This is a genomic window from Methanococcus voltae, from assembly GCF_017875395.1.
Taxonomy (GTDB): domain Archaea; phylum AGJL01; class Methanococci; order Methanococcales; family Methanococcaceae; genus Methanococcus; species Methanococcus voltae_C.
Map to the genome: position 1 here is coordinate 1 of NZ_JAGGMO010000004.1, position 57,671 is coordinate 57,671.

64 protein-coding genes are annotated in these 57,671 nt (G+C 26.3%); 19 read left to right on the forward strand and 45 right to left on the reverse strand.

What is annotated here, in order from left to right; all coding sequences use genetic code 11:
- A partial coding sequence (locus J2127_RS05100; RefSeq protein WP_209732492.1) for a tetratricopeptide repeat protein occupies nucleotides 1-1,080 on the reverse strand: 1,080 nt, incomplete at its 3' end.
- Between the two features lie 336 nt (nucleotides 1,081-1,416).
- Between J2127_RS05100 and J2127_RS05105 the strand changes: the two genes are divergently transcribed.
- The gene (locus tag J2127_RS05105) at nucleotides 1,417-5,817 is read left to right on the forward strand and encodes a NosD domain-containing protein (protein ID WP_209732493.1); all 4,401 of its coding nucleotides are present in this window, start codon (nucleotides 1,417-1,419) and stop codon (nucleotides 5,815-5,817) included.
- A 341-nt stretch (nucleotides 5,818-6,158) separates the two neighbouring features.
- Nucleotides 6,159-8,534 (forward strand): KAP family P-loop NTPase fold protein, encoded by a 2,376-nt coding sequence (locus tag J2127_RS05110; RefSeq protein ID WP_209732494.1) that lies wholly within the window; start codon nucleotides 6,159-6,161, stop codon nucleotides 8,532-8,534.
- A 12-nt stretch (nucleotides 8,535-8,546) separates the two neighbouring features.
- On the opposite strand, the gene J2127_RS05115 is transcribed toward J2127_RS05110, so the two are convergent.
- From J2127_RS05115 to J2127_RS05125, 3 genes are all read right to left on the reverse strand, one after another.
- Nucleotides 8,547-8,723, reverse strand: a complete 177-nt coding sequence (locus tag J2127_RS05115) for a hypothetical protein (protein ID WP_209732495.1) — start codon at nucleotides 8,721-8,723, stop codon at nucleotides 8,547-8,549.
- Nucleotides 8,724-8,812: 89 nt separating this feature from the next.
- Nucleotides 8,813-8,977 (reverse strand): hypothetical protein, encoded by a 165-nt coding sequence (locus tag J2127_RS05120; RefSeq protein WP_209732496.1) that lies wholly within the window; start codon nucleotides 8,975-8,977, stop codon nucleotides 8,813-8,815.
- 83 nt (nucleotides 8,978-9,060) lie between these two features.
- Nucleotides 9,061-9,435 (reverse strand): winged helix-turn-helix domain-containing protein, encoded by a 375-nt coding sequence (locus J2127_RS05125; protein WP_209732497.1) that lies wholly within the window; start codon nucleotides 9,433-9,435, stop codon nucleotides 9,061-9,063.
- A 200-nt stretch (nucleotides 9,436-9,635) separates the two neighbouring features.
- Here J2127_RS05125 and J2127_RS05130 point away from each other — a divergent pair, with 200 nt between their 5' ends.
- The 4 genes from J2127_RS05130 to J2127_RS05145 all read left to right on the forward strand — a co-directional run bounded on the left by J2127_RS05130 (nucleotide 9,636) and on the right by J2127_RS05145 (nucleotide 13,115).
- Nucleotides 9,636-9,785, forward strand: coding sequence for a hypothetical protein (locus J2127_RS05130; protein ID WP_209732498.1), 150 nt, complete (start codon nucleotides 9,636-9,638; stop codon nucleotides 9,783-9,785).
- Nucleotides 9,757-10,119, forward strand: coding sequence for a hypothetical protein (locus J2127_RS05135; RefSeq protein WP_209732499.1), 363 nt, complete (start codon nucleotides 9,757-9,759; stop codon nucleotides 10,117-10,119). The genes J2127_RS05130 and J2127_RS05135 overlap by 29 nt, the downstream gene beginning before the upstream one ends.
- Nucleotides 10,120-10,830: 711 nt before the next feature.
- The gene (locus J2127_RS05140; RefSeq protein ID WP_209732500.1) at nucleotides 10,831-12,168 is read left to right on the forward strand and encodes an MBOAT family O-acyltransferase; all 1,338 of its coding nucleotides are present in this window, start codon (nucleotides 10,831-10,833) and stop codon (nucleotides 12,166-12,168) included.
- An 8-nt stretch (nucleotides 12,169-12,176) separates the two neighbouring features.
- Complete coding sequence (locus tag J2127_RS05145) at nucleotides 12,177-13,115, forward strand: SGNH/GDSL hydrolase family protein (RefSeq protein WP_209732501.1); 939 nt, start codon at nucleotides 12,177-12,179, stop codon at nucleotides 13,113-13,115.
- A 49-nt stretch (nucleotides 13,116-13,164) separates the two neighbouring features.
- On the opposite strand, the gene J2127_RS05150 is transcribed toward J2127_RS05145, so the two are convergent.
- The 3 genes from J2127_RS05150 to J2127_RS05155 form a co-directional block, all read right to left on the reverse strand.
- Entirely contained in the window at nucleotides 13,165-13,461 is a 297-nt protein-coding gene (locus J2127_RS05150; protein WP_209732502.1) for a hypothetical protein, read from the reverse strand.
- Nucleotides 13,462-13,656: 195 nt separating this feature from the next.
- A complete protein-coding gene (locus J2127_RS08510; protein WP_281063935.1) occupies nucleotides 13,657-13,782 on the reverse strand; it encodes a hypothetical protein in 126 nt (41 codons plus the stop codon).
- A 162-nt stretch (nucleotides 13,783-13,944) separates the two neighbouring features.
- Complete coding sequence (locus tag J2127_RS05155; RefSeq protein ID WP_209732503.1) at nucleotides 13,945-14,664, reverse strand: lipase family protein; 720 nt, start codon at nucleotides 14,662-14,664, stop codon at nucleotides 13,945-13,947.
- Between the two features lie 904 nt (nucleotides 14,665-15,568).
- Here J2127_RS05155 and J2127_RS05160 point away from each other — a divergent pair.
- Nucleotides 15,569-15,772 carry a hypothetical protein gene (locus J2127_RS05160; RefSeq protein WP_209732504.1) on the forward strand — a complete coding sequence of 68 codons (204 nt, stop codon included), beginning with the start codon at nucleotides 15,569-15,571 and terminating at the stop codon, nucleotides 15,770-15,772.
- Between the two features lie 96 nt (nucleotides 15,773-15,868).
- On the opposite strand, the gene J2127_RS08515 is transcribed toward J2127_RS05160, so the two are convergent.
- From J2127_RS08515 to J2127_RS05175, 4 genes are read right to left on the reverse strand one after another with little or no spacing between them, the layout of a single operon-like run.
- Nucleotides 15,869-15,994 (reverse strand): hypothetical protein, encoded by a 126-nt coding sequence (locus J2127_RS08515; protein ID WP_281063936.1) that lies wholly within the window; start codon nucleotides 15,992-15,994, stop codon nucleotides 15,869-15,871.
- Nucleotides 15,970-16,269 (reverse strand): hypothetical protein, encoded by a 300-nt coding sequence (locus J2127_RS05165; RefSeq protein WP_209732505.1) that lies wholly within the window; start codon nucleotides 16,267-16,269, stop codon nucleotides 15,970-15,972. The genes J2127_RS08515 and J2127_RS05165 overlap by 25 nt, the downstream gene beginning before the upstream one ends.
- A gap of 9 nt (nucleotides 16,270-16,278) precedes the next feature.
- Entirely contained in the window at nucleotides 16,279-16,500 is a 222-nt protein-coding gene (locus J2127_RS05170; RefSeq protein WP_209732506.1) for a hypothetical protein, read from the reverse strand.
- A 29-nt stretch (nucleotides 16,501-16,529) separates the two neighbouring features.
- Nucleotides 16,530-16,928: a hypothetical protein gene (locus J2127_RS05175; RefSeq protein ID WP_209732507.1), complete on the reverse strand. Its 399-nt coding sequence runs from the start codon at nucleotides 16,926-16,928 to the stop codon at nucleotides 16,530-16,532.
- Nucleotides 16,929-17,888: 960 nt separating this feature from the next.
- Between J2127_RS05175 and J2127_RS05180 the strand changes: the two genes are divergently transcribed.
- The gene (locus J2127_RS05180; protein ID WP_209732508.1) at nucleotides 17,889-20,423 is read left to right on the forward strand and encodes a DNA cytosine methyltransferase; all 2,535 of its coding nucleotides are present in this window, start codon (nucleotides 17,889-17,891) and stop codon (nucleotides 20,421-20,423) included.
- On the forward strand, nucleotides 20,404-21,639 hold the full coding sequence (locus J2127_RS05185; RefSeq protein ID WP_209732509.1) for a hypothetical protein: 1,236 nt from the start codon (nucleotides 20,404-20,406) through the stop codon (nucleotides 21,637-21,639). The genes J2127_RS05180 and J2127_RS05185 overlap by 20 nt, the downstream gene beginning before the upstream one ends.
- A gap of 194 nt (nucleotides 21,640-21,833) precedes the next feature.
- Here J2127_RS05185 and J2127_RS05190 read toward each other — a convergent pair whose 3' ends face one another.
- A complete protein-coding gene (locus J2127_RS05190) occupies nucleotides 21,834-23,411 on the reverse strand; it encodes a DUF2254 family protein (protein WP_209732510.1) in 1,578 nt (525 codons plus the stop codon).
- Between the two features lie 321 nt (nucleotides 23,412-23,732).
- Here J2127_RS05190 and J2127_RS05195 point away from each other — a divergent pair, with 321 nt between their 5' ends.
- Nucleotides 23,733-24,143: a hypothetical protein gene (locus J2127_RS05195; RefSeq protein ID WP_209732511.1), complete on the forward strand. Its 411-nt coding sequence runs from the start codon at nucleotides 23,733-23,735 to the stop codon at nucleotides 24,141-24,143.
- 180 nt (nucleotides 24,144-24,323) lie between these two features.
- Here J2127_RS05195 and J2127_RS05200 read toward each other — a convergent pair whose 3' ends face one another.
- From J2127_RS05200 to J2127_RS05325, 26 genes are all read right to left on the reverse strand, one after another.
- Entirely contained in the window at nucleotides 24,324-24,872 is a 549-nt protein-coding gene (locus J2127_RS05200; RefSeq protein WP_209732654.1) for a recombinase family protein, read from the reverse strand.
- 196 nt (nucleotides 24,873-25,068) lie between these two features.
- Nucleotides 25,069-25,704, reverse strand: coding sequence for an MAG6450 family protein (locus J2127_RS05205; protein WP_209732512.1), 636 nt, complete (start codon nucleotides 25,702-25,704; stop codon nucleotides 25,069-25,071).
- A gap of 183 nt (nucleotides 25,705-25,887) precedes the next feature.
- Nucleotides 25,888-26,274, reverse strand: a complete 387-nt coding sequence (locus tag J2127_RS05210) for a Panacea domain-containing protein (RefSeq protein WP_209732655.1) — start codon at nucleotides 26,272-26,274, stop codon at nucleotides 25,888-25,890.
- A gap of 154 nt (nucleotides 26,275-26,428) precedes the next feature.
- A complete protein-coding gene (locus J2127_RS05215) occupies nucleotides 26,429-27,529 on the reverse strand; it encodes a hypothetical protein (RefSeq protein ID WP_209732513.1) in 1,101 nt (366 codons plus the stop codon).
- 192 nt (nucleotides 27,530-27,721) lie between these two features.
- Nucleotides 27,722-28,336 carry a hypothetical protein gene (locus J2127_RS05220; RefSeq protein WP_209732514.1) on the reverse strand — a complete coding sequence of 205 codons (615 nt, stop codon included), beginning with the start codon at nucleotides 28,334-28,336 and terminating at the stop codon, nucleotides 27,722-27,724.
- Between the two features lie 71 nt (nucleotides 28,337-28,407).
- Nucleotides 28,408-28,695 carry a hypothetical protein gene (locus tag J2127_RS05225; RefSeq protein ID WP_209732515.1) on the reverse strand — a complete coding sequence of 96 codons (288 nt, stop codon included), beginning with the start codon at nucleotides 28,693-28,695 and terminating at the stop codon, nucleotides 28,408-28,410.
- Entirely contained in the window at nucleotides 28,695-29,549 is an 855-nt protein-coding gene (locus tag J2127_RS05230; protein ID WP_209732516.1) for a hypothetical protein, read from the reverse strand. The genes J2127_RS05225 and J2127_RS05230 overlap by 1 nt, the downstream gene beginning before the upstream one ends.
- Before the next feature lie 294 nt (nucleotides 29,550-29,843).
- On the reverse strand, nucleotides 29,844-33,281 hold the full coding sequence (locus J2127_RS05235; RefSeq protein ID WP_209732517.1) for a hypothetical protein: 3,438 nt from the start codon (nucleotides 33,279-33,281) through the stop codon (nucleotides 29,844-29,846).
- Nucleotides 33,282-33,289: 8 nt separating this feature from the next.
- Nucleotides 33,290-33,826, reverse strand: coding sequence for a hypothetical protein (locus J2127_RS05240; protein WP_209732518.1), 537 nt, complete (start codon nucleotides 33,824-33,826; stop codon nucleotides 33,290-33,292).
- A 4-nt stretch (nucleotides 33,827-33,830) separates the two neighbouring features.
- The gene (locus J2127_RS05245) at nucleotides 33,831-34,217 is read right to left on the reverse strand and encodes a hypothetical protein (RefSeq protein ID WP_209732519.1); all 387 of its coding nucleotides are present in this window, start codon (nucleotides 34,215-34,217) and stop codon (nucleotides 33,831-33,833) included.
- A gap of 4 nt (nucleotides 34,218-34,221) precedes the next feature.
- Complete coding sequence (locus J2127_RS05250) at nucleotides 34,222-34,497, reverse strand: hypothetical protein (protein ID WP_209732520.1); 276 nt, start codon at nucleotides 34,495-34,497, stop codon at nucleotides 34,222-34,224.
- Nucleotides 34,478-34,660, reverse strand: a complete 183-nt coding sequence (locus J2127_RS05255; RefSeq protein ID WP_209732521.1) for a hypothetical protein — start codon at nucleotides 34,658-34,660, stop codon at nucleotides 34,478-34,480. The genes J2127_RS05250 and J2127_RS05255 overlap by 20 nt, the downstream gene beginning before the upstream one ends.
- Before the next feature lie 8 nt (nucleotides 34,661-34,668).
- Nucleotides 34,669-34,869 (reverse strand): hypothetical protein, encoded by a 201-nt coding sequence (locus J2127_RS05260; protein ID WP_209732522.1) that lies wholly within the window; start codon nucleotides 34,867-34,869, stop codon nucleotides 34,669-34,671.
- 8 nt (nucleotides 34,870-34,877) lie between these two features.
- Nucleotides 34,878-35,141 (reverse strand): hypothetical protein, encoded by a 264-nt coding sequence (locus J2127_RS05265; RefSeq protein WP_209732523.1) that lies wholly within the window; start codon nucleotides 35,139-35,141, stop codon nucleotides 34,878-34,880.
- 9 nt (nucleotides 35,142-35,150) lie between these two features.
- Entirely contained in the window at nucleotides 35,151-35,483 is a 333-nt protein-coding gene (locus J2127_RS05270) for a hypothetical protein (protein WP_209732524.1), read from the reverse strand.
- 58 nt (nucleotides 35,484-35,541) lie between these two features.
- Nucleotides 35,542-35,769 carry a hypothetical protein gene (locus J2127_RS05275; RefSeq protein WP_209732525.1) on the reverse strand — a complete coding sequence of 76 codons (228 nt, stop codon included), beginning with the start codon at nucleotides 35,767-35,769 and terminating at the stop codon, nucleotides 35,542-35,544.
- A gap of 137 nt (nucleotides 35,770-35,906) precedes the next feature.
- A complete protein-coding gene (locus J2127_RS05280; protein ID WP_209732526.1) occupies nucleotides 35,907-38,615 on the reverse strand; it encodes a PKD domain-containing protein in 2,709 nt (902 codons plus the stop codon).
- A 12-nt stretch (nucleotides 38,616-38,627) separates the two neighbouring features.
- Nucleotides 38,628-38,900, reverse strand: a complete 273-nt coding sequence (locus J2127_RS05285; RefSeq protein WP_209732527.1) for a hypothetical protein — start codon at nucleotides 38,898-38,900, stop codon at nucleotides 38,628-38,630.
- Nucleotides 38,901-38,921: 21 nt separating this feature from the next.
- Entirely contained in the window at nucleotides 38,922-39,977 is a 1,056-nt protein-coding gene (locus tag J2127_RS05290; RefSeq protein WP_209732528.1) for a hypothetical protein, read from the reverse strand.
- Nucleotide 39,978: 1 nt separating this feature from the next.
- Complete coding sequence (locus tag J2127_RS05295) at nucleotides 39,979-40,488, reverse strand: hypothetical protein (RefSeq protein ID WP_209732529.1); 510 nt, start codon at nucleotides 40,486-40,488, stop codon at nucleotides 39,979-39,981.
- 265 nt (nucleotides 40,489-40,753) lie between these two features.
- Nucleotides 40,754-41,068, reverse strand: coding sequence for a hypothetical protein (locus tag J2127_RS05300; protein WP_209732530.1), 315 nt, complete (start codon nucleotides 41,066-41,068; stop codon nucleotides 40,754-40,756).
- A gap of 123 nt (nucleotides 41,069-41,191) precedes the next feature.
- Nucleotides 41,192-42,244, reverse strand: coding sequence for a hypothetical protein (locus J2127_RS05305; protein WP_209732531.1), 1,053 nt, complete (start codon nucleotides 42,242-42,244; stop codon nucleotides 41,192-41,194).
- A 57-nt stretch (nucleotides 42,245-42,301) separates the two neighbouring features.
- Nucleotides 42,302-42,847 carry a hypothetical protein gene (locus J2127_RS05310; protein ID WP_209732532.1) on the reverse strand — a complete coding sequence of 182 codons (546 nt, stop codon included), beginning with the start codon at nucleotides 42,845-42,847 and terminating at the stop codon, nucleotides 42,302-42,304.
- Nucleotides 42,837-43,169, reverse strand: coding sequence for a hypothetical protein (locus tag J2127_RS05315; RefSeq protein WP_209732533.1), 333 nt, complete (start codon nucleotides 43,167-43,169; stop codon nucleotides 42,837-42,839). The genes J2127_RS05310 and J2127_RS05315 overlap by 11 nt, the downstream gene beginning before the upstream one ends.
- A 284-nt stretch (nucleotides 43,170-43,453) precedes the next feature.
- The gene (locus J2127_RS05320; protein ID WP_209732534.1) at nucleotides 43,454-46,435 is read right to left on the reverse strand and encodes a TrlF family AAA-like ATPase; all 2,982 of its coding nucleotides are present in this window, start codon (nucleotides 46,433-46,435) and stop codon (nucleotides 43,454-43,456) included.
- Between the two features lie 161 nt (nucleotides 46,436-46,596).
- Entirely contained in the window at nucleotides 46,597-46,941 is a 345-nt protein-coding gene (locus tag J2127_RS05325; protein WP_209732535.1) for a hypothetical protein, read from the reverse strand.
- A gap of 276 nt (nucleotides 46,942-47,217) precedes the next feature.
- Between J2127_RS05325 and J2127_RS05330 the strand changes: the two genes are divergently transcribed.
- Nucleotides 47,218-48,150: an HNH endonuclease domain-containing protein gene (locus tag J2127_RS05330; protein WP_245326472.1), complete on the forward strand. Its 933-nt coding sequence runs from the start codon at nucleotides 47,218-47,220 to the stop codon at nucleotides 48,148-48,150.
- A 1-nt stretch (nucleotide 48,151) separates the two neighbouring features.
- Nucleotides 48,152-48,475: a nucleoside triphosphate pyrophosphohydrolase gene (locus J2127_RS05335; RefSeq protein WP_209732536.1), complete on the forward strand. Its 324-nt coding sequence runs from the start codon at nucleotides 48,152-48,154 to the stop codon at nucleotides 48,473-48,475.
- Between the two features lie 46 nt (nucleotides 48,476-48,521).
- Here the strand turns inward: J2127_RS05335 and J2127_RS05340 are convergent, their stop codons facing one another.
- The 7 genes from J2127_RS05340 to J2127_RS05370 form a co-directional block, all read right to left on the reverse strand.
- Nucleotides 48,522-48,782, reverse strand: coding sequence for a type II toxin-antitoxin system RelE family toxin (locus J2127_RS05340; protein ID WP_209732537.1), 261 nt, complete (start codon nucleotides 48,780-48,782; stop codon nucleotides 48,522-48,524).
- 23 nt (nucleotides 48,783-48,805) lie between these two features.
- On the reverse strand, nucleotides 48,806-49,057 hold the full coding sequence (locus tag J2127_RS05345) for a DUF2683 family protein (RefSeq protein ID WP_209732538.1): 252 nt from the start codon (nucleotides 49,055-49,057) through the stop codon (nucleotides 48,806-48,808).
- A gap of 179 nt (nucleotides 49,058-49,236) precedes the next feature.
- Nucleotides 49,237-49,836: a hypothetical protein gene (locus tag J2127_RS05350; protein WP_209732539.1), complete on the reverse strand. Its 600-nt coding sequence runs from the start codon at nucleotides 49,834-49,836 to the stop codon at nucleotides 49,237-49,239.
- Nucleotides 49,833-51,110: a hypothetical protein gene (locus tag J2127_RS05355; protein WP_209732540.1), complete on the reverse strand. Its 1,278-nt coding sequence runs from the start codon at nucleotides 51,108-51,110 to the stop codon at nucleotides 49,833-49,835. Before J2127_RS05355 ends, J2127_RS05350 begins: the two co-directional genes overlap by 4 nt.
- Nucleotides 51,111-51,293: 183 nt before the next feature.
- Nucleotides 51,294-51,539, reverse strand: coding sequence for a hypothetical protein (locus tag J2127_RS05360; protein WP_209732541.1), 246 nt, complete (start codon nucleotides 51,537-51,539; stop codon nucleotides 51,294-51,296).
- Nucleotides 51,540-51,588: 49 nt separating this feature from the next.
- Entirely contained in the window at nucleotides 51,589-53,346 is a 1,758-nt protein-coding gene (locus J2127_RS05365; RefSeq protein WP_209732542.1) for a transglutaminase-like domain-containing protein, read from the reverse strand.
- Nucleotides 53,347-53,923: 577 nt separating this feature from the next.
- Nucleotides 53,924-54,328, reverse strand: a complete 405-nt coding sequence (locus J2127_RS05370; protein ID WP_209732543.1) for a MarR family transcriptional regulator — start codon at nucleotides 54,326-54,328, stop codon at nucleotides 53,924-53,926.
- Nucleotides 54,329-54,500: 172 nt separating this feature from the next.
- On the opposite strand from J2127_RS05370, the gene J2127_RS05375 reads away from it, so the two are divergent.
- From J2127_RS05375 to J2127_RS05405, 7 genes are all read left to right on the forward strand, one after another.
- Nucleotides 54,501-54,707: a DUF2080 family transposase-associated protein gene (locus tag J2127_RS05375; protein WP_209732544.1), complete on the forward strand. Its 207-nt coding sequence runs from the start codon at nucleotides 54,501-54,503 to the stop codon at nucleotides 54,705-54,707.
- A gap of 26 nt (nucleotides 54,708-54,733) precedes the next feature.
- Nucleotides 54,734-55,183 carry a hypothetical protein gene (locus tag J2127_RS05380; RefSeq protein ID WP_209732545.1) on the forward strand — a complete coding sequence of 150 codons (450 nt, stop codon included), beginning with the start codon at nucleotides 54,734-54,736 and terminating at the stop codon, nucleotides 55,181-55,183.
- Between the two features lie 11 nt (nucleotides 55,184-55,194).
- The gene (locus J2127_RS05385; protein ID WP_209732546.1) at nucleotides 55,195-55,446 is read left to right on the forward strand and encodes a DUF2540 domain-containing protein; all 252 of its coding nucleotides are present in this window, start codon (nucleotides 55,195-55,197) and stop codon (nucleotides 55,444-55,446) included.
- Nucleotides 55,427-56,410: a tyrosine-type recombinase/integrase gene (locus J2127_RS05390; protein WP_209732547.1), complete on the forward strand. Its 984-nt coding sequence runs from the start codon at nucleotides 55,427-55,429 to the stop codon at nucleotides 56,408-56,410. The genes J2127_RS05385 and J2127_RS05390 overlap by 20 nt, the downstream gene beginning before the upstream one ends.
- Before the next feature lie 92 nt (nucleotides 56,411-56,502).
- On the forward strand, nucleotides 56,503-56,664 hold the full coding sequence (locus tag J2127_RS05395) for a hypothetical protein (protein ID WP_209732548.1): 162 nt from the start codon (nucleotides 56,503-56,505) through the stop codon (nucleotides 56,662-56,664).
- Complete coding sequence (locus J2127_RS05400) at nucleotides 56,624-56,953, forward strand: hypothetical protein (protein WP_209732549.1); 330 nt, start codon at nucleotides 56,624-56,626, stop codon at nucleotides 56,951-56,953. Before J2127_RS05395 ends, J2127_RS05400 begins: the two co-directional genes overlap by 41 nt.
- A 10-nt stretch (nucleotides 56,954-56,963) precedes the next feature.
- Complete coding sequence (locus J2127_RS05405; RefSeq protein ID WP_209732550.1) at nucleotides 56,964-57,650, forward strand: hypothetical protein; 687 nt, start codon at nucleotides 56,964-56,966, stop codon at nucleotides 57,648-57,650.
- The last annotated feature ends 21 nt before the right edge of the window (nucleotides 57,651-57,671 follow it).

Here is a 57,671-nt window from a genome sequence, read left to right on the forward strand (position 1 = left end):
ATCCTCTTTTATATCCTCTTTTATATCCTCTTTTATATCCTCTTTTATATCCTCTTTTATATCCTCTTTTATATCCTCTTTTATATCCTCTTTTATATCCTCTTTTACAACGGATTTATTTTTATATTCTTCAACATTTTTCGGTATCGAACTTACTTTAGTTTTAGCTTTAGCTTTCGTTACTTTTTTATTCTTACTCTTATTATTGGTATCTTTGATCTTTTTAATGTCTTTTTTCTTATTTTTCTTATTTTTCTTATTATATTGTTTTAATCCAATTATAATTATTGTAGCAACTACGAAAATTGACAATAATGCTAAAATCCAATTTAAATCCATGAAATTCACGGATTCTAACAGGCCATCATTTTGCGAATTTCCATTGTTAGTATTTGAATTTACAAGCTGACTCTTAAATTCTTCCGCAAGTTTCTTATTATTTTGAATATCGACGTTATTCGGGTCTAATTCCAAAGCCTTATCGTAGCATTGGATAGCTTTATCGTATTTATCCATATTGTATAGTGAATTTCCTTTAGTATTGTAGATAGTCGCACTTTCGGGACCTATCTCCAAAGCTTTATCGTAGCATTGGATAGCTTCTTCATACCTGCTTAATTCGTGAAGTGCATTTCCTTTATGATACCAAGATATATAGTTGCTATTGTTTACTTGTATTGATTTGTCATAGCAACTTATAGCTTCTTCATACCTGCTTAATTCGTGAAGTATGTAGCCTTTATCCATTTGATTAAGATAATTAGTTGGGTTTACACTTATGGCTTTATCACAATAGTTTAAAGCTTCCACGTCTCGCCCTAAATCGTAAAGAAGATATGCTTTATAAATGTAAATGTTGTCATTATTTGGCTCCAATGCTATGGCGTTATCGTAGCATTCTAAGGCTTTATCATACTGCTGTATGCTAACACAGTTATTTCCTTCCTCAACCCAATCATCTGCAGTATATCCATAACTATCCAAACTTCCAGTTTCTAATCCCAATACTGGATTTATAAAAACAAATAAAATCATCAACAATGATAAATTTTTGAAATTCTTAAATTTTTTAATATACACATAATTCAACTCCATTCAACTCCAAAGATTGGTAACAAATTTTTAGATTAACTTTTTAACTTTTTAACTTTTAACTTTAAAATTTACATTTAACTTTAAAATCGACCATTAATTTTAAAGATTTTAAAACATATTCATATTGATACTATTTTATTATTCATACTATTTATATTATATTTCCTTACATGACATTATTTAGAATACTATTTTATCATTATGTTTACGATTAAATAAATAATTATATATTTAATTACTGCTAAATAAATTAATTTGTATTCTAAAAATTGATTAAAATAACAAAAATAGTAATAATATAGAAGGTTTAATTGTGATAAAATGAATCAGCCCAACTTAAAAAAAGTATTCTCAGTATTATTGGTACTTTTAACGGTTACTTCGGTAATGCCTTTGGAAATTGCAAATATTTCCAATGATTCTAGTAATGAATCAGGCAATATGAGTTTAGAAGTGCTTAATGATACAGATACGATTAATAATTTATTAATTAATGAATCTAGTAATGAATCTATCACTTATGGTAATAATGATAGTAGCAATGTTATTGCAAATCTTAACAATAGTACTGCCATTAATAGTACTATTGGTACTACAAGTACTACTATTGGTGATGATAATACAACCCCAAAGGATACATATGATAATATTAGTACGATTGGCGCAAGTAAAAGTAACAGTCCCGTGTTACAAAGTATCGCTCCAACTCAAACTACGTTGTCAAACTCGGTAGCTTCACCAGAGATTCGGACTTTAGGTACAACTTCAGATTCTAGAATTCCCATAACAGGACCTACAATAATTGATAAACCCGGATATTATTATTTAAACAATGATATAACGTTTAACTCTAATTATATTACCGTTAAATGTAGCGATGTAATCATAGATGGTAATGGTTATACCATATCAAGCGGAGGGGAGACCCAATTTATTCGAATTAATACACTAACTAATGACTACATATCCAATGTTACTATTAAAAACATTAAAATAGACAATTTTGAAGTATGTGGTATGGATATAGCTAAATTGAAAAATAGTTTAATAGAAAATGTTGAAATAACTGGTAGCAGAATGTGGGGTATAGCACTTCATTCCTGCGAAAATATTACAATAATAGGCAGTAATATTGAAGGTTATGGTCTATATATCCGAGGTTCGCAATTAGAGCATTGGAATACTCATACGATAGAAAATAACCACATAGGTTTGAAAAAGATATATTACTTCAAAAATCAAAAAGGCGGAACAGTTCCAGAAGATGCGGGTCAAGTAATACTCTCAAACTGCAAAAATATGAAAATGGAGAATTTAGATATTACCAAAACCATGATGGGAATATTACTTAGTTATTCTAACAATACCTTAATCAATAATGTAAATTGTTGTGATAACCGGGTGGGTATTTGGTTATATGAATCAAATTATAACAATATATCAAATAGTATTTCAAATTTGAATAATCGGAACATCTACTTGATAAATTCAAGTTATAACAGAATATCTGATAATGAAGCCCAACGTTCAAGGGTTTCTTCAAGTATTATATTGTCAAAAAGTAGCAATAACGTAATAACTGGAAATACTGCATCAAATAATGAAGTATCTGGTATTACAGCAGATGAGGAAAGTTCTAATAATTTAATATCCAATAATATTGTAAATTTAAATAAAAATAATGGTATTGCGTTATTTAGGTCAACTAACAATAGTGTAATAGCAAATATAGCAAATTCTAACACGCGCAATGGTATTTACTTATATGGTTCAAATAACTATACAATACGGGATAATCATCTTTCCTCAAATATTCTTACTAGTATTTCTATAGTAAATATGGTGAATGGACAAGTGGATAACAATGTCATAGTATCTTGTAAATCAGGTTCAGGAATTTCAGCATATGGAACAATTAATACCACCATATTTAATAATACTGCAAATTTAAATAAATATAATGGAATATCGTTAATAAATTCAAAAAATAATATTTTAAAATCAAATAATTTAACTTCAAATAATAATTATGGCATATATTTAAAAAATTCAGAAAATAACTCAATATATAACAATTCATTGAATAATTCAAAAAATACATACGTTGAATTAGGCGGTATAAACTACTGGAACACAACCAAGTCAAATGGTGGCGGTAACCATTGGTTTGCCCCAAACGGAACAGGTTTCTCAGAAATAACACCTGATAACAATAACGATGGTTTCTGTGATGCTGTACATAAAATAGACGATAATAATATCGATAACTTACCCCTATCGGGTAAAAAAATAGTAGTTGAAGAGAGTACTAAAATTACTATAAACTCTCCAAACGCAGGCACTATTAAAACTAATAAATTCTTAATAAACGTTACAGCAACAGATAAAGATGGAATAAAAGAAGTAATAGCAAATATTAACAGTGCAAATATCACATTAACTAAACAAGGTAACTATTATATTGCAAATAAAACATTAGATAATGGAGATTATATCTTAAAAGTATTTGCAGAAGATTTATTAGGTAATAAAAACTCAAAACCATTAAAAATATCAATAAATGTTAAACCTACCAATAATAATGATAACGATGATATTCAATTAATTTGGAATAGTACTTTCATATGTCCTGAAGATGAGTATTGCCCATATCTTACAGTCTTAAAAGAAGACTGCATTTATACAGTTATCTCGGGCACTAAAAAACGTCTAATATTAAAATATGATTTAGAGGGTAATTTGATATGGAATAGAACCATTATAAACTCAAATCCGATACCTGGTGGCCACAGTTGTGGTGGTCACACAAGTATTAGTGGCAATTCTAATCCATATATTAGTTTTGCAGGTAATTTTGAAGACGATTCTGCCTTAGTATATGCAGTTTATGATTTTGACGGTAATTTGATAGTACATAAGACATTTAATAATAATTATTATATAGACATAATAAAAAATAATAACTCCACAGATTATTATTACATTAGCAAAAATACATCCTCAAATAATGAGATACTTATTTCCAAATACTTAAAAAATACATCAGTTTGGAACACGACCTATAAATGTAAGGGAATTATTGATGAATATAGAAAGCTTAGTAAGGAAAACATTTTATATTTAACACTTATTTCAAAAGATGAAACCGATAAACGTGAAGTAATTTCATTAAAATATGATTTAGATGGTAATTTGTTATGGAATACGACATATAAACTTCAAGATGCTTATGAAATAACTGAATATAGTTATGAAGATGGCAATTATATGATAAATGTATCCGTTACCAATTTATCTAAAAAAATATCTTTAAAATACGATGATAAAGGAAATTTATTAGAAACTAATTCATATAAGATGTTTTATAAAAAATATGACGATAATATATACGAAAGCGATAATTCCGTATTTATATTCAATATAACGACAAATGAATCAAATAATTATTTAAACATATCAAACTATGATTTAAATGGTACATTATTACATAATGAATCAATATTAACAAATTTAAAAGAAATTGATGACATTGATAATATTTATTATTCATATAAGGATGGAAAATTATATTTACAAATATCTGGAGTAGATAAAAATTCAAATAAACAAATTACACTTTTAAAATTTGATGATTCGGGTAATTTGTTATGGAATACAACTTATGAATCAGATAATATATACTCAATAGATTGGCCATGTGGTAGAGCTGATGGAATATATGTATGTATTATTGAAAATGATATTAATAACGAGTTAATTAAATATTTCAGATTATTAAAATATGATTTAGATGGTAATTTGTTATGGAATCACTTATTTAACGATTCAAGCGTTAAAATTTCAGATTCATTGCCAATACAACCCAAAGTATCATATGATTCTAAATACTTATATTTGGTACTTCAAAGCTCTAATATATCTGACTTATCCGTCTTAAAATATAGTTTGGGAGATGTTGTTGATACAAATGGCCCTAAAATAATAGTAAATTCTCCAAAAGCAGGCAATATAAAAACTAACAAACTATCGATAAATGTTACCGTAACAGATGATACTGGCGTAAGCAAGGTAACTGCAAATGTAGATAATGAAGATATCAGCTTATCGAAAAAAGGTAACTATTACATTGCAGATAAAACATTGAGCGACGGTAATTATAAAGTAAATATATATGCGGAGGATTTATTAGGAAATAAAAACTCAAAAACTGTAAATATTGTAGTAAAGACTAAAAACACCCCTCAAAGTTCCAATAGGGGACATTCCAATGGAAACCGTAGAAGTAGTGACGTATCCCCTACAATCAAACTAAATGTTATTAAAAACGTAGTTTCAAACTCGGCAATCGTATGCGGAAGTAGTTTTGATAGGCAATTAGCTAAAAATCTAAAAGAAACCATTAATCCAGACGATTATAAAATTGATAGAGATACTATCGTAGTAGGTGGGCCAATTTCAAACGCATTTGCTAAAAAATACAATGATAGATTCAGTAGCCCAATATCAAATAATTATCCTGGCAAAAATAGAGGAGTTATTCAAATAATTAAAATACCTGATGATAGTAGTTCGATAATTCAAAGTCATGATATGATCTATATAGCTGGTTCTGATAGATTAGGAACTCGTGCTGCATTAGAATATTTTGAAACTCTTAATGAATTACCTGAAGAACCTGTTATAGTAGAATGGACTAGTTCTGGTTATAAGGTAGTTAACTAACCTTTTGATGAAACTTTTTTTAAAAGTTTCGTTAAATCATCAATTTGTAATTATATCGTATTAATGACTGATAATTACACTAAAAAGAATATAAAGCGTTATATATGGAATAACTTATTCCATAATTTATTTTTTTAAAATTATTATTAATTGAGGTTTTTTTTATGCTATATTATTAATTTATTATCTAAAAATTCAGTTAAAAAGGGTTATATATTTTTAAAAATAAAATTGTTGTAATATAATTTTAAGGTGTTAATAATTTCAATATATAATTAAGCATAACATAACCAGCTATTTAAAACATAATTTAACAATACATACTAAGCGAGGGCGAAAATGTGGGAAATAAAAATATAATAATGGGAATTAACAATGGCGAAGGTAAAGATCTTCTTGAACGGAGGGAATTTCATGAAAACCTAACTAATGTAATGAATTGGCAAGATCAAGATAAAAATGGTTTTGTAATCGGTCTTTATGGTTCCTGGGGCTCAGGTAAGACTTTTTCACTTACTAAATCCTTGGATACGTTAAATAAAGAATATGAAAATGGAAAAAATAAAGAAAAACCAGAGATTGTTCATTTTAACCCCTGGTATTTTGCAGAAACTGATGACTTAATATTACGTTTTTTTGGAGTGTTATCTGGAGCACTTAAAGATAGACAGAGTAAATTAAAAAATATAAAAGAATGTGTTAATGAAGAACTTTTTGATAGTATAAATGATTTATCCAAACAGTTAGATGGTTACTTTGAAAAAATAATGGCATTATCTGTACCGGTTATGAACCCCACATTATTGGGAATGGGGCTGGTGGGTAAAAAACTTACTAAAAAAATACAAAAAAATTATGAATCATTTTATAACATTGTTAATCTAAAAGAAAATTTAAATAAAAAATTTGAAAAATTACCATTTAAGATAATCGTTGTAATGGATGATATAGACCGATTAAATGATAAAGAGATATGCCAAATATTTCATCTTGTAAAATGCTTAGCAGATTTTAAAAATGTAACTTATGTTTTATCGTTTGATGAAAAAATTGTATCCAACGCATTAGAAAATTGTCAAAAAGGCTATGGAATGCACTATCTTGAAAAGATTGTACAGTTTCCAATAAAAATGCCCCATCCACATGGAATAGTTTTAGAAAATATTTTGGAAAAAGAATTGGAAAAAATAATGGGGAAAGACCCTACAACCATTCCCCAATACTATGAATTTTATCACTTATCATTTAGCAACATGTTAAATAATATTCGAGATGTTAATAGATATTTAGCCATATTTAATTTTAATTATAATTTATTAAAGGGTAAGGTAAATGAGATAGATTTAATTGTATTAACTTCGTTACAAGTTTTTACGCCTGAAATTTATGATTGGATTAAAAATAATAAAAAATTATTTGTAGGTTATTCCACATCTGTAGGCGGGTATTCTACCAGTAATTTAATCAATACTGAAATAGATCGGTATTCCGAAATAAAAGAACGTTTAAATAATAGATATATACCTGTCGAAGATATAGATCAATTACTTACGGGTTTATTTCCTAATTCACCCCTTAATAATATTAACGAGATGAGTCCAAAAGAGGGTGATTTAGAAAATAGAATATATGGGGAAAACTCTTTTGAAACTTACTTTTTATACGATAGCTCAGACTATAGTTTTGATAAAGACTTGATGTTCCAAAAAACTGAAAATCTTTCGGAAAAAGATTATTTAGGTTTTTTACAAAAACTATCTAAGGAAAATCGGTTAGAATTATATATTTCAAAATTATGTACTAATCCGCAAATACTACACGATACTCCAAAAAATAATATTGAAATAGTTTCCGATGGATTAATTAGTAGTTTAAACTATATGCTTCCACATAATAAAGAACATATCAGTTGGAAAATATTTGAAGGATTAGATAAATTATTTGTTATCACTAAAGATCCTGAAAATAATACAAAAATACTAATAAATTCTTTGAAAAAAAGTGAAGACTCTTACTTAATTCTCGATAAAATAATATACAAATATCGAGAAAAACCCGACGAACCTAATAATCCATATTTATCAGAAGAACCCCATTATTTAGATTTTAATTATATTTCTAATGAAAAATTAGTTAAAATAATTAAAGAACTTTACAAAGGCTTGCATTTTGAACATATAAGTACCATACTTTCAGGAATAAGTAAGGAAAAAATATATTATGTGTTAAAAAACCTTGATAAAAGTATAATTTTAGAATGTATGCAAAACATAAAACATATTTCAGGAATGAATATATTTGCAAATTTGACAAAGTTAACTGAAGAAGAAATAAGTGAAGAAATCTTAGGAGATACCGAAGAATATTTGAAATCTAACGATTTATTTATGAAATATATCGAATTTAAAAATAAAAAAAATTATGTATCAACAGAGCACCCTATAGTTTATTCACTATCAAAAAACACTACCGTTTCATCAAATACTCAGACCTTGATGGGATTAAATGAACCAGCAATGGGTTTTGTACTTAGTAAAATTAATGAAAATAATTTAAAACGTATTGCTTCCCAATTACAGGATGATAATGGACATGAAATATATGAAAACGTAGTCCGACTTTCTAAATTAAAATATTTCTTAGAACTTGAAGAGATTTCACCTGAAAAAATAAACTTCTTTATAGAAAATACGCCATATTATAAAAATCAAAAATAATTATTTTTATATTTATTTATATAATTTTTTTAGAATTTTTAATTCAATTTCTAAAGTATGTATAATCTCTAAAATTTCTTTTTTTTTAACTTCATTTTTAAAATCTAAAATAGCTACATGAGTTATAAACGTACCCATTAAAGAACATAGTTTTAAACACGTTTTTTCAAACGATTCTTCACATCCCACATTTTTTTCATGATAAAAATCCTTTTTGAGTTGTTCAAATTCATACTTGCAATTAAAATGATCAAAATTAGATATTTGTGGGCAAATCATTATTTTTTAAAAGTTAAATTTTCTATTTTATTTGCAATTACCCCATTATTTATTTTAACGTTTAAATTATTTTTTTTAGATTCTTCAACCTCTTCAAAATCTACCAATTCTAAAATATCATCATCTGTGAATTTATCATTTTCTAATTTTCTTAGATTTTTCATAATATCATAGCCTATAAATTAGTTAGTTTATTAAATTTACCATATGATTTAGATGTATCTAATAAAATATATATGTTTAGGATTTAATTCTTTTTTTCACAATTGTTTATTGAAAATTCTAGATTTTCTATTTTATTTGCAATCACTCCATTATTTTCTAATACTCGAACATTAAAATTCATAATCTCGTCATCTAATTCATCTCCTAAGTTAAATATCTCAAAAGCTTTTTTACCTATCGGGGTTAGGTAATAGTAGGTCCTAGGAAATTTGTGGGTTCCACCTACCTCTTTTTTACCTATAATATTTAGTTCGTATAGTTCTCGAATAGCCCGTCCCAAAGCTCCTTTTGATATTTCAGAAATATCCATTAATTCCCCAAAATATATTTGTTCGTGTTCTCTTATAATTTCCAAAATCTTACGCATATTTGATTTTGACAGGGATTTTAATATCATAATATACCTTTTTAAATTTTTACTATTATTTTATTATTTTATTTTTATTTCTTATTATTTTATTATCATATTCGTTATAATCATATATACAGTTTGCTATAATGTTAATAGTTATCATAAATGATAACAGTTATATAATAGAAGATTATAAAGATATAACCAATAAGTTAGGAAACAATCTAGTTTAAAGGGGACGTACTATGAATAATATAACAGCATTTAAGATAATAAAAAATGTGGCCAATTATTATAAAGATTTTTTAGAAATTTCTGAAAGAAATGGGGAACTTAAAATTAAATCAAAAGAGATAGGTGAGGGTAGTGGTAACGCAGGGCGAAATATTAGATAAAATAGTTGAGAACGGGGGCGTTATCTCTTCAAAGGAATTAAAAAAGGCATATAATTTAAATGAAGGTTCAAGTCATTTATCTTCACGACTTAAACAACTTCGGAAAAAAGAGATAATTGAAAAAATTGAAGGACCAAACAGGCAGATATTATATTTTTTAAAAGATTTGTCTTATTTAAATATAATTAATGATGAAAAAACTAAAAAATATGTAGAATTTTCACTAACTACTGAAGAATATAGGGAATATAAAAATTTAAGGGAACTATACAATACTAAAAATGATAAAGAATTTATTATGCAATTAATTAAAACGAAAACGGATAAAAAATGAAAATAAGAATAAAATAAAATATTGATAATATAATCAATCCAAATTTTGAAATAATGAGTATTTTAAATCTTAATAAAATAACTGATAAACCTTTGAATGTACCGCCAAAAATATAACATTACAAAAAACTGCACAGATCCAAAAGTTAAAAACCGTTGAAGTTGCAGAAACTCCGAGCCTACCAAATATTAAAATTAATATACCTGACCCAGTTCCTCCAACACCGCCGAAACCTATTAAGATTCCAGAACCGTTTGAAGAACCTATATTTAAAGCTCCATCTCTTCCTAAGTTTGATGAAGATTCATTACTTGGAAACTTTGAAACGAATAATAAAAAATTATAAACTCCATTTAATATTTTTTTGCCAAGAATTATATTTTTTATTATTTATTTTTATTATTATTTATTATTGAATCATGATGCTTCCTAATTAATTATATAGTTATGATATATTATGTACTAAATAATATAAGATAATATAATATAATATAATATAATATAATATATACGGGAATTAACCATATATTTATATATCATAATATCATATCGTTAACTAAATTTTTTAATATAATTAACTAAATGGTGATTATATTGTTATTTAATTCCATGGAATACCTAGTTTTCTTTCCATTGGTACTTGTACTGTTTCTCATTACTCGTTCAAAATATAGGTGGCTAATTTTACTAATTGCTAGCTACTACTTCTATATGAGTTGGAATCCTGCATACATCGTATTGATAATACTATCAACAGTAATATCTTATATTACCGCTCTAAAAATGGGCAAAATTTCAGAAAAGGAAGATAGAAAGCCTTACCTTTATATGAGTTTAATTTTGAATCTTGGCTTACTATTTGTATTTAAATACTATAATTTTTTCAGTGATTCAACAGTATCAATATTCCAATATTTAAATTTACCAGTATACTTGCCTACTTTCGATTTACTACTACCCGTAGGGATATCATTCTACACGTTTCAAGCTTTAAGTTATACAATCGATGTTTATCGAGGAGTTAAGGAGCCAGAAAAGCATTTTGGAATTTATGCACTTTACGTATCTTTCTTCCCCCAACTTGTTGCTGGACCTATTGAAAGGTCTACTCATTTATTACCTCAGTTTAGGGAAAAATATAAGTTTGATTATGATAAAACAGTTTCAGGATTAAGATTAATATTATGGGGTTTTTTCTTAAAATTGGCTATTGCGGATAATGTGGCACCTGTAGTTAATGCAATATATAATAATGTTTATGAATATACTGGAATACCATTAATACTAGCTACCATACTCTTTGCTTATCAAATATTTTGCGATTTTGCAGGGTATTCGTATATAGCTATTGGTTCCGCAAGAATATTGGGCTTTGACTTAATGGATAACTTTAAAAGTCCATATATGTCTAAATCCTTCTCCGAATTTTGGAAGAGGTGGCATATCTCACTATCCACATGGTTTAGAGATTATTTATACATTCCATTAGGTGGAAATCGAGTTTCTAAACTAAGACATTCTCTAAACTTATTTATTGTATTTTTAGTAAGTGGATTATGGCATGGTGCAAACTGGACATTTATTATTTGGGGTTCGATACACGGTGCTTATTTAGTCATAGAAAATACAATTAGGCAACTATTGGCTGGAAAAGAGCTTAAATCAAATATTTTATTAGATATCTTGAAAGTGATGACAGTATTTTCATTTGTATCTTTTGCATGGATATTTTTCAGAGCAAATAATATAAGTGATGCTTTATATGTGTGTACACACCTATTCACAGATATTTTTAGTACGTCAGTACCTCAATTAGCCGAAGATTTGTCCAATATTGGTCTGGGAACATATTCATCTCTAAAGATTGTATCGGCAATATTAATATTGGAATTTATTCATATATCTCAAAATATCAAAGAAAATAATCCAATTAAATTTAAAATATTGAGTAATACATATTTAAGATGGTCAATTTATTACTTCATAATATTTTGGGTATTAATAAATGGAGCATTTCAATCAAGTGAATTTATATACTTCCAGTTTTAGGTGGTAATTTGAAAAGACTATTAAAAAAATCAGTGATTTTTATTACTGTATTTATGTTAATGCTGTATAGTTTAAATGCAATTTATAGTAATACAAACGGCTATAAAGATGTAAATAATATGTATAGCTTTAACAGTGTAAGTTATAACTTAGAGCTGGTTAATTTTGGAACATCTCACGGAATGATGGGTATAGATTACCAAAATGAACCATACAACGCATTTAACTTTGGACTAACTAATCAATTACTGTATTATGACTACTGTTTGTTAGAACAGTATTCTGACCACCTTAATGAAGATTGTGTGGTAATTATACCAGTTTCTTACTTATCATTGTATCACAATTATAGCGAGCAATTACCTAAACAAGAACCTCGTTATTATGGATATTTAGATGATAAATATTTAAACATAACTTTTGAAAAATATATTCGCTATGTGTTATTTCCCATACTATCCTCAGGAAATGGTAATATCTTGTATTTAATCAAAGATAAAGCCAACATATCTAATCCTTGGAAATATAATATAAAATATATGGGAGAAAATGAGTTAATAGATAATGCTGAAAACTGCGTTAGGTATCACTACTATTCAAAACTCCAAGTATTCCGCCCTGTTGATAATAAATCAGTATATTATACTAAAAAAATGATAGAATATTGTAAAAATAATGGATATACTCCAGTATTGATTACCATTCCTACAACGGATGAATATACTAATAAAATCCCTCAAAAAGTATATGATGAGTTTTATTCAATTGTTCCAGGAATAGCAGAAGAGTACAATGTAACTTATTTAGATTATAGTAATCATACCGAAATATCGTCAAACCATACATTATTTAGCGACTCTACTCATTTAAACGTAAATGGTAGAAAAGCATTCACAAAACTACTGATAAGTGATTTGCAAAATAAGTCACTATTAAAATTGAAATAGTTAGAATCTATTAACACAATAAAAACTATTGGAATACATAATCAGATAATTAAAGTATTTTCATAATATTTTTAAACAAATATTTCATTCCTAAATTATTAACATCTATTTTAGGGCGTAATGCTATGGAAATTACTATCGCAGTTAAATATATTGTTATTATAGAAAATGCGTTACTAAAAATTAATGAAAATATCATTGTTTTACCGATGAGTTGATTAACATAATCTGCATTTAATAAAAAATAAAATCCTATTCCGAATAATAACGTATAAAGAACTAAATGTGATAGGAATAACTTGGAATGGATATACTTATCCATCCAACTTTTAAATTTTTTAGACAAAATAAACACCTTAAACTTATAATATAACAATTTTATTTTTAAAAATATATAACCCTTTTTAAGTAAATTTTTAGGTAATAAATTAATATTAAAAAATAGTTTAAAAAAAAGAAATCATTTAAATTATATTTGAGAAATCATCATGGTTGTTTTAAGTATTCGATAGCATCTGATCAGGTATGAAGGTATAGGAACTTATACTAAATACGTAAATGAGCTACGATCGTTTGAAACAGTGAATAATCTAGGGGTTGGAACTTCTTCAAACATATAAAATGTAATAATCACCATATACTCTACAATCATTGTCACTGTAATCATATCTTTTATTGATTTTGAATCTTCAATATATCAGAATATATTCTTTTTGAAATAAGATATAATCCAAATAATAAAATTTTACATATCTTATTATTATTTCAAATTTTTAAAATGTTACTTAGAAAGTTCTTTAAAAAAATAAAAAAATATTATGTATGAATATTATCTATGAAATGGGTCATAGTTAATATTTCTAAATGCATTTTTCAAATATAATTCCATATAATGGTTAGCAAATAGGTTAAACTTTATTGCCACAATATCTTCAACCATACTCTCGGAATTTACTGCCTTAATATCTTCAACCATACTCTCGGAATTTACTGCCTTAATATCTTCAACCATACTCTCGGTAGTGCCTCCAAAAGGCCTTTTAAATTCTCCATCCTTGCAAGTATAATTTTCTCCCTCATTACAGGATAAATAAAAATTGTTACAATGATAATATCCCCAATAAGGGAGATTCGCCACAGGATCATACTTATTGACTACCCTAAAATATTTGGATTTATTTTTTGCGTCATTTTGAATTTTTTCAGTGACCCACTTAGCAAAATTTTTATCGCCAACCCGAGGTTGTCCAAAAGTTGTAATACGCTCAAAATCTTTTAAACTATCACATACAAATGCAGATAAAAGAGCCTGAGCCCCCCCAAGACTGTGTCCCGTAATGTATATTTTTTGATTATTAGTTCTGACTAGTTTCAAAATGCTGTTTATAGCACGTTCCATTTCTTGAACACTTTTATAAAAACCGGCATGGACATACCCAGACCCCTGTTTAAATCCTGTTAACTTTTTATCAAGATCAGTTATCCAATTAGATAAATTAGCTGACCCCCTAAAAACCAATATTATGAAGCGTTCGTTGTATAAAACCATGAATCTATATGGGCCTACATCTCTTATAATACAATCAATGGAAGGATCAGTTCGTTCCCATGCCCAAACTTGATCCATTATCTTATCACTATCCGCATATACTAAGTTAGATAATTCGGCGAAACGGTAATTATTCTCTGGATTATATTCATCTGTATCGGTAAAAATGAATTTATCTACCATCAACCTTGCATAAATATTATTTACATTCATTCCTTGATACAGGAGAAATAGTTTATCATTAAATACTGTTGCTACAAGTGCTCCACCTGTTATTTTATCATTTAATCTTTTTTCTTTCGCCCACTTATTTCCATCATAAGTTTGGTACCATATACTTTCTTTATCGAGTCCGTTGTAAAATAAATATAGCTTATCCTTAAACTCTCTTGTTGCGAGTGCTCCGCCAGTTCGCCCCTTTAACGGAATGCGAGAATAAGAATATAGTTTTTTATATGTATTTCAAGCATTGTATCCCCCAAGTTGAGTTTTGAGTTATATTATGTAGGTACATTTAAACTTAAAATAAAGTAAAATAAAATAAAAATAAATTAAAAGAACATTTAAAAAATTAATCATGGGTAAGGTTTAGTAAGTTACATATTATATTTATTTAAAAAGCAATATTTAAACATGCTGATATAATTACAACAAAAATCGCCAAAAAAAGCACTATATTAAACTACGCTGACGAATTAATTAATTAATTAATTAATTATGTACCCAATTAAGAAGATTATATTTTTAAAAATATTTTGCAAAACTATTTTAAAATCGTTTCTGAGACCTTAAAAGCCATATTTCCAATAAAATAAAAATTTAGACTTCCGACTACAAATCAAATTTTATCAATCATTTTTTAAATAATTTGTTAGGTCAAGAAATAGAGCTGACAAGTAGTAAAATGAATGAAGTAATAAATAATAGTACTGAAATAAACTTAGAATTATTAAAAAAATATGATGATTATAACCTTAGAAGTATATATAACATATTATACAATTGCGATGAAATTGATTTCGAAGAAAGTGAATTGTTAAAAAATGAAATAAAATATCTTATTTATTATGTAATAGAACAAATATTACAAGAAAAAAACATACATTGATTTGGACAATATTGAATACAATAATGAATTATTAGCAAGAACATATTTAATATTTGATGCGGAGGAATTGCAAAATGATATTTTTAATATTTTAGCTTATTTTTCATTATCCATTAATGTTTTAAAATTTAGTACTGAGAAAGAAAACATTGAATTTGTTAAAAATGAAACTCCATTTACACCATAACCTTTAAATTTTAAAACGCAATCGTTAGATTCCATGATTCTTCACCGTTATATGATGAATTAGTTCCATTATTGGTATATTCTATATTATATCCGATATTACATTTTTCTGATGTATTATTGATAAATTCCTCAATATAGGGCACAGTTTTTGATTCTTTTTTAGAATATCCATTTCTTTCATAAATTGGACTAGGGGCAGGTTCTATTTCATATGAACCACATTCAATTAACTCATCCATTAATTGATCTTCAGTTATATTATTTAAATAATCTTTAGCCATTTTTAATAATTTTTCAGTTATATCCATATTCTCACCTCAATACCAATATGAATACGCATTATGTAATTTCATAAAACACTCTTCAAAAGAGTTACAATTATGATATTTAATATTTTTAATAAGTCCTTCTTTTTTAATACATATCTGCTTTTCAGGGATTTTATAAATATGTGCGTAATATTCTGTTTCTGATGCTTTATTTTGAAATGTATGAATTACAACATCAAAAAGATTATTCCAACCCATATTTTCAAACATAAAATTGATCAAAGTTCCCTCAGAAATTACTATATTCCCATATTTTTTTTATTTCTTATTTTCATAAACACTTCATTGCAAATTTCTCTAAAGGTTAGTAGGGTTTTTAAGTCATCTAAATCATAGATCCGATCTTTAGGTATATTTATTTCCGAAGTTAATATAGTATATTTATCAAATAAATCATTTTTTAGCAAGTCTAAAGATGAATAATATGTATCGACCATTCGAAAATGTAATGTTAGTATCCAATCATATGCATTTAATTCTTCTTCGAAAAAATATACTCCATCGCCTAACCAGTGATCTTTTCTCTTTTTTAATTTCTTACTCCAATGTGTAGTACTATTATTAAAGTGTCGAGATTCATATATCTTAGTTCCATTCAATACTTTTGTACCAGGGTCAAGTATTTTTTCATAAGTCATACTTCTACCTTTAATATATAATAAGTATAATTGATATGATATTTATACATATTATTTATTTATTGGTTTGTTTGCCATGTAATATTTTCTAAAAAAATACACTTTCTCGCCAAAAATAGCTATTTTATACAGGGGGCTAAAAAACCCGCTTAACTATTAACTTAAATGTTTAATAATTATTCATTTTTATTCATTTTATCTGCGGGATTACCCTATTTTAAGTAGTCCCGTACACTAAATTACGGGACTATATATATATCGAGGGATTTCGATATATTAACGATATGGGGTGAAATGTTTTTAATCCCGTGTAGTGTGAGTAAACTTTGCAAGTCCTTACTAAGCTATGCCTTTTATAGCCCTAACAGAGAGCAGTTTACTTGGTGTCTTTTTGAGATTTTCTTTAAAAACTCTTTAAATTAAAAAATAAGTTCAATAAGCCCGTAGATGGATTTTAAAAAAATAAGGGTATAACGTACTTAAATAAAGCTATAAAACTATAAAATAACTACTTTAAAAGAATAGCAAATTTAAATAAAACAGATTTTAAAACTAAGCTTAAATAAAACTTCAATAAAAGAATACGCGGAGACCGCGATTTGAACGCGGGTTGAACAAAGTTCAACGGGATTAGCAGTCCGGAAAGTTGATAAACAACTTATTTTTAGTTAGATTGCTAAATGGGGTATTTTCACCAAATTTCAATATCTTAACTCGATAATCCATTGAGATATGTCTTAATTTAATCCGCAGGACTAAAACCGTTGCTTACATCGTGGTCCTGTAATTTGTGAGGAAACTTTTTTTAAAACGATATTTTGTTAGTCCTTAGTATTGTGAGTACGCGGGACTATTTTTTATAGTAGTTTAGTTATAATATTATAAAATCAACAATATTATTATAATACTAAAAAAGAAAAGTTTTAAAAAATTAATTTTTTCAGAATTTTGAGGATTAATATGGATAATAAAAAAACATACATTAGTTTATTTAGCGGTGCAGGAATTGGATGCTATGGTTTTAAATTAAATAATTTTGAGTGCATCGCATCAAATGAATTAATCGAAAGAAGATTAAAAATCCAAAAATTTAACAAAAAATGTAAATATGAAAGTGGTTATATTTGTGGAGATATATCTGAAAAAAGTATCAAAGAAAAATTATTTAATGAACTTAAATTATGGAAATCTGTTGAAAAGATAACTGATGTTGATGTAATAATTGCTACCCCCCCTTGTCAAGGTATGTCCGTAGCAAATCATAAAAAGAAAAAAGATGAAATAATACGGAATTCACTAGTAACTGAATCTATCGTTTTGGTAAAAAAAATAAAGCCCAAATTTTTTATTTTTGAAAATGTACCCTCATTTATGAAAACCATATGTACAGATTTGGATGGGATCAATAAAAAGATAGGCGAAGCAATATCTGAAAATTTAGCAAAAGAGTATTCCATATATGGCGAAGTTATAAATTTCAAAAATTATGGGGCCTGCTCTAGTAGGTCAAGAACTTTGGTCATAGGCGTTAGAAAAGACTTAGCGGATTATATAAGCCCTATCGAATTATTCCCTGATAGGATAAAAGAAAAAACATTAAAAGAAACTATTGGTCATTTAATACGTTTGGAAGATTTCGATCAGTATGACCCTAATGACGTGTATCATCGCTTTAGGGCTTATCCAAAACACATGCGAAGTTGGATTTCAGAACTAAATGAAGGGGAATCTGCATTTGAAAATAAAAATCCTAAAAATATACCTCATAAAATAGTAAATGGGGAAATAGTATATAATAAAAATAAAAATGGAGATAAATATAGGCGACAATATTGGACTAAAGTTGGTCCATGTATCCATACTAGAAATGATCAATTAGCCAGTCAAAATACCGTACACCCCCATGACGATAGGGTGTTTAGCATTAGGGAATTAACGTTGATGATGACAATACCTTGTGAATTTAAGTGGTCAGAAAAATCAATTGCAGAAATATCTAAATTATCTGACATTGAAAAAAAAGCTTATTTTAAGAAAGAAGAGCTTAATATCCGACAATCCATTGGTGAATCTGTTCCTACGGAAATTTTTAAAAATGTATCTAAAAAAATATCAGATTTTTTGGATCAAAAACATTTGAAAAACACACAGGTTGAAAGTTTAATTGAAAGATATCAATTAAACGACATCGATAATTTAAAAAAATTTATTGAAAAAAATGAATATAACTATTGTATTGCATCTTTGTCAAAAATTGCAGAACTTACAAATAATAAACGAACTGCCAATTCTGCATATTACACAAATAAGTCAATAATTAATGAAATTGTAAAAACTTGGCCTGATTTGACTAAAGATGAGATAAATATCTTAGAACCCTCTGTGGGCGTAGGGAATTTCCTAAATATTATTATAAAAAAATATGATTATGCTAAAATTTTGAATATAGATGTTGTAGATATAGATAATGATTCATTAAATATATTGAAAACTTTGATAATGAAAATGAATATTCCAAATAATGTTAATATATCCTTTATTAATGCTGATTTTTTGAAATATGATGTATTGAAAAAATATGATTTAACGGTGGGCAACCCTCCATTTACAAAATTAAAATCAAAAGATCCATTGGTTAAAGAATATTCTAAAAATAGATATAATAACAAAACGACTAATATTTTTGCATTTTTTTTAGAGAAATGTATGACAATAAGTAATTATGTTTCGATGATAACACCTAAATCTTTATTAAATACCCCTGAATTTGAATTAAGTCGAGAATATATTGAAAAATATAATGTAACGGACATTATTGATTTTGGAGAATATGGATTTAAAGGAGTTCTTGTGGAAACAATCTGCCTAACGATTTCATTAAATGAAAAACCAAAAGACGTGCATGTCAAATCAATACCTAAAAATAAAAAGATAAAGCAAAAACAGAAGTACATATTTGATAACAAACTCCCATATTGGATAATTTATAGAAATGATAAATTTGACGAAATTTGTAACAATATGGAATTTGGAATATTTAAAGTTTTTAGAGATAGGCAATTAACTAATTCAAATACTAATTCTTCAGATGGAATTAGGGTTTTAAAATCAAGAAATATATCTGATAATGGTAAAAAAGTTTTAGACATACCCAATTATGATTCATATGTTAAAAAAGAAATTGCAGAAAATTTTTCTGTTTATAAATACTTATATCAAGATGAAGTATACCTAACACCAAATATGACATATAATCCGCGTGTTATGAAAAAACCAAATGGTATGCTAGTGAATGGGTCGGTGGCAATATTAATACCTAAAAAAGAATTTTCACTAACCACTGAAGAAATGGAGTATTATTCTTCCCCAGAATATCGTGAATTTTACCATATAGCTAGAAATTATCAGACTAGATCATTAAACATTGATAAAACTTCCGTTTATTTTTTTGGAAAGTTTAATCGAGGGCAGGAAAATGACACAAATTACAAATAATAATCCCATAGATGAATTATTATCTGGTAAAGACTATGATATTAAAAAGAGCAGAAATGCAAGATGGATAGATCAAAAATGCACGCCTGACGTTTTATCAATTATCGCAGAATGTATTTTAATGTATGCTAAAAAAAATCAAAATCATTCTTTTAAATCAGCAGATATATGGCATAATGACGATAGTAATAAGTTAATAGTTGAAAATTTTAAAAAACCGAGTACAGATCATGAGGGTGCTAAGAACGAGTATGATAAATTTTTTCAACAGCCTATGGAGTTAATGAGTTATGCAGGTATTTTAAATAAAGAAAAGAAAAGGGGACGTAACTATTATGCTATTATTAATTTGACAATTTTAGAATATATATCATTGTCCCCAACTAATTCTTTAAATTTTTTAGTAAAATATATTAAAAAAGTTTTAGATGACTCTTCCATTTATTCATTATTTCAGAATTATTTTAATCATCAAACCCCAGATACTTTTCAAGAGCTTAAACAGAAATTCAAAGAATTTACAATAGCAAATACTAATATAAATGGGGAATTTGAACCTAATAGGATATTTATAAAGGTAATGAATCCTTTAGCTTTTAAAAATAATGCAAAAGGTACTAAAAGGGGTTTTATGTCTAAAGATATTATTAAATGGCCTGATTTAATATATTCTGTAGACAATTTTAGGGATATACAAAATAAAAAGCCAAAAAACCTAACTCGGGAAGAATGGAAAAATATAATAGCTAAAAAAAATAATTATATTAATTTAAAAAGATTATCAAGAAATGCCGTATTCAACTACCAAAAATATATTAAAAACTATAAAAATGGCATTTCAGAGTTAAATAATGATATTTTTCAGGGTAATCCTGAAATACATCACATATTTCCTAAATCTCAGTACCCCAATATAAGTCATTATTATGAAAATTTAATAGCATTATCCCCCAATATTCATACCCTAGCCCATAATAATGGAAAATATAGCACGGTAAATAAAGAGTGCCAATTAAAACTCTTAATTTGTAAGAGTAAATGCATCGAGGAAAATAGTAATAAACCCATATCTCAACAAATGTGTTCATTTGACAATTTTATGCACGTATTGGATGAAGGTTTTGAGACGGACTTATTTGAACGTGTGAAAACAAATAATTTTAAAGAAGTAAATAATATACTGAATGAAAGATTAGAAGATATAGGTCATAATTAAGATCACAAATTAGATAGTAGGATTATAATTAAATCAAATATTGATTCAGTTGATTTAGAAATTAATAAAATGGTTTATAAACTTTATGAATTAACTGATGAAGAAATAGAATTAATTGAAAATTCTATTTAATTATTCTTCTATTTCTATTTTTAAGTTATTAGATTAATAATATATAATTAGTAAAATCTTCTTTAAACGACGTTATTAGTGTTTAATACTTTTTTAATATATTCATAAGTAACACTTTTTTTTAATTCATTAGATATCTCTTTAATATCTTCTTCAGTAAGTTCTTTTTGATATATATCAAAATATTCAAGATTAATATTCAAATACTGTTCAAAACCTATGGTGGACAGTTCTAGCCTTTCAGCATTTAAGTAAGTACATAATGTTAAAATGTTTTGGATTACTTGATTATAATATATAGTATTGCGATATTCTGTATTTTTTAATTTTTTAAATAAATAACAATTTAATAATAATGAATGACGATATAAGTTTTTTATAGATTTTAATTCCGTTTTATTATGGTAATTTAATACTTCCATTGAGTCTTCAATAATAACATTTAATATATCAGTTACTAATTTATTTGAGATGTCTAACTTATTGTTTTCAAAGATTATTTTTAACAATTCATAATATATTTCTTCAAATACACATTTGTTAATCCCATATTCTTTTTTATCATATTCATAAACATTGGGGATAATAACCAATATTTTGTAAAAAGTATCAAAATAAGCAGTATATGCTTTTTTAACATAAGTATTATATTGAATATCAGATACCTCCTTTTTAAGAATTTTGTATAATAACTCCATTAGAATTTCTTTATAATAACTTAATATATTATGTTTAACTTGCAAGTTTAAATTTAAAGATTTATTTTCAATGAGTGTAGTAAAATATGAGATTTGATTTGTAAATATATTGTTTAGATATAAAAAATCTAAATCTAGTTTTATTAATTCTTTATTTACCTTATTTAATGAGATAATACACGTTTGAAGAATGGATAATCGATTATTATATATTGAGTATTCTAAAATTTGTAAAATTTCTATTGCAAATAATTCTAAGTTTTTAGCACATTCTTGTACATTAAGGTCGTATTTTTCCTTAGATTTATCACCGGGATTCAAAACATAAACTAAATAGTCGATAATTGCATATACTGCGTTTTCATCTTCATAATATTCCATACTTCTATAAATATAACTTTTTATATTTTTATAGGGATTTTTAACTTTAAAATATGCTGTTTTAGATTCTTGAATTTTTTTATCTTGCAGATATTTAGCATATATTTTTAATTTATCTTCTTTTTTATTTTCTTTTAAATTTTCCATATTACTTTTTATATTTTCGTTACCCATCGCATCAAGTATATAATACAACAGTTCCTCATATGCTATGTCTAATGTTTCATCCAAAACATTTTCTGGCTTTAAATTTACAAGGGTGTTTTTAATATAGCACGGAATATACATTAAATTAATTAAAAATAATCCAAATGCGGTGAAAATTAATGACTTTGATAGGACATCTAATTTTAAATGGAAAATTAAAATTAAATCTAAGACAATAGATATTGTATAACATCCTATTAAAAACCATAATCCCTTACTTTTTAAAAATATGTCGTTAAAACTTTCAGAATATCGTTGAGCAGTTAACTGTACTGCAACTAATGTTAATGTAAGTAATAATGCTCCAACAGTTGCTTGAATTGCTGCCATATTTGTTAATAACGAAATAATCATATTCAAATTATTATCAATAGTTAAATCAATCCAATATAAATTATATCCAAAAATAAATGTTAAAAAAATAACAATATAACCCAATGCTAAAACTATATTATTGTAAAGTTTATATTCTTTTGTTCTAATGCATATACCCCATATGAGCCAGTATGTGAATAATAACATAAAAAATGCAAAAATTATATAATGTAAAATTTTTTCCATTCCTATTACCTCAATTATGAATCAAATAAATTATATAATTAAAGTTATAAAAATGTAATTTAATTAAAAAAATATTATATATTTACGATATTAAAATTACCTATGGTGATAAATATGGAAAGATATATGCCAAATGAACTCTATATGAAAAGGCTGTTCAATAAATTAAATGAAATTGAAGAAGATCAAACAAATGGATTTAAAGCTGATTTAGATCTTGATTGTTATGTAAATAATACAATTAAAAAAGTAAATAGTATGGAACAAGGTATTGATGAGCAAACTGAATATGCTATTATTAGAGGATATTCAAAACAGGAACTTTTGGTTGAATACACGATATCATTCTATCCAAAATTTCTTTCAAGTAATGAATACTATGGTAATCAAACTAATCGAGAATCTAGATTACGAACTGCATTGGCATTGGCAAGGTCTCGAAATAAATCAAAAAATAAAAATATATATTTGGAAGCTTTGAAGCACATTTCAAATATTATTTCAAAACTTCCAAAATTTAATTAAATCATATCCAAATAATATTGTTTAATTCTTTTTCATTTATCGGGTTATCAAGCACGTTAATAGATCCAAAATACAAATTAATTCCCCCTCATTATGAATAATATAAATATTGATTTAAACAAATATAAATATATCCATAAAGAAGTCAACTATATTTAAGCACGTTATTGTTTGAACAAATTATTTACCTAAATATCTATAAAGCGTAGCTTTACTAACATTAGTAATATTACTAATCTGAGATACAGAATACTCCCCAGAGTTATAAAGCTTTATAGCCATGGATAACTTATTAGAATCAACTTTAGGACGACCACCAACTCGACCACGTGCTCGTGCAACTGCTAAACCGTTCTTAGTTCTTTCAGAGGTTAAGTCCCTTTCAAACTGGGCTAACCCTGCAAAGATAGTGAAAAGAAGCTTACCATGTGCCGAACTCGTATCGAGCCAAGATTCCTTTAAACTTTTTATTTCAACGTTTAAAGATTTACAGTTTTCAACAATCTCAACTAAATCTTTAGTACTTCTTGAGATACGAGTAAGTTCTGTAACGATTATAATATCATTAGATGATAAACTATCAAACATTTTAATAAATTCAGGCCTATTTCTTATAGTTCCTGAAATCTTTTCTAAATAGATTTTTTCACAACCTACTTTTTTTAAATCTTGAACTTGTCTTTCTAAGTTTTGATCTTTTGTTGACACTCTTGCATAACCTACAATCATAATTATCACGTAAAGTCTCGTTACTTATCTATTTTGTAAGGTTTTGATACCTTGATATTGATACTAAGTTTTGAGAATTATCCCTATATAAAAGATGTTGATTTCTTAAAAAAAGTAAAAAGTCTTAAAAACGGTCGTTTTTGATACATTGTAAAAAAAGATAAAAAAGATAAAAGTAAAATAAAAAAAATAATAATTATTTACAAATATTAGTTTTATGTTTAGGATCTAATTTAAGTAGTTTAAAGATATTTTTTCTCTTAAAACCATGTAATCTAAAAGGTTTGCTTTGTTTTGCACGTAAATGGTAAACATTTTCATTTTCGCTATTATTATTTATTTTGTATTTAATATCCGAATCAGTAGGTGAGAATCTAGAATACTTGTGCCCATATGCTACATTGGATACAAATGATTCAAAAAGTTTCAAATCCTCTTTTGATAATTTTGATAAACTTTCACCTTTTAACTTTTTAATATCTTTGGATGAAATATGATTTTCCAAATTATTTTCATAATACTTTAAACTAATGCAAAAGTCACATTTTTTTGATTTAAAATTACTAGACAATTTTTGAATATTTTTATCAGAAGATAGTTCATCCATTTTTTTAACATTCTTAAATATTTGTATGGGGTAAACAATTTGATTCATAATAATTGCATCAATAATTAAATCCTTATATTCAATCCTCGAAAAGTGTAATCTAGGGTCATATTTTTCAACAAAATAAGATTTAGAAAAGAAATTAGCATCTAATTTTTCTAAATTATTTATATATCTATTAAATTTTTCTAGGTTTTTTAATTCTTTTTTAGATAACTCATACAATTTAGAAATATTTTCTCCTTTACTATTATAATATCGTAATCTAATCGAAGGAGATTCTGCTTTTACGGATTTTGAAGATATAACGCTACGTTTATTACCACTTTCTTTATCAAATAGTATTGCATTATTTTTTGTTTTATTTTTTAAATTAAGTTTTCTAATGTAAATCCCCTAACTATTGTATTATTCCTCATACATTGAAAAATAGTATTTTTTCATATCTTCAACTGATATAACATTTGTAGAAGGCTCTAACTCTCCTAAATCACCCCTTGCATTAACCCAGGGTAATTCCTGGTGCGTTAATGATTCTAATTCAAAACCATTGTAATCGCCATAACTATTCCATATAACCTCTAAAAATGCTTCGGTATCCTCGTCAAACGATGGTTTACCTGCTTGTGGAATTCTATTCCAACGATATATTTTATATTTTTCATATAATTCCACAGATACTGGACCATGCACCCATGCTTGGAATTCATCATTAGTAATAAAACTTCTTTCCAGTAGTGCGTAATGCCATGCAACGGCATAATAACATAATTTTTGCAATTTAATATGATTCATAGACTCTTTATCTAAAAACCAATCTGCTAAATCACTTATAGTATACACATTACCCCTCCTTATGTATTATTCTTTTTTTTTAATTATATATTATTTTTGGATATATCTTTAAATTAAGAACAGTTACTTTTTAAAATAAAAAATAAAAATGATATTATCTTATTTCTTTACGAATATGCGCCATATTTTTTATATGTTTATCTTCAACACAAGATTTTGGTTTTATATATTCAACTATATTATTATTTTCATTTAACAACATCTTAACGTTATCAAATTCCTCATTTTGGTCATATATAATCATACCTTTCTTCAAAATATTAATGTCAGAATCAGAATATTTTGGATATTCCTCTTTAAATCTTTCTTCTGATACTTTATAATACCCATAAGTTTCATTACTAAATAAATCATAAGTTCTATGTTTTAACGGTTTATTTTTACCATACATCTTATCAAAAGGAGGGCTTCTTAAATGGTACATTCCAATTACATCAAAACCACAAAATGAGGATATAAAATCTTGTGCTAATTTTGTATCATTGTCTTTAGAATATCTAGATTTGGCAATATTAATACCATAAATCATACAACTTTCAAAGATATCTTCTGTATGTAACTTTTTTAAAATGTGTTCAATAGAAGCTTTGTTTGTAAGTGTGCCCCTTCCTTCCATGTCTACTACAAATGAGTCTATACCATTTGCTATGTAAAAATCTATTATTTTATCTAAATAAGCCCTCGGGTAAGAAATTGATAACGAACCAATGATTGGTTTATGATTTCTAATATTAACATAATCAATATATTTAGTGTTAAAATCAAGGACTCTTTCAATTAAGTTGGCAGAATCTTCAGGGTTTTTATTAGTAACATTTTTTTTAAAATATTTTGACATAGATGGTATTACCATAACATCCGTATAAGGATAACATAAATCTGCAATTTCGCTTATACAATTTTGATCAGGTTCTAAAATATGATCGTAAGCAGGTATTACAATATTTAAACCATTGTCATTACACCTACGTCTAATATTACTTTCAAGATTATTTGCAACGTTGAGTTGTTCCCTAGCTTCATTTAATTTTTCGAAAGTAAATTCTTTATATACTTCATTTATTCCTTCAGGAGGGCCTCTTTTAAAAGTAGCTGTTGAAGGTGTTGTTATTTTTTTAGAGCCTATTTTTATAGCTAATTCTTTTAAAGCTAGCTCATCATCCAAATTTTTTAATTTAACTTCTAATTTTCCCATAATAGCCAACCCCTAATTTATAATATATTCGTAAAAAAATAATCTCGAATTATAATTAGATTATACCTAATTGTCCTAATTATATTACTATTATATAACAATATATTGTAATAGATATATATCGTTTTCTTTTATACATCTAAGACTTAGATTTGATAACGTATTATATAAATGAAATATTGAAAAATATAATTATTTTGTTTTTATCTTTTTTTCATTCAGTAAGATTGTAAACTCCTCATTTTCTATATTGGCTATACTTAAAGCTGTTTCAAAATTTATTTTCTCTTTTTTTAATAATTTAATTGCATAATTTATTCTTTTGTTATATAATTCGTTATAATTTATTGATTTTTCAGCATACTCGGGATATTTATTATATACATATACCATTATTTCATTATCGGACAAGTCATTTAAAAACTCTTTTAAGCTATTTATATTACTAATTAAATTATCTTCAAGAGTTTCTTTTGATGATAATATATTGTAAATACAGTGTCCTTTTTTAGATAACTTGTAAGACAATAATTCATTTTTTTTATTTAAATTGGTCATATCTATTAAGTTAAGAGATATGAGGTTATCTATTATCTCAGGCAATACGCAACTAAATGGTCCATAATTATAAGGAATAATATCAAAAAGTTCAATCATTCTGTCTCCAACAACTTTTGAAGTTAAAAAAAGTAACTTTTGAAGTTTTAACCTGCTTTTTATTTTTTGATTGTTTAAGGTGCCTAATATATATAATACAATTTGTTCCTCTTCGACTAAACTATCTGCAATTTTAACATAATCTTCCATAATATCACACCAATAGTATACCACAATTGTATATATCATTATTGAAACCAGTTAACCTAAGGTAAAAAAATCTAAATTATAGGGTAAAGTTCCCAAATCTCTCTTAAGTCATCCATCTCTAAAAGTTCTTTTTTATTATCTACTTCGTATTTTCCAGTTTCTTTATTGTAACTTAGAATTCCCATAAGCATCTCTAAATTAAAGCCTTTTTTAAGTACTCTATCGATTTTATAAACTTTTTTATAAACTAAATATTTTTTACCATCTTTAAATTCAACCCCATCTTCTTTTACACCAGTTTTAAAACTTGAATCGATAAAAAACTTATGTTCATAACTCGGTTCTGTAATTAATTCCATTAAAACCACCCTAGTAAATCGTTACTTTTTTTCTTTTTATTAGTATTTTTATTAGCATTTTTAGATTTATTTTTTGTAGTTTTTAATTTTTTCTTTTTCTTTTTAGGAGCTTTAACATATTTACTCGTTACTTCTTTATCAATATCCTTTAAACCTTTAACATATTCTTTTTCTTGGTTTTTAAAGATATTATAGAATGATTTACCTTTTTTAACAATATTCTTATCCATTATAAAAGCACTATGCCAATCTGCAAACATTTCTTTATTAGATTTTCGATATCTAATATGTTCTTCTCCGTCACGATATAAAAGTGGATTTAATAACTGTTCTTCATCGTAAGGGTTTATTTTCTTAGTTATTTTAATTACTTCATTTCTTAGTTTTTTAGAATTGCGACCTAATGTATGAAAATCATAAAATCCTGAACGGTCCTTTTTATTTTTAATATTTCTATCGTATGCGTGTCCCAATTCATGAGCATAGATTCTATCAATATCATTTTTATCTTGATACGAGGTATCTACCCTAATCCTACCCTGTGAAGGTATTTTAGATGTTCCCAATCCATTATAATGATATTCAAATACTCCATCTTTTCTTTTCCATCTAAATTTCCTTTTTTGAACTTTTGGAGCTCCAACATGTTTATGAACAAATTCTAATCTTCTATCAATAAGTTCTTTTGGTTGTGTATCAATTCCCCTAATATCATAGGCTTTTGGATTCTTTTTCCACTCTTCAATCTGTTTTTTCTGTTTTTTACCTTGCTTAATAACTCTTTTTGATTTTAATAGGTCTTTATGCTGTGCATCCACAGGCATCTTATGAAAATGTTTTCTTAACTTTTTCATCTCTTTTTCATTTGGAACATAGTCTTTACTTTTGGATTTTTTCTTAGGTTTTTCTACTTTCTTACCTTTCTTACCCTTTTTAGGTTTTGGAAGTCTACACGGCGTATCGTATCCTTCTAAATCTCCTTTATTTGGTGCACTCGTATAACTATCTACTGCTTCTTTATATACAGTTTGTGCTCTCTTAGCTCTATCTATTGCAATAGCTCTTTTAGACCTCGTATCTACAAATTTAGCTATGGTTTCACCTCTTAAATACTAAATAACAATAAAAATAAATGAAAAAAATTAGTATTAAAGTTCAAAAATAGATTTTATATTGTAATGACCAGATTTCTTATATTTTTTCGATTTAGCTTTCTTCTTTTTATTATCTTTCTTATCAAATTCTGGACGAATTCTCGGTTTAGGAAGTTCAATAATTTCTTCAACAATTATTTCTTTTTTACGAATGATACTATCAATTGGTTTTGATATCGTATTTTTCGTCTTTTTAGATTTTGGATTATATTTGTTATTTTTAAACTTAGATTTTTTAGAAACTTCCTTTTCTAATACACGTTTTTGTTTTGAAATCGTAGAAGTTAGCTGTTTTTCCAAGTTTACAGTTTTAGTTTTAGATTCTGTTAATGTTAGATTTGCCATTAAATTACTTGTTTTTTCACCAGTTCCAGTTAATTCCTTTGATATATTGCCTGATACTACACCAATACCCAATAAATTATTAGTTTTTAACCCAGTATTTGTTTTAGAGTGACTTTTAAGTTCTTTTTCTAACAAATTATTTGTTTTAGATTGATATTTTGTCCTTGCATCTTCCAAAGCTTTTGTATTTCTGTTAGTTTTACCATTAGTCCTTTGATTATAGTTATTTTGTATATCCTGTTTTTTACTTCCATTATTATTGCTTTTATTTTGAGTATATGAAGTTCTATTTTTTTGAACTTGATTAGTATTTCTATAATTTTTGCTGTGATTATTTCTGTTTGTGGTTACATTTCTCCTTCTTCCACCATATCCCCATTTTCCTGAAGATTGCTTTTTTAATAACCCTTGAATTCCAGTCCCTAATATTATATCTGCATTTGCTAACTGTGCATTTTGGAATTCTGCCACTATTTCTAGATTTTTTACTTCATTTGCTTTTACTTCATCCAATAATTTAGAATATTCGACAGGATTATTATGCTTATTTATTATATCATTTGCATATTTATAGGTAGAAAGCTCTTTTACTTGTGCTTTACTTAATTTTAATTCTTTTATTTTTGATTTAGCTATTTTTTTAGGTTTTCCAGAATTATCATTTAATTTTAATTGCTGTCGCTTTGGATTTTTAAATTCCTTTAAATATTTTTTATTCTGTTTATAAAATTCAATTTCAGGGTCTTTTATTAAATTATCATTACCTTTCTTTTTAATTTTTTTAGAGTGACTTTTAAGTTCTTCTTCAAATCTTATAAATTCTCTGTCTTTATTTTTTATCTTTTTTTCAGTAAGTTTTATTTTTTTAGGGTTTTTAACATTTATCTCTTCAATTGATATGTCAAAACCATCTATAAGTTTATTTTCTGCTCTGTTTCTTAATTTTATCAATTCTTTTCGATTAATAGATTTGATATCGGACTCCAATAAATTATTTATTTCTTTAAGTGCATAATTATACTCTTTATTTTTCATATAAGCTTTAATATTATTCATTTTACTTTTTACATTTATCTCAGAGCTTGAAAGCTCTTTAAGCTTAGAATCTGTTTTTAAATTATTTTTAAATTCTTTATTGTATTTCTTGTTAACTTTTTTATTAAGCTCTTTTTCCAAATTTATTTTAGGTTTAGAGTCCTCCAAAATAATGTTTTTATTTTTATTGACGTTTTTAAGCTCCCTTTCTAACATACTATTTTTCTTAGGTTTTTCCAATAGTGAAACGCCCTTGGGAGTTTGTTTTAAATTTTTTGCATAATTAGCTATACCTTTATCCAATACTATTTTTTCAGTTTTGAATAAACTTTTATAACCTGATTTTGCAACACTTCTTGCACCTAATACCATTAAAGGTAAATTTACCATACCTGCCACGTTTTCCGCTGAAAAGTCTCCCTTAAGTGCTTTTCCATAAGGTGTTACAGTTCCGTGATACGTGCCTTTTACAGTTGTATCCACAAATTCATTAGACAATCTACCAAACGTTTTATCATTGGATATTAATTTAGCAGAGTCCACACCTATTGCCGTTCCAGCACCACCTATAAAGTCAACCGTACCGCCTGCTACATTACCCCCTATTTTCCTACCTACTACTACAGGGTATGAATAATATCCATCATTTTTATCAATTTCCAAAGGATTATGGATATTAATTGATTTACCATCTTTTAATCTTTTTAAATCTTCAACATCCTGATAACCTTGTAACATGAAGTTTGCAACCCCCTTTTCAGCACCTTTTGAAATAGTGTCAACCCACCAATTAACACCGATTTGCTCTTTATACCAGTCTAAATTCTTTTCATCTTCTATTTTCTCTTCTTTCCAGTATTTAGGTTTAGTTTCTTCAATTGTAAGTTTATTTCTTTCCCAATCGTAATTTAATTTTTTATCGTTAGCTAATGTCATTGAATCAAGATATTGACTATCGATAGGTGTAGAATTACCTGAAAAAGTATTCTTTTTAGGTTTTACACTATTAAACAACCCTTTTGTAGAATTATATTTCTTCCCCCATTCTTGTCTTTCTAATTCTGATTTTGAAGTAGTTTTTATATTTGTATTGTGTCTAATTGGAGTATTATTTTTATTATAATTCCCAGATGCACTATTTCTCCAATTTGAAGATTCTTCTTTTTTTGCATAGATATTATATCCTAAATCTTCGTTATTTTCCCATCTTTTTTTATCATTAAACGATTTAAAAGACCTATCCGCTTCTTCTTGTTTAATTGTTTTTTTATTTCCTTTATTCGTTATAAATTCATAATCAAAACTTTCAGAATATCGTTCTGAATCATCTATGATTATTCTTCTTTTACCCCCTCCTGACGTATAATATTGAATTGAACCTTTATTAAAAACACCTATTACTTCATTAGTTTTTTTATCGTAAACGACTGTAAAATCTTTGTTTTTTTCATGTAGAACCACTTTTGAAGCATCGTAAGTATTTCTATAGGGTTTTATCTTATTTTTAGTATTTTTAGAGCTATCTTTGTAATATCTTGACGTTACATAAGCTTCATTTTTCCAACCAGTTCCTGAGTTTGGAGCTTGGCGAGGGTCATAGTCTAAACCCTTGTTAGTGAAATATTTTTTTCTATCTTCAAAATTCTTAAAGTGTAAATCATTTCGTTTAGTTTGTTGTGTTTGAGCTTCTTCCTGGTTATTTTGAATATTAACTTTATTTTTATTGTTGTTATTGTTTAAATTAGATTTTTTATTATTTGCAGAATTTGGCACATTATGATATCTATTTCCCGAAGAATCCCCTTCTTTTTTAAATCCGTCTTTTGTTTTTTGATAAGCGTTTCCTTTATCATCATAATGAGTTTCACCACTTCTTATTGCACTTGAAGAATTCGATTTATTACTATTTTTTGAACTTGAACTTTTTTTACTGCTTCCGCCACTTGATTTACCACCGCTAGAAGACGAAGAACTATTTTTAGAACCGCCTGAACTTATCTTACTATTCGTAGATTTTGAACCTTTTGAATCAGAATAAGGAAAGCTTCCCATGATTTCACCTAGTTATCCTTTTTTAATGAATTCACATGTTCATACAATACTTCTGTTTTATACCAGTTTAATTGCTTGTTAAATAAGCATATAACACCATAAGCTACAAGGAATAAGTAAATTATATTTACTTTCCAATCTAATGATAATTTATCAAGGGCTAAAAATGAACCATATTCCAAAGATATGCGAATACCAAATAAAATTAATCCACCCACTATCGCCCATAAATTTCCTTTTCCTAAAGAATAGATTAATAAACAGATTCTAAATTTACTATCAAATTTAATCAATGACATAGGGTATTTCTTACTTTTATGAACTATTAAACTCCAAGGTATTACTAAAATAGCAATTACCATCCCAAAAATAAGTAATACAGTATCTCCAAGTGTAGACATAGTAGGGATATGTAATAATCCAAAATACCACGGATAAATAGATGCTATGAGGAAAGCTAACGATCCTAAATCACTTATCCAATCTATTTTTTTACGATTTTCTAAAAATTCAATCGTTTCTTTGTTATTAGTTAATACTGCCATGATTTCACCCAATCGAATTAATTCTTAAAATAATTAAAAATATCAAATATCCAATTGTTATAAATGGAACAAAAGGAATATCTTTTTGTTTTTTGAAATAAACATAAAATAAGCTAAGATAATTAGAAATTCCTAAAATTATAATAAAACCCCAAATCCCTGAAATCGGAATTAAGGAAATAAAAATTAAAATGTCACCAAAACCTAATTTAGTGAATCTACTAAATAAAACAAGCAATATAATCGAAAATAGCATTTCAATTGTATTAAAAACTAATAAGTAGCTATTTGCAATTAAAAAAATAATAGGTATTAAATTAATTACTTTTCTATCTGCAATATCTGTTAATGATAATAATACCAAATAAAAACAATTAATCAAAAATATCATAGTATTACTCTTTATATTTTCTATAGCCCCATCTAAGAACTATTATTATAATATATAGCACAAAAAAATCCATAAAAAGACTTAATAAAGATTCTAATCCTTTGAAATATTCCATCGCAGAAAAAATACTCCTTATATAAATAGAAAAAGAAAAAACTATTAAAGCCATTGTAATAACTATTCTTCGCATTTCTTCTTGTATAGTATCTAATATATCCAACATTTTCACTTCTTTTAGTTGATTAATAAATTCACTTCTTTTAATTTTCGATTTCATCATAATCTACCTCTGTATCGTATGATTCATTATTTAATATTAAAAAATAAAATAAAACGCCAATTACCCCAATTTGTGCAATTTGAAAAATAGCGATATTTTGAAAAGTAAAAATAATTATAAAAAGAAAAGCAAGAATACCAATTAATTTATATTCTTTTTTCATATTATCACCTAAATACATATTGAATTATATATTGATTCAGAAATTTCAGAATAATTTTCTACATTATGAATTGGATATTCATTTGAATCATGCGATTTGTTAGTAATATATAATCTAAAATCTCCTGTATTCAATATAGTCATTTTATAATGAATATCTGAATTAATTCCTTTTTTCAAAATAAAATTAGACTCAAAAATAGGATTCACTATATCACCTAAAAAAATATTTTTACAATCTTTCCAAATACCCAAACTACTGGAACTCCAATAAGAACTCCAAGAATTAAAGTAACCATACTTTTTAGATTAGTTAATATTTGAAAAAGTACTGGATGACCAATAGTAGCAGATTCCGCTACTGGATAGAGTGCCCCTACAATTATTGACAACAAATAGCAAAATGCTATCGTTGAAATGACTCCTATTCCTATTGACATAATCCAACCATTGGAACTTTTACGTTTTTCTTCTTTATACATAATTCCACCTTAATAATCTTCTTTAGGCATTACAATCGGGTAAATTAAATTATAAGTCATCATAGCTACGAATATTGTATTAATGGCTGTTAGGGTAATATTAATCGGTGATGCAGTAGCTATATTTAATATGTCTACTCCCAAAGTACCTAAAAGAACAAAATAGCCTGATTCAATTATTAAAGGTAATATTTCATTACCGTCAGAATGAACATAAGCAGTAATTCCCAAGCCTAATGGGATAATCAATGCAAGACCTATAGTATTCTGAAAAACGTAATTTAAAAGCCCAAATATATCGTGATTATGCAAAAAAGATATGGGAATTTGAATAACTTCCATAATTTCCCTCAATTTATCGTATTTTATTATTTTTATCGTTATTTAGTATTTAATTAGTTTATTTAAATATCTCAATTAGTGTTATTAAATAAGATAACCAAGTAGCAGAGCTTAATAACATTGCATAAGGTACTGGAATACCTAAAGCAAGCCATAACCCATAATTACCCGTTAGTAGATTAAATAAAAAGCCTGCTATTTTAGAAACCCAAATATAATTATTAAATATGGCTTCTCCGAGATTTGTCGGCGTGCTTCCGGTTTGTTCACGTACTTCTTTCGTCATATTTCTACCATCAGGTACTTCTGGCGTATCGATATAAGGTATATGATACAGACCTGCAATTGAAGATGCCGTTGTTATACAAAGTGAAAAAATAAAAATTACAGAAAAGATTTTTAAACCTTTCATTTTATCTACTCCTATTTACCCATTTTAGATTTTATGAAATAAACGATTGCAAGACCTGTAAAAAAGCCAACCGTTATAATTGATAAACCATTTTCTAAATAAACCGATAATATTGCAAATACACCGCCTGCCATAAGTAATGACATATGAAAATACGATTTAGGTACAATTAAAAGAGTTATCAAAATTACCAAAGCAATTACTAAAGAAAATAGTTTTGAATCGTATGTATTTTCAGTTATTTTATTATTTATTAAAATCATAGTTTCTGATTTAATTAATTTATTTGATGAATCATAGATTTTTAAATCAACTTTAAATTGATTGGGGGTATTATTTATATTATCAATTATTGTAGATTTGTCAATTTGTATAATTGTCATATCACTTGTTATTTTGTAATTATTTGTATAATTTCCATAATTTGATTTAAATTCAACCTTTAATGTTTCAGCATCTGAATTTGATTTACCATATATAATTATACATTTTTCATTTTGAGTAACCTGTATCTCTACACCATTATTACTATTAGAATAAGGTAAAGAAATATCTTTTGCACTATCCACGGTTAAATCTTTGTAAAAAACGTCATTTATGTATATTTTGTAAACTTTTCCAGTAATTAGGTACGTGTTTAATTCTTTTGTATTTTCACAGATTATTTTGTTATCTGTAGATTTTACAGTTATTTTATCATCATAATAGGAGGATAATCGCACTTGAGATAAATAAGAAGTCTTTGAAGGCATATAAATATTAATTACACTATTTTTAGAAGTATAAATGCTTCTAACTACGTTATTATATGAAACTACGATTAATGAATTTTCAGGTAATGAAACATTTATTGAATCGTTTGTATTTTTATTTAGATTTTCAGTATTTATTACTAAACTATCGTTAAATTTTGTACTGTTATCTTCATAGTAAAAATTAACTAAATAGTTAGTATACTCTATTTCTTGAACTGTAATATCGTAATTTTTAGTTATTTCGTTGTTATACGTTATAGTAATAATATAATTTCCCGTTTTTGTATAACTGTGTGTAATTGTGTTTGAATTCATCGTATTTGACGAACCATCGCCCCAATTTACTATCGTTGTAGTAGGTAATTCTCCATTAATTGTTAACTCGAAAGATTGCCCTATTTTTACAATGCTTGGATATTCTACTTCGTTTTGATAGCCTGTAGAATAATAATCTATGTTTGAATTCGAAGTTATTGAGCCTTCATTTGTCGATAGTGTATATACATTCATATAATTTGGAGAATTTAAATCACTTATATTAATATCAATTTGATAATTATTTAGTGCATAATTGTTATTATTGATTATTTTATATCCTCCAAGAATTAAAATAACCGAAATATTTTCATCATATTTTTGAACACTAATGCCTTTCACTTTTAAGCTATTGCCCTGATATTGTCCAATTACTAATGACTTTTCAAGGTCTCCATATGTCATATTAGTGCATACATATTGATTTGAATTAGAAATCAATTTTAATTCATTTTCTGTTAAAATATATTGTGCGTAATGTTCTGTATTTAATGTAAGCGTATCTACCGACATTATATCAGATTCTTTACCTGAATTCCAAGTTCGCCAATATCCTGTGGATGTTGAACGATATGGAGATACTGCATAGCCTTGTATGTCTAATATACCCCATGATGTAATCATGCTTGGATTATTTACTTTTGCAAATCCAAAAGTTTGAAAATTACCTGATTGATACGTTGTCGCTTTGATTTTTACATTTTTTGTCCACGTTTGTGTAGTCCAAATATATGCGTTCGCACCATTAGGTGTTATTACAATCCATCCATCCTGTGTATTAACTGTAGCTGTTCCTTCAGTGTATGTTTCCAAACCATTGAGCGATGAACCGTCATTATAATAGTCATAAACCTCATTTGGATTACTTACAATTACGGGGTTAGATGTTTCTTCAATGTACACATTAGTCGTACTACTTGCCGGAATATCTATAATCTTGCCAGTTAAAACATCGTTATCGATAAAATAATTACAATAATTTTTTTGAACAGTTATCGTTTCAGTACTTGGTGGATTATCATTTCCAAATTTTACAGCTAACGTTCCAGTTTCTGTAATTTTTACATATAATTTACTTAAAATAATTGGTTTTTTATTGATTATTCCTTGAATATTTGTATTTGTTTGAGGAATTTCAATATTAATTTCTGAATTATCTTTAATATTTTCAGTACTCATTTCATAATAATAGTTAGTATTTTCAACGTTTACGGTTTCAGAAATCATATGTGAAGTACTGTTTAAATCGATATATTGAATATTAAGCGTTATTGTTGGTTCATTTGTAGTTCCTTTGATTATTATTTTATTTTCGGATAATTGATTAATTTTAAAACTATCTAATTTTTGAGGAACGATATTTCCATTCATATAAGCTACTATGTCTGAACCATCTTCTTTTACACAATCGTAGTTTATTAAAGCATATTGGTGCTGTTTGAAATACAATTTATCTTCGTTATCTATAAAACCATTGTTGTTAAAATCAGGAACTCTATCAACTAAATAAATTGGAAAAGTCGCAGAAGTTCCTTCAAAATCTGTAACTTCAATATTTGTATAATAATTAAAATCTGCAGAAACGGAATTTATCGATAAAAAAGCTAATAAAATCAAAAAAAGAAAAACGTATTTCTTCATATTTTTCATAATATCACCCAATTATCTATAATATCCGTCTTCTGACTCGTATCCGTTTCTACTTGCATAAGCACTAACTAATATAGCGACTATTATCAATGTCACAGATAAATTTAAAACTAAAACGATTTGGTCGTGCCAACCCATCATATCGGGAGCCATTTCCATTGCAATGGGATATAAAGCCTGGTCTATTGAAGAAACCGCAATAGTTACAACATACCATACAAATATGGTCATTCCGATTCCTACAATGGATAATATTAGTGTTCTTATTTTTTGAGATGTTAGCATAATTCCACCATTTACCCCATATTAACTTATAGGAATCGTTGTAGCGTTTGAGGCTACTGTTCTTGCTGTTTCATTTACTGCTTGCACAACTACATGGACGTCTTGCTGTCCAAATAACATACTTAACCCGTAACCACCTAATAAAAGGAATACTCCACCTGCAATTAAAGCTATTATATAAAATTGAGTTTTGTTAAAGTCTTTCAAGTGTTTTAAAATATGGTTTGCAGTTCTTTCCTCAATGAAACCTTGAACTCTCATAGGGTCTCCATCAAGTATGTAGTCATCAAAATCAGCTAAATTTACAAATTCAATAAATTTAGTATTATGAATTTTATTACCTGTTTTTTTATGTTTTTTAAGGATAAATAGCGATTCTCCTAAATTTTTATCTTTATATTTATCCACCATACAAGTAATAAATTCTAAATATTTCCTTTTTAGATTTGAATAATTTTCAGAATCATTATGTTTTTCATATTCTTTTAAATCATTTTCAATATCTTCATAAATTTCTAAATCTCTTTCATCAAAATAGCTAACTCCTGAGCCTGCAACTACTGCAAATTTATCCCTCATTTCAGATAATCTATCTTCAAGTTTTGTAATTTGTTTTTCAACCTTTGGGTCTTCCGAATAATCTTCGATAAGTGATTGATATTCTAAATAAGTATTAAAGTATTCACCTATTGCATGAGCTCCATACGTTTGTGTTATTTTCTTTAATATTACGGGTGCATCCCCCCTGATTGGTATACCCATACCTTGCCTAAACTCTCCAAATGGTATGTCCCATAATTTATCTTTTAACCTAATTCTTGGCTGTTCTACAACTCTTTTACCTATTTTTATCTTGGAAATATTACCGTCATGTTCCCCTACGTGTATTTTACCCGTATTGACATCTCTTGCTAAAAAAGTATACTTTTTATTTAGCACATTGTACTTGAAATTAGCCCAAACAATAGATTTTGCATCCTTCGGTATTGCCATTAATGTAAAGAAAAAACCAAAACCACATATACAAGCGATAAATAGTGCAATGACTAATAAAATCATTAATATTATTTCAATCATATTAACCCCTCCTCATTAACCCACTAAAAAATCCTCTTGGTTTTGGAACTTGATTGACGTTGTTGTGGTGCATCGTTTGAACAATATGTGTTAAGTCTGCAAATCTACCCTTATCGGATTTTGTAAGGTTTAAATTAGTAACTGCCATTAAATGTTCTCTTTTATATGAATTCTTACGGGATTTTAAAATATTTGGTTTTCCCCAGTGTTTATTGGAAAATTCATTTATCTTTAAATCCATCATCATTTCTTTTCTACTAAATTCATCAGTCATAGATAAAGCAGTCGATGCACCCAATAAATACACATCAGGGTTATTTTCATAATTATTACCCTCGTGCATTATTATTTTTAAGCTGTCTCTATTACTTATTTCTTGTAAATCAATTGCTTCGGTTACCTTTGAACTTGAAGCATATTGAGAACCGTAATCTTCTGGTTCATTCCCATATTCTTCTTCATCTTCGATATATTCTTCTTCATCGTCATATCTTTCGTACTCTTCATTCATTATTCCACCTGTCGCCCGTTAATTATTGTATACGTGGTAATTATCAAATTCCATAATGAAATAATCATAAAAGTAATCGTTAAATAAGTTAAATCTAATTTAATATCGTTAAAAATAGTATTTGCCGTTGCTATGGTGGTATTGATTGAGAAAATGAAAGTAATAATTCCGAAAAAAAATCTTCGGAATTTAGGGAGTTGTAACATTGCAGTTAAAATAGTAGTTAATATTATCAATGTTACAGTTATTAGCTCCGTGTACATATTTAGAAGTACGCTCTCATCTGGTTAATTAAGAGTAATAAAGGCATAAGTACCAATAAACCAAATACAATACCAATCATAACAATTACTTTATCGGCGTGTGGAGCTAATGCAGTTCCATTAAGTGCATCCATTAGTGGGTTAAGTAAATAACCTAATACGATTAAAGTCATTATAATGGAGATGAACACACCCCCTATAATACTTGCTAAACTACTTATGGCCAATTCACCTTTTGAAACGCCTGTTATTACGTTTGCAAACATTTTTAAGTTTGCTTTAACGTTTTTCATATTTGTTAATAAGATTTGTTGCATATACTACACCTTTTTAATTTTTTTAAAATAATAAATTAATAATTAAATAACTAACTGAAAATAGCCTAATTTCTATTAATTTTTACATAATATCACCTCCAAAATGGAAAATAATAAAAAAACTTATAATAATTTGTTAATATCTCCAATACGTACGTATTGTTTAAGTCCTATTTTTACCGTTGATATTTTGTTTTGCTTTCTTAATCGAGCTACTTTTTGACTTAATGCCTTATAATCAATACCTGTTAGTTCTACGATTACATTGTAAGACATATAATCATTTTCAAAAAGTACGGGCGGTTTTTCATCGTATGTAGTTTTATAACCGCCAGGATTAATTTCTAAACCGTAATAATCATTTGATATTTGTGTTAAATTGTGTTTGTTTGATAATTCAGCAATTGCATCGTCTAAAAAGTTTGAATAACCTGCATTTTTTAGAGGACGATACAAATTATAAAGTTTAGGTTCTTGACTCCATTTAAAAGTAAAAGTAGCGTTGCTATTACATTGTTTCATGAGTTCTTCGGGGTCGTTTGAAATATACTGACCTGTTGAACGTAATGATTTAAGCTTAGTTGCGAGATTAAATTTATCTTCGCCTAAAAAAATATATCCAGTACCTAAATTTTTATTAACATCTAATTTGCCCAACAGGATTATAACATCAGAACGTTGAATAATCAAAGGTTGTATTTCAGTCATATTTGGAGTACAATGTAAACCGATAGCTCCCGAGATTCTTGCATTACGATAATATTGTTTTAATCTAATTGATTCTTTTGTTGAAGCATCTTGAGAGTGCATCCATGTGTGAGCTTCGTCAATTAAATAAACTATTTTTTTGTTACCGAGCTTATTCTGAGTTTGAATATATTCAAAAAAGCGTATAACCTCAGAACCGCCCGAAAGGTAGAATTTAGATTTAAGATTATCTAAAAAATGTTCATCTATGGTAGCACCTAATATCATAGATAATCCGGATTTACCAGAACCTTCCTTACCCATAATTAACACCTGTAAATCAGACTCGGATGCAATTCTTGAATAAGATAATAGTTGAAAAAAAAGACAAATCGGTATATTACTATTATTTTGAGGAATGTAGTTTTTTAACATGTTTTTAAAAATATAGTTTTGATTCGTTTTCCGTGTTTTCCGTGTTTTCAGCATATTCACACCCCCCTCTATATATATTATATAATAATATAAGTCGAGCAAAAAAAACGGTTAAAATTTTTTATTTTCTTTATTTTTCGATTTTAAAACTTCCATATTATTTTCCAAAGTTTCAAACGCTTCGTCAAAAGCTTTAGGATATGAAGAAGTGAAACAATCTTCTAAAAAATCTATAACGGTTTTCGATTTTTTATTATACAAGTTATTGACTTTTATAAAACCAACTTGGTAAGCTAAGTTTTGTAATTTATCAAAATAGTATTTAATTTCATTTATATTAACAATGATAACTTTTCCATTCATATTATTTGTTTTTAATTTTAATTCTTTTACATAAGGTGCTATGTTTCTTTCTTCTTTCTTTATATATTCTTTTACGTGCGGTTTAAGATATCTTTGCAATACATTAAGCTCATCGACAAGAGATTTTACATATTTTAAATTTGAACTGTTTTTTGCGAGACTCTCTAATTCGATTGCATTAACATAGTGTTCAGCAATATATTTTCGTAAATCCAAATCTGCGATTACTTTACCCTGACCGCCATTTTGATTTTGGATATCCACATTATATTTCTCTGAATTATTATATTTCATAACAACCCTCTGCAACTTTATTAATTGCAATTTCTATGACTTGATAGTCGAAATAATTAGGATGATTTTGTTTAACATTCTTTATTGTTTCAAAAAATAGTTTTTTCTTATTTTCGGATAATTTATATTTTTTAGCAAGTTCGCCAGCTTTACTTTTAACCGTGTTCATTGAACTACAAGTTCCAGCATTAATAACTGCACTATTTAGTAGTGTCCCACAGCCTGTATCATAAATAACTGCAAATTTACCCGATGCGTAATAATCTCTTTGTCCATAATCTATAAAAACTTCTTCACATAGTGGACATACTTTTAACTTCATAATTACACCATTCTACATCCTATATTTACTAAAATGAGGGTGATGAGTAATTTAAAAATAGTTTTGAAATAAATTAATTAATTAAATAATTTATAGTTAATAGTCCTTTATTTAAGGATATAATGAGGGGTGGGAAAATAGTAGGTAATCTATTCATTTGTTCATTAGGTCGACACCTTCACAAATGATAATATGATTTAAAACTTTATCATTTAAAATAGATGTTATTAAAAAAGTTAAAAAAAGTATTTTAAATTTAATATTGTTAAGTCATTAGTGTTAAGTTATCTTTTAAATTTTCCATATTTGGATTCTCTTTTCTCAAAAGCTTGTTCTCCCCCCTCCAAAATTTCAAAAATATGTTCCCTAATACCTCGATTATATAAGATACCTTTCTTACTATTTTGATAATTATTATTACAATTATCACAATTACCAAAATTCTTATTATCACATAATTTGTGAGGATTATATGAATATTCCAAAGCACCATTTGTATATTCAAATTTACATTCTTTATTTTCAGTACTATAACCATCCTGATTTGCAACAATGATATTTTCAGAGTCAGTAGATACGACTAAATTAGGATTGTGCGATACAATTATTATTTGTCGATTAATTTTTTTATCTTTGATGTAATTTACTAAATTTTTAGAAACAGTTCTATTATCTAAATTATCTTCGGGTTGGTCAATTAATATAGGATTTTCTGAATTATTGAGTTCAAGATATAGTTTTAATAAAACGGTGCCTTTTTTTCCCTCAGACATTTTACTTATTGAATCATTTTCATATTTTATATCATAATTAATTGTAAAATAATTATCGAACAAAGCCGATATCTGATTTAAATATGTTTCACCATTTTTTATTATATCTTTTTTATGTCCTTTCTTATAAGAGTCTAAAATAAACTCAAAAATATTAGAGATATTTGAAATGTGGGTATCTAGATTATATTCATAGTACTTTTTATCATTGAAACATTTGAAAGTAGCATAAAATTCTCTATTCGATGATTTGTAGAATATATCGCTAAAATTTTTGTTATCAAAACTTAAGTTCCCAGTAATAGTTAAATTACTTTCTAGATTATTATCTCCATATTCACTATTTATCTTTTTAATACGACTATTATAATTTTCGAAAATTTTAGTATAATGTAGGATAATCTCCTCTTTATTAGCATTTATTCTTTTTTCGAGGTCTTCGATTATAGTTTCTAAATTGATAATTTTATCAAGTTTAGATTGTTCTTTATCCTTTTTTTCAAATAAATTCTTAATAATAGCTTCTTTTTCTAATTTTTTGGCATATTTAGATATTTTTTCTTTTAGTATATCTTGCTGTGAGATATAATTAATTATTTGATTAGTGGTTTCTTCCATATATTCGTATATTTTACTTTCATACTCAATACTAATTAATTTTGAGCGTATGCTTATTTCATCTTGTAAATCTTTTATTTTACTGTTTAAATTACTTAAATCGTTTTGATTAGTATTTTGACTATGCTGTATACCATAACTACCAATCCCTTCCATATATTCATTAGTAGCTTGTTTTATATGCTTTTTAAAAGAACTTAATGTATTCTTTAATTCATTTTTACTACCTAAATCCTTATTTAATGAGTCTAATTCATCTTTTAATTTGGTATATTCTTCGAGCTCTGATTCCGATAATTTACAGGTAACTTCTAAATCCTTAATTTCATTAGTTAATCTTTCAATCTCGCTAGTAATGGCGGTTTTAGAACCTGCATTATATAAGTCAGCAGTATATTTTAAATATTCTTCTAAATTACCATCTAGGTTAATGGATAATGAAGAAATTTTTTTTTGCAAATTTTTTACATTACCTTCCATATCTTCCAAGTATTGTTTAATGTCACTTTTTTCAAAAATTATATTTTCCACAAGTTCATTTAATTCTTTAGAATTTTCACTTATGGTTGACAGATGCATTTGAGGAATGTATGTAATATTACGATTTTCTTTATTTTTATCAGTATATTTATCAATATGTTCGTCGCCCCAAACAACTTCAAAATCCTCTAATTCCTTCTCAAAAAACTCATCATATTTTTTAATTTTTTCCGAATTATAGTTTTTTACGTCCTTTGCGCATTTTAAATCGTCACTGATATTACTATTAATTGTCTTTGCAATTAAATAAAGCAATATAGATTTCCCTGACGATTTACCCCCTATTATAGAATTTAAATTTTGATTTAAATATATTCTTTCATTAGTAAAATAAGGTTTTCCAGTTTTATCTGCGCGATTTATAAATCTAACATATTTTATGTAATCATATGGTGTTTTTTGCTCAGGTTTTTCCTCTTGAACTTTTATACGGTCATTATCATAAACGATTTGTTTCAAACCTTCAAATGTGGTATTTGCTTTTATCCAAGTTTTACAATTTCCAATCTTATCTTTTTGAGTAGAATTTGAGAAATAATGTGCATCGCTACAATCCAATAATAAATCATTTACCTTATTATCTTTTAATTTAGTTTTAGCATTATTATAGTTTTCAACAGATTCAGATGCGGTAAATACAAGAGGTACCCTATTAATAATATTTTTCTTCTCGGAAATTGATGATTCACTCCACCCTAGTTTATCCCATTCCGTTTTACCGACTGCCATTAAATATTTTCCCTGAAAACGATTATTCATTATTAAATTACTTTCAATATCTTTAAAATCTACATTTAAATTATTAAACCCAATTTTTAAATCGGATTTTTTATCATCTCTGGGGCTAGTTTCTTTTATTTTTTTACCCAATTCTTCCAAAGATTCTTTCGTTACGCAACCATCCCAAATAACCTCCTCTCGACCAAGTGTTCCTTTTTCTAAATGGTACTTACATTGGATTGCCTTTAAAAACTGACTTTTAATTGTTTTTACTTTAAGTTCTTCAGAAAATATAACGTGTAAATTTATACGTTTAAGATTCTCAAACTTTACACCTGCAAAATTACTTATTCTAAATTCAACTACAGGTAATAATGTATCGATATTTTCTAATCGACCCTCTTTTTTATAATTTAATAACTTTTCATAGCCATCAAGAAATAAGTAATCATTAATCCCGAGAACTTTAAACTCAGAGGGTAAGTTTTCCAAATCTGTTACATATTTTTCCCAAACGTCAGCTTTGCCCCCATAATGATTAATTATCGAACAAGGGGTATGAACATGTAAATCCCATATATTCCATTCTGAACCTCGAGGGTATTTTATATTCAAAATATCACCACCAAATTATTAAATTAGATACCATACTATAATAATTAGGTTTCAATATATAATTAATAATTTAAATATTTTCCCCATCGGGGGTAAAAAGTTAAAAAAAGTATTTTTAAATGTAGTATTTTTATTATTAGTTAATTTTTCATTATTTAAATTTAAAACTTGTATAAATTAACATTTCCCTTTATAACGCCCATATTTATAAAACCTTCATTATTTGATGAGCTATTAGCTCCAAATTTAGAATTATAATCATTATTTTCCAAATTATCTAAATTATCCAGTATATTTTTAAAATAAATTCCTTTATCGGATAATTTATAAATATCTTTATTATTCAATACAATTTCTAAGTTTAACAGTTCTAACATTATCATATCTAATTCATTATAATCTATTCTTAAAACACTTTTTAATTCTTCAAATTGTAATTCTTTATTTACATGCAAACAATTAATTATTTCTTTAACATGTTCTTTTGAAATCAATTTATCCATCATAATAAACCCTCGAGATTTTTAATTGGATATATTAAGAATTAGTACTTAATTAGTTAAATCGTTAATTTAAATAATAATATTTTCTAAAAGATTACATATATAATTTAAGGTTTTAACGGGTTAAAAAGTTTAAATTTATAAAAATTTGTTTCGGTAATATTTTATATTCTTAAACCCAAATATATTTTTATTATATTTGAGGGGATTATTATTAACGAGTACATAGCAACTTGGAATAATATAATAGCAAATTGTAGTTATGATAATACATATAAAATGGCGTGGGCTAAGGCATTGGTAGAACTATGTGTTCTAAATACGGATTTAAAAAATATTAAAAATAACCAAAATTCAACAATTTCATTCACATTCGAAGAAATTGCAGAGCTATATTTAAAATATTATTGGAATCAAACAATATACTTTGATTTAGTACAGGGCTCTAATCTTACAAAATTACCTGTCATTATACAGCACGTTAAAAAATTGATAAGAGAATATAACGCTATTGCAGGAAATAATCCTAAAAAATATGAAAAAATAGATTTTAAAGCATTAGGTTTAGAAAAAGCTTACAAAAATACTATAAAAAAGATTTCTAACGTACTACCTGAAAATGTAGCTTGGAGATTTAAAAAATTAAATAAAAATACTTACGAAATTTATGAATTAGACTTAGAAAAAAGAACTGTTAGTTTTAAATTAGAAGATGCAATGATTTTAAACAGGTACTCTGATTTAATGTTCCAAATAATAAATTATCGATGGACACAGATGTTAGAAGGTTTTAACTTATCTCCTCGAATATCTTCAAAAGTAAAAGTTTGTGACCAACCTGAAATTAAAAGAAATAGCTTAAATAAATTTAAAAAGTTTTTAGACTGCGAATTTGAAGATGAATATAGGTATTGTTTTTACAGTACTGAAAAATTATCTAACGATTTAACTTCTATAGACCACGTTATACCTTGGTCTTTTATGTACTCCGATGATATATGGAATTTAGTTTATTGTAATAGGTGCATAAATTCAAGTAAATCAAATAAAACGCCTACCGAAGATACTATAGAAAAGTTAGAAGATAGAAATATATTACTCTTAAAAAAATTGGAAAATTCTGTATATTCTACAAGTAAAGTTACTAAGGAATTAAATTTAGCGATTAAAAAAGATTATGTTAGAAAATTTTGGATAGCTTCGAAGGGATAACATGAAAATTCACTATAATAAACTCGTAAGGGGTAATATTATTGATATTATAGAAAAAGACAACAAAAAAGCAAGTTTTCACATTGCAAACGATGAAGAATATAAAATAAAACTCTATGAAAAATTAAACGAAGAAATTGACGAATTTAAAAATAATCCTTGTGAAGAAGAACTTTCAGATATTTTGGAGGTAATTTATACAATATCTAAACTTAATAATTTTGATTTAGAAACTGTTGAAAAAATAAGAAAATCTAAATTATTAAAAAATGGAGGATTTGAAAAAAAGATAATCCTTGAAGATGTTGATATTGAAGAGATTTGAATTTATAAAAATTTATAAAAAAAGTAAGAAAATAATATTTAATAAATTAATATGCATCGTCATGATGTGCATATTCTAAAATAATAATGGTATTAACATCTTCTTTAATTTCATATATTAAAACAAAAGAAGAATAAACGTGAATTCGATAATTACCTTTTAATTCATGCCTTAAAGGTTTTCCACAATATGGATTTTCAATTAATTTATTAAATGATTTGTTTAAAGCTTCCGCATGCTTTTTATCTTTTCTAGCTATTCTTTTAATTTTATTAGATAATTTTTCATTTGCAATTTTTAATTGCATTTTACCATCTCTTATAATGGTAATTATAAACCGAGTAATTCACGCCTATAAGCTTCACTAGTTATATCCACATTTTCCGAAGGCAAACTTTTCTTGTTTGCAAGTACTGACTGAATAAATTCTTCTTTGAACGTTTCTTTATTTAATATTTTTTCAGCGTATTGTAAAACGATATAGTTTATAGCTTCACTTTTATCCTTGAATTCTTCAGTCGTTTTTACCAAGTTGATTATTTTATTGGTATTTTCATCTAAAGTAATGTTTGCTTTTACCATAATTCTTCACCTTTCACGCTCATACTAATATATTACTTCATGTTATAATAAGTTATTCCAACTAACTTCGCATAACGTAATATATTATATTCTTATTTTAGCACATATATTTATTCTAAAAAAATGGAAATTTAAAAAAAAGATAATCCTTAAAGATGTTGATATTGAAGATGTTTAAGTTATTTATTTATAAAGTCTATGCAATCATAACATTTATTATTCGCTTCTGATTTTAATATTACAAGTCTTGGTAAATTTTTAAATTCTTCATCATACTTTTTTAAACATTCATACGTGGATTTTAATGCAATACTATTCCCTTCAGTATCAAATCTGTCATAATCATTAGCGTCTGTAGTTAAAAATGTTGGATTTACCGGTACCGTATTATGATTTATTGTCCACAATATGAAATTAGAAAATATTTCAATATCTGCGTCATTATCTGTTAAATCATCTAATAAGCTATAGTATAATCGATTGAATGATTGGTTTGTAAAATCAGAATAATTTACCATTTTCACAATTTTATTTAAATAATTACTGATTGCCCCATATATGGTAACCTTTTGTTCTTCAGTTATTCTACCTTCATTGACATAGTGTTTTAATATCTTCATAGACCTATGAAGTACTTCATTCTTCACTTTTTTACACGTTGTAGCATCATTATATGTGGTCAAATTATTTTCTTTAAGAAATTCCGTTACTAATTTATTTTGTGGATCTAAATTAATATGTTGTCCTATTACCACACAAGAATCTAAAAATAAATTCATAAGCCATTACCCCCAAATTCCTTTCTAAACTCTGATTGGATATCTTCATCAAGTTCAATCCTTAAAGATTCGTTCTTTAATTCTTCATAGGATGGGCGTAATTCAGCATATTTTTCATCTAATTCATTTAATTTTTTAGATAAGTTATCATCATAATCTTCTAAAATTGATAAATAAGCTTCACTATTAAACTCCGGTGATTCTTGATCAGGTATTGGAAGTAATATATCATATATAAATTCATAGAATAAACTTTTCATCTCCAGAATTACAGGTTTTGATTTTTTTATATCATAATTCCTTAAATATAAATTTAAAGTGTTGAAATAATTCCATAAAATAACTTCACGTTCATCTTCATATTTTCTGAAATTTAATGTATTTTCTAACCGATTAATAGCTTTTTTTAATTCATCAATAGGGTCGTGAGTTATGAATTTTGTAAGTTTTTGTTTATTTGATTCATAATTGATTAATTCATCAAAACAAGTTTCTAAATTACGTACTGCTTTTTTTAAACCATCGTCAAGAACGGCATTTCCAAAAATATCCATTTGAATGCCTTTGTACGGACTAATTGAATTTATAAATATAAATTCATGTTTTACATTATCATATTTTCCATGAATTTTAACAGACCTGTTGGCAAAACTAAGAATACTTTCTTGTAAATTTTTAGGTAATCCCAAATAACTACCTTTTATTTTTCTACTAACTGTTTTTAAAGTAAATTTCTTAAGATCTAAATCTACAGCAGTTAGTATCCCATATTTATCCACATGCTGTGGTTTGTGATATTTAGAATCCAATTCTTCAATTATTTTCATTTTAGATTTGTTAAAATAAGTATATTCTGAATTGCTTTTTGGTAACTCTTCACTACAACATATACTTATATCATTTTTGTCATTGGACCAAACTCTAGAAGTATATTTAATAATGTCGGGAATCCTGAGTTTTAAATTATTATCTATAAGGTGTTTTTCAATGTCTTCACCAGTTTCTGCATTATTAATGTCTGATACATAGTTATTGACTACACCATATAATTTAGTTGAATCATTGGTTGCAGTTGAACATTTTAAAATGGCAGAGCCTGGTTTAATATCTTCGATATATAATGTAAATTCAGCAGGATTTTCCTTAAAACCCCTTAATTTTTCAACCAATTTTTGAAAATCACCAGTTATTTTTGAAAATTCTTCCATGGTTATTTTATGATATTTAACAGATTTTCCGTCAATTCGTAACCATAAAGCTTTATTTTTTATCATATTATCCTCTTGTAAAACACTATAATATTATAAAACTTATAAAAAAATTAAAAAAATTGTAATTTAATATTATTCCATTTTTATTTTAACTATAACATATTATAATTTTTACTAATATATAATAATTATCATGCAAATTTTTTAATATTGTGTCGATTAAATAAAACTATTACTACCATTATATTATTCAGCCAAAATAATATATGTATAACCATCTTCTTTTTTAACGAACTCACACTTATCTAAATCAATTTTTTCGTCAATAAAATCCACTATATACGATTCAAACATTTCTAAAATATCTTCTTTAGAAACAGGCCTACTAATATCAATGTGTAAAATCATAGTTTCTTTTTCTTTACCATTTTCAAAAGGTGTAATTTCAAAATCTGTATAATCATTTTTAAATTTATATAATATTTTTTCCATATTTTCACCTTAAAACTTTTAATAATAGTAAAATAAAATAATAAAAAAATTAATATCCAATATTAATTTCTAAAATATACGGATATTCTTTATAATTATCTTCAACGTTGCTTTTAAACGTTGTATATATTCCCTTATAGCCATTATGTTTTTCTAATTCGTTTTCAACTATTAAATAATAGTTATATTTTAATTCAGGTGCTAAATCTTCCAAATAATAATTTATTTTCTCGCCAGATTTATAATTTGAAGGTAGATATTTATTAGTCAAATTTTTATCAAGATTTATATTTTTATCCCCTAAATCGTTGTTTAAATTTGAAGTTGCTAAATTTAACATGTAAGGCGTTATGTACCTTTTTTTAGTCATATCTTTTGTATCTTGAACTTTCGAAACTATTGTTTCATTATTTTTTAATTCTAACTTGTATATACGTAAATTTTCAATATTATACTTACTTAAGTAATTACCTAAGTTAAATATTGTATTTACTTGGTCTATTGCATAATAATTGTTACCATACTCTATCGCTGTAAAACTGTGTCCTTCTCCACCATATTCTTCAAGTTCTACGATATAGGCACCATACTCTGCATTTAATAGATAAGCACAGCTGAACAGCGTATAATCTGAACATACACCGCTTTTTAGTTTATACATTTCAAAAGGTGTATATGGTCTACCGTAATCTTCTTGATTGGCTCTTGATTGATTATACTCAAAGTTTTTAGCTTGGAAGTTTGCTAAATTAACTGTAGTTTCTAAAACGTTATTTGATTGTAAATAAGTTAATTTTGGTATCTCTTTTAAATATTTGGGCTGCAATAAAGCTGTTGAATAATCATACATATCGATTATATTGTTATTGTCATAATCGTCATAATATCCGTAAATTTCTTCTTTTGGAAGTACATAACCTGTTGAATCCTGATTTTGAAACATTGACATTATTGCATTTTGATTTAAAACAATTAATCCAACTAAAACTATGATTGATAGTAGACCTACGTTTTTAATTGAAAATATATTATTTATTTTATTACTTTTATTCTTAGTATTATTTTTACTAATTTTTTTATTGCAATTATTGTTTCTTTTTAATGTATTATTTTTATTTTGTTTATTATTCTTAATTTTGTTTTTATCATCTGTTTTACTTTTTTTAGACTTAAAAAATTTATTATTATCTTTATAATTCTGATTTTTTAAATAAAAATCATTATTTTCATTGTTTATTGATTTAGTTGTATCTTCCTTTTTTCTAATTAATTTTCCATCAGTTTTTTCATCTAATTCCATGTATTTATAATCATCCCATTCTTCGTCGAAATTATCATCAACAGATTCTTGAATTTCTTGGTTTATAGAATATCCTTTTAGATTATTCTTAAAATCTTGATAATATTTTACATCGATATATTTCGCATAATTCTCACTATTTAACAAAATATCAATAAGTTCAATTACTTTATCATTTTGCTTTTTTATGTAATAATTGTCTATTTCATCCTCTATTTGTTTAACATCTTGCTTATATATTTTAGAAGATAGTATATCATCGTAAAAATTTTTAAATTCTGGTTTTTTATCTTTAGAATTGCTTATTATATACTCAACATATTCGTCATCATCATAAAGACGATTACCGCTATCTAATATATTTTCGATATATTCTTTCGAAGATTCGTGATTTCCGTTTAGATACTCTATATAAGCATAATACATATTCATAGAGCCACTTGAACCATTATATGCTAATTCTCGTTCAATTAAGGTTTTAACCTTTTCATATTCGCCATGATACATTAAAGGTTTTATAACACGAATTATTTCGGAATGAGTATGAATTTCTTCATCCAGTATACGATTATAGTCATTTACTATTTTTTCTAATTCTTCGATATTCCCACCCTATGATATAATAATATTAAAAAATCTTTAATTAACTGTTTATATATTTTATGAAAAAAGTTAGAAAAATAATATTACATATTTGGTGTTTTGTATTATAATATTGTATATACAAAATTATGTATGAGGTAGTTTGTAATAATGGTATAATTAAATAAATATATATTTATTTAATTCTTATCTATACTATTCAATAGATATGTATAATATTGTATATACAAAAAGCCACTTATTTAAGTTAACTTTTATTTAATATATTAACTTGTTTTAGTTATATGGTTATGTACTTCATAACAATACTACATTTACTATTGATTTAACATATTAAGTATTACATATTTATTAAATAATAATCTAATTTTGTATATACAAAAAGCAATGTAAAAACATTAACACAAAAAGCAAAAAGTATTATATCATAATATTCAATAATAAAAAAGTAATATCAATAACTTATAAAAAATATTATTAATTATTTTTGAAATTTAACATTACCACCAATATTTCCAGTATTTACAAATCCAGAATTATCATTAATTGTATTATTACTTTGTATATTTTTTTTGGCATTGTTTGAATCTTTTATAATTATTTCTATATTTTTATTTCTTTCCAAAGCTTCAGAAATTTCATAAATTTTAATAACGGATTTTCCCAAATCCGAAAGTTTAAAATATGACATTGGCATACTCTCTCCTTTGGGTTCTCTGCGCTTAAATACCAATTTTTTTTTAACTAACGTCGAAAGTATTTTACTTAAATTTCCACTATCTATATCTAATTCGTTTTGTATTTGTCCAGAATATAATTCACCCCGATTATACAAAATATATAATATTTCCTTAACATATTTTTTAGTTAATGTTTTTAATAACATAGTATACCTCAATTAACACTATGTATATTTTTTCAGTTATATTATATATTCCATATTTGAACTTTTTTACAGCGTTGTAATTATATGGAAAAATATAAATACTAGGTTAATTAAATTATACATTACTGTACTAAAATACAGATATGTAATGTAAAAATAAAAGGTGAAATTTGTGAAAGTAGTTCACGAATACGAGGGGGTTGTAAAACCATTAGGAAACTCAGGTCGAGTTCAACCTGCAATACCTGGAAAATTAATTGGTAAACGGGTTATTGTAAAGGTTTTAGATGAAGAAACAATAAAAGATACGGAAGAAAACCATGAACCTAAAAATAAAAAATATAAAACGGAGTGTAAAAAAATAGGGGATAAAAAATAAAAAAATTGTGAAAATTGAGGGGAACTATGGAAGCTGTTGAATACTACATAATGCAAGGAGAAAATGGAGAAGAATATGATTCACATAGAGCACATTGGGAATCGGTTAATCATGAAAATAAAGAGTTTAACAAATTATTTAAAGAACATAAGGAATCAATAGAACAGTTCTATAAAACACAGTATGGGAAGAAAGTTTTATTGAAAAAAGTTAAAAAAGAGGAGTATAACGCTTTTAGCTTTAGAAAAGATAAGTTTGTTATCGATAATGCGATTGAAGATATAAAAACTTTAATCGGGCGAGTAAATGACTCAGTTTTATTTGTAGATGTTTTTACAGATGAAGCTAAAGTCTATATGTCTTGTCCAGAGGTTCAATTCTGTCAAACGATTCCTTTTGAAACCTTAAAAGGTTTCCACTTTTGTTGTAAACGATTAAATGAAGAGTTTGATGCTGAAATAATGTTTAAAGATTAGAGGGGGTTTTAATGCGTAAATATTTTTACACAAGAAATAAAATTGATTCAAGAGATGTAAGGTATTTCTTACATAAAATAGAGGAATTAAAAGAAATAAATCCCGAATATTTAGTTCAAGCAGTTAAATATGAAAAAAAGCACAAAGTTTCTATAACTTTATCGGAAAGAGAAGCTAAAATCGTTGAAAAATATGGAAAAGCCACCGACATATTGATTAATTATTTGCAAGAGGCAGAGCTACATGAAGGATACCAATATTAATGATTTACTAATGATTAAAGAGAAGCGGAAGAAAAAGGAAAAAGTTGGAAGAAGCACGCAAATGGAAGACTGGGTGGATAGATACATTGAAGAACGGGAATTCGACGGAATTAAACAAAATACTATTAAAAATGATATTACCCGATTGAGAGTTTATTTGAGATTTTGCTTTGAAACACATCACACAAAACCTGAAGACATGACCACTGAAGATTTTGTTAAATTCTTTAACTATCTTGAAAAAGAACGTGAAACTTCAAGAAATACACAAAACAGGTATTTTAACTTTTTAAAAGTTTTTCACAGAGTTTTTAAACTTAAAAACTTTAAAGAGTTTGAAATAGATTCACAGGATAGAAAGAGATTTGGTAAGATTGAAGTAAAACATTACGATGCAATGACTCTTGATATTTTAAATTCGATAATTGAAAAGATTATTCAGCAAAACTCTAGAACTAAAATAAGGGATATTACAATGTTAAGGTTGCTTTGGGATACGGGTTGTAGACATTCTGAAGTATTAAATTTAACCTATGGAGATTGCGACCTTAAAAAAGGTGAATTTCTACTTAGAAATACTAAAGGGAGTAAAGAAAGAAAGGTAGTTTGTAGTTATGAAACTTTAAAGCTGTTGAATTATTATGTAAAGCATAATCTTTACAATACGCCCAATAGTCCGTTATTTCAGAATGATAAAGGTGAAAGGGTAAATAATACATGGCTTGGAAAATCTTTTAGGGAAGCAGTTGAGGAATTAAAGAAAGATGGGGAAATTCCTCAAAATAAAAGAATTGTAATTCATTCTATTCGACACGGTAGAGCAGTTGATATGTTGAATAAAGGTGTTGGTATAGACATTGTAAAAGAATATCTTGGTCATAGGTCAATTGAAACTACTTTGTTTTATAGCCATTCTAAAGAGAGAACCGAGGGCATGCTTAACGATTTAAAAGATTTATTATAACTAATCATATCCATCAAAGGATTTTTACGAGTGAAACGAGTAAAAAGGGTTTGAGCGAAACGATTTAAAAGATTTGTTATGAGGGGATAATCATGAATCCATATGTTGTTTTAAAAATAATTAAAAAGGTAGCATCTTATTATGAAGAAGTTACTGTTCACGATAATGGGGATGAATTAATAATCTGTAAAAAGAGTAACGGGGGTGAAGAGTTTGGCAACTCAGGAAGAAATATTGCAGTTAATTATAGATAATGGTGGGGTTATCAGTACTGCAGAGCTGAACAAGTTAGCGAGTTATAAAAGTAACAGTCAACGTTTACAACAATTGATTAAGAAAAAAATAATATCTAAAGTAAAAGGACCCAATAAATCAATGATTTACTTCATAATAGACTTAAAATATATCACTAATGAATCTAAAGAATCTGAACTAATCGTATTAAACCTAAATGAAGATTTAAGCAACTATGAAAAACTTTTAAAGTTTTTTGAATTAAAAGCAGATAGCGAAGCTGTAAAGAAAATAAAATCAGTTTTATAAGGTGGTTCCAATGGTTAATACTTGGAACGGACAAATAAAACCTGGAAGACCGCCCAAACATAAAAATAGTACTAAAATTTTAGTATACTGTGATTTAAGCGATAGAAAATTCTTAGAAAAATATTCATCAATGTACAAAGTTTCAATGTCTGAATTCGTAGTTAGATCTATTAAATCCAAAGTAGCTAATCAATACTTTGATAATGAAAAAAATATTAAAATAATAAAATATTTAAAGCGAGCAGTGATATCAATGGTTGATAAACTGAATGATATAAAGCAACGGTTAGAAGAAAAAGAACAACAATTAGGTACTTTAACTGAAGAGAATGATTTAAATGTTGAAAAAGTAACTGTCTTACAAAGGTATATCAAGCTTCAACGGTATTCCACTACCGAAGAATTCAATAGATTTTTAAAAGAAAATGAAGAGTTACTTTTTAACCTGGAGGTGTTGTCATTTGAAGATAAAAATCAACTGAATACTAATAAAATTATAGAATCTGAAAAGAAAAATCAACAAAACACAATATTTGCAAGGAATATAGTTAAAGGTTCTATTGAAACGTTACAGGAATTAAATGAAAAAGAGGTTACTAATGGATTAACAGAGCAAGATTTAATCCTTAAAAGTATCCAATACGAGATGATTGAGAAGTATGGAACTCCTGAAGAGATTAAAAAATATATTTGCTAATACCTTTTTTTGCTTTTTTTA

What these genes read in the sequence shown, in the direction of transcription:
- J2127_RS05105 (WP_209732493.1), top strand. Translation starts at nt 1,417, where the DNA reads ATGAATCAGCCCAACTTAAAAAAAGTATTCTCAGTATTATTGGTACTT.
- J2127_RS05120 (WP_209732496.1), bottom strand. Translation starts at nt 8,977, where the DNA reads ATGAAAAATCTAAGAAAATTAGAAAATGATAAATTCACAGATGATGAT.
- J2127_RS05125 (WP_209732497.1), bottom strand. Translation starts at nt 9,435, where the DNA reads ATGATATTAAAATCCCTGTCAAAATCAAATATGCGTAAGATTTTGGAA.
- J2127_RS05130 (WP_209732498.1), top strand. Translation starts at nt 9,636, where the DNA reads ATGAATAATATAACAGCATTTAAGATAATAAAAAATGTGGCCAATTAT.
- J2127_RS05140 (WP_209732500.1), top strand. Translation starts at nt 10,831, where the DNA reads ATGAGTTGGAATCCTGCATACATCGTATTGATAATACTATCAACAGTA.
- J2127_RS08510 (WP_281063935.1), bottom strand. Translation starts at nt 13,782, where the DNA reads ATGATTACAGTGACAATGATTGTAGAGTATATGGTGATTATTACATTT.
- J2127_RS05155 (WP_209732503.1), bottom strand. Translation starts at nt 14,664, where the DNA reads ATGGTTTTATACAACGAACGCTTCATAATATTGGTTTTTAGGGGGTCA.
- J2127_RS05160 (WP_209732504.1), top strand. Translation starts at nt 15,569, where the DNA reads ATGAATGAAGTAATAAATAATAGTACTGAAATAAACTTAGAATTATTA.
- J2127_RS08515 (WP_281063936.1), bottom strand. Translation starts at nt 15,994, where the DNA reads ATGGAATCTAACGATTGCGTTTTAAAATTTAAAGGTTATGGTGTAAAT.
- J2127_RS05165 (WP_209732505.1), bottom strand. Translation starts at nt 16,269, where the DNA reads ATGGATATAACTGAAAAATTATTAAAAATGGCTAAAGATTATTTAAAT.
- J2127_RS05170 (WP_209732506.1), bottom strand. Translation starts at nt 16,500, where the DNA reads ATGTTTGAAAATATGGGTTGGAATAATCTTTTTGATGTTGTAATTCAT.
- J2127_RS05175 (WP_209732507.1), bottom strand. Translation starts at nt 16,928, where the DNA reads ATGACTTATGAAAAAATACTTGACCCTGGTACAAAAGTATTGAATGGA.
- J2127_RS05180 (WP_209732508.1), top strand. Translation starts at nt 17,889, where the DNA reads ATGGATAATAAAAAAACATACATTAGTTTATTTAGCGGTGCAGGAATT.
- J2127_RS05185 (WP_209732509.1), top strand. Translation starts at nt 20,404, where the DNA reads ATGACACAAATTACAAATAATAATCCCATAGATGAATTATTATCTGGT.
- J2127_RS05190 (WP_209732510.1), bottom strand. Translation starts at nt 23,411, where the DNA reads ATGATTATTTCGTTATTAACAAATATGGCAGCAATTCAAGCAACTGTT.
- J2127_RS05195 (WP_209732511.1), top strand. Translation starts at nt 23,733, where the DNA reads ATGGAAAGATATATGCCAAATGAACTCTATATGAAAAGGCTGTTCAAT.
- J2127_RS05200 (WP_209732654.1), bottom strand. Translation starts at nt 24,872, where the DNA reads ATGATTGTAGGTTATGCAAGAGTGTCAACAAAAGATCAAAACTTAGAA.
- J2127_RS05210 (WP_209732655.1), bottom strand. Translation starts at nt 26,274, where the DNA reads ATGAATCATATTAAATTGCAAAAATTATGTTATTATGCCGTTGCATGG.
- J2127_RS05215 (WP_209732513.1), bottom strand. Translation starts at nt 27,529, where the DNA reads ATGGGAAAATTAGAAGTTAAATTAAAAAATTTGGATGATGAGCTAGCT.
- J2127_RS05220 (WP_209732514.1), bottom strand. Translation starts at nt 28,336, where the DNA reads ATGGAAGATTATGTTAAAATTGCAGATAGTTTAGTCGAAGAGGAACAA.
- J2127_RS05225 (WP_209732515.1), bottom strand. Translation starts at nt 28,695, where the DNA reads ATGGAATTAATTACAGAACCGAGTTATGAACATAAGTTTTTTATCGAT.
- J2127_RS05230 (WP_209732516.1), bottom strand. Translation starts at nt 29,549, where the DNA reads ATGAAAAAGTTAAGAAAACATTTTCATAAGATGCCTGTGGATGCACAG.
- J2127_RS05235 (WP_209732517.1), bottom strand. Translation starts at nt 33,281, where the DNA reads ATGGGAAGCTTTCCTTATTCTGATTCAAAAGGTTCAAAATCTACGAAT.
- J2127_RS05240 (WP_209732518.1), bottom strand. Translation starts at nt 33,826, where the DNA reads ATGGCAGTATTAACTAATAACAAAGAAACGATTGAATTTTTAGAAAAT.
- J2127_RS05245 (WP_209732519.1), bottom strand. Translation starts at nt 34,217, where the DNA reads ATGATATTTTTGATTAATTGTTTTTATTTGGTATTATTATCATTAACA.
- J2127_RS05250 (WP_209732520.1), bottom strand. Translation starts at nt 34,497, where the DNA reads ATGATGAAATCGAAAATTAAAAGAAGTGAATTTATTAATCAACTAAAA.
- J2127_RS05255 (WP_209732521.1), bottom strand. Translation starts at nt 34,660, where the DNA reads ATGAAAAAAGAATATAAATTAATTGGTATTCTTGCTTTTCTTTTTATA.
- J2127_RS05265 (WP_209732523.1), bottom strand. Translation starts at nt 35,141, where the DNA reads ATGTATAAAGAAGAAAAACGTAAAAGTTCCAATGGTTGGATTATGTCA.
- J2127_RS05270 (WP_209732524.1), bottom strand. Translation starts at nt 35,483, where the DNA reads ATGGAAGTTATTCAAATTCCCATATCTTTTTTGCATAATCACGATATA.
- J2127_RS05275 (WP_209732525.1), bottom strand. Translation starts at nt 35,769, where the DNA reads ATGACGAAAGAAGTACGTGAACAAACCGGAAGCACGCCGACAAATCTC.
- J2127_RS05280 (WP_209732526.1), bottom strand. Translation starts at nt 38,615, where the DNA reads ATGAAAAATATGAAGAAATACGTTTTTCTTTTTTTGATTTTATTAGCT.
- J2127_RS05285 (WP_209732527.1), bottom strand. Translation starts at nt 38,900, where the DNA reads ATGCTAACATCTCAAAAAATAAGAACACTAATATTATCCATTGTAGGA.
- J2127_RS05290 (WP_209732528.1), bottom strand. Translation starts at nt 39,977, where the DNA reads ATGATTGAAATAATATTAATGATTTTATTAGTCATTGCACTATTTATC.
- J2127_RS05295 (WP_209732529.1), bottom strand. Translation starts at nt 40,488, where the DNA reads ATGAATGAAGAGTACGAAAGATATGACGATGAAGAAGAATATATCGAA.
- J2127_RS05300 (WP_209732530.1), bottom strand. Translation starts at nt 41,068, where the DNA reads ATGCAACAAATCTTATTAACAAATATGAAAAACGTTAAAGCAAACTTA.
- J2127_RS05305 (WP_209732531.1), bottom strand. Translation starts at nt 42,244, where the DNA reads ATGCTGAAAACACGGAAAACACGGAAAACGAATCAAAACTATATTTTT.
- J2127_RS05310 (WP_209732532.1), bottom strand. Translation starts at nt 42,847, where the DNA reads ATGAAATATAATAATTCAGAGAAATATAATGTGGATATCCAAAATCAA.
- J2127_RS05315 (WP_209732533.1), bottom strand. Translation starts at nt 43,169, where the DNA reads ATGAAGTTAAAAGTATGTCCACTATGTGAAGAAGTTTTTATAGATTAT.
- J2127_RS05325 (WP_209732535.1), bottom strand. Translation starts at nt 46,941, where the DNA reads ATGATGGATAAATTGATTTCAAAAGAACATGTTAAAGAAATAATTAAT.
- J2127_RS05330 (WP_245326472.1), top strand. Translation starts at nt 47,218, where the DNA reads ATGGCGTGGGCTAAGGCATTGGTAGAACTATGTGTTCTAAATACGGAT.
- J2127_RS05335 (WP_209732536.1), top strand. Translation starts at nt 48,152, where the DNA reads ATGAAAATTCACTATAATAAACTCGTAAGGGGTAATATTATTGATATT.
- J2127_RS05340 (WP_209732537.1), bottom strand. Translation starts at nt 48,782, where the DNA reads ATGCAATTAAAAATTGCAAATGAAAAATTATCTAATAAAATTAAAAGA.
- J2127_RS05345 (WP_209732538.1), bottom strand. Translation starts at nt 49,057, where the DNA reads ATGGTAAAAGCAAACATTACTTTAGATGAAAATACCAATAAAATAATC.
- J2127_RS05350 (WP_209732539.1), bottom strand. Translation starts at nt 49,836, where the DNA reads ATGAATTTATTTTTAGATTCTTGTGTGGTAATAGGACAACATATTAAT.
- J2127_RS05355 (WP_209732540.1), bottom strand. Translation starts at nt 51,110, where the DNA reads ATGATAAAAAATAAAGCTTTATGGTTACGAATTGACGGAAAATCTGTT.
- J2127_RS05360 (WP_209732541.1), bottom strand. Translation starts at nt 51,539, where the DNA reads ATGGAAAAAATATTATATAAATTTAAAAATGATTATACAGATTTTGAA.
- J2127_RS05365 (WP_209732542.1), bottom strand. Translation starts at nt 53,346, where the DNA reads ATGTATCATGGCGAATATGAAAAGGTTAAAACCTTAATTGAACGAGAA.
- J2127_RS05370 (WP_209732543.1), bottom strand. Translation starts at nt 54,328, where the DNA reads ATGTTATTAAAAACATTAACTAAAAAATATGTTAAGGAAATATTATAT.
- J2127_RS05380 (WP_209732545.1), top strand. Translation starts at nt 54,734, where the DNA reads ATGGAAGCTGTTGAATACTACATAATGCAAGGAGAAAATGGAGAAGAA.
- J2127_RS05385 (WP_209732546.1), top strand. Translation starts at nt 55,195, where the DNA reads ATGCGTAAATATTTTTACACAAGAAATAAAATTGATTCAAGAGATGTA.
- J2127_RS05390 (WP_209732547.1), top strand. Translation starts at nt 55,427, where the DNA reads ATGAAGGATACCAATATTAATGATTTACTAATGATTAAAGAGAAGCGG.
- J2127_RS05395 (WP_209732548.1), top strand. Translation starts at nt 56,503, where the DNA reads ATGAATCCATATGTTGTTTTAAAAATAATTAAAAAGGTAGCATCTTAT.
- J2127_RS05405 (WP_209732550.1), top strand. Translation starts at nt 56,964, where the DNA reads ATGGTTAATACTTGGAACGGACAAATAAAACCTGGAAGACCGCCCAAA.